61 protein-coding genes and 1 pseudogene (1 of these 62 cut by a window edge) are annotated in these 56,434 nt (G+C 48.0%); 21 read left to right on the forward strand and 41 right to left on the reverse strand.

The features are described 5' to 3' along the window. Positions 1-649 precede the first annotated feature (649 nt). The 4 genes from HPY31_RS20045 to HPY31_RS20055 are packed head-to-tail and all read right to left on the reverse strand — an operon-like array spanning position 650 to position 4,697. Entirely contained in the window at positions 650-934 is a 285-nt protein-coding gene (locus HPY31_RS20045) for a hypothetical protein (RefSeq protein ID WP_253901884.1), read from the reverse strand. Continuing rightward, positions 895-1,056, reverse strand: a complete 162-nt coding sequence (locus tag HPY31_RS28905) for a hypothetical protein (protein WP_253901885.1) — start codon at positions 1,054-1,056, stop codon at positions 895-897. The genes HPY31_RS20045 and HPY31_RS28905 overlap by 40 nt, the downstream gene beginning before the upstream one ends. After that, positions 1,049-2,425, reverse strand: a complete 1,377-nt coding sequence (locus HPY31_RS20050) for a ribonuclease H-like domain-containing protein (RefSeq protein ID WP_172142169.1) — start codon at positions 2,423-2,425, stop codon at positions 1,049-1,051. Before HPY31_RS20050 ends, HPY31_RS28905 begins: the two co-directional genes overlap by 8 nt. Then, positions 2,415-4,697, reverse strand: coding sequence for a DEAD/DEAH box helicase (locus tag HPY31_RS20055; protein ID WP_172142170.1), 2,283 nt, complete (start codon positions 4,695-4,697; stop codon positions 2,415-2,417). The genes HPY31_RS20050 and HPY31_RS20055 overlap by 11 nt, the downstream gene beginning before the upstream one ends. Positions 4,698-4,810: 113 nt before the next feature. On the opposite strand from HPY31_RS20055, the gene HPY31_RS20060 reads away from it, so the two are divergent. The 3 genes from HPY31_RS20060 to HPY31_RS20070 are packed head-to-tail and all read left to right on the forward strand — an operon-like array spanning position 4,811 to position 8,572. Continuing rightward, positions 4,811-5,917 carry a GerAB/ArcD/ProY family transporter gene (locus HPY31_RS20060; protein ID WP_172142171.1) on the forward strand — a complete coding sequence of 369 codons (1,107 nt, stop codon included), beginning with the start codon at positions 4,811-4,813 and terminating at the stop codon, positions 5,915-5,917. Then, on the forward strand, positions 5,895-7,415 hold the full coding sequence (locus HPY31_RS20065; protein ID WP_172142172.1) for a spore germination protein: 1,521 nt from the start codon (positions 5,895-5,897) through the stop codon (positions 7,413-7,415). The genes HPY31_RS20060 and HPY31_RS20065 overlap by 23 nt, the downstream gene beginning before the upstream one ends. An 8-nt stretch (positions 7,416-7,423) precedes the next feature. Continuing rightward, positions 7,424-8,572, forward strand: a complete 1,149-nt coding sequence (locus tag HPY31_RS20070) for a Ger(x)C family spore germination protein (protein ID WP_172142173.1) — start codon at positions 7,424-7,426, stop codon at positions 8,570-8,572. Between the two features lie 80 nt (positions 8,573-8,652). Here HPY31_RS20070 and HPY31_RS20075 read toward each other — a convergent pair whose 3' ends face one another. Next, entirely contained in the window at positions 8,653-9,240 is a 588-nt protein-coding gene (locus HPY31_RS20075) for a TetR/AcrR family transcriptional regulator (protein ID WP_172142174.1), read from the reverse strand. 157 nt (positions 9,241-9,397) lie between these two features. On the opposite strand from HPY31_RS20075, the gene HPY31_RS20080 reads away from it, so the two are divergent. Then, positions 9,398-9,961 carry a hypothetical protein gene (locus tag HPY31_RS20080; RefSeq protein WP_172142175.1) on the forward strand — a complete coding sequence of 188 codons (564 nt, stop codon included), beginning with the start codon at positions 9,398-9,400 and terminating at the stop codon, positions 9,959-9,961. A 69-nt stretch (positions 9,962-10,030) separates the two neighbouring features. Here HPY31_RS20080 and HPY31_RS20085 read toward each other — a convergent pair whose 3' ends face one another. Further along, positions 10,031-10,792 (reverse strand): DUF4241 domain-containing protein, encoded by a 762-nt coding sequence (locus HPY31_RS20085; RefSeq protein WP_172142176.1) that lies wholly within the window; start codon positions 10,790-10,792, stop codon positions 10,031-10,033. A 153-nt stretch (positions 10,793-10,945) separates the two neighbouring features. Here HPY31_RS20085 and HPY31_RS20090 point away from each other — a divergent pair, with 153 nt between their 5' ends. Next, entirely contained in the window at positions 10,946-12,124 is a 1,179-nt protein-coding gene (locus HPY31_RS20090) for an oxalate decarboxylase family bicupin (protein ID WP_172142177.1), read from the forward strand. A gap of 42 nt (positions 12,125-12,166) precedes the next feature. On the opposite strand, the gene HPY31_RS20095 is transcribed toward HPY31_RS20090, so the two are convergent. The 5 genes from HPY31_RS20095 to HPY31_RS20115 all read right to left on the reverse strand — a co-directional run bounded on the left by HPY31_RS20095 (position 12,167) and on the right by HPY31_RS20115 (position 18,610). Then, positions 12,167-13,396 carry an MFS transporter gene (locus HPY31_RS20095; protein WP_172142178.1) on the reverse strand — a complete coding sequence of 410 codons (1,230 nt, stop codon included), beginning with the start codon at positions 13,394-13,396 and terminating at the stop codon, positions 12,167-12,169. Positions 13,397-13,461: 65 nt separating this feature from the next. Further along, positions 13,462-14,061, reverse strand: coding sequence for a TetR/AcrR family transcriptional regulator (locus tag HPY31_RS20100; RefSeq protein WP_172142179.1), 600 nt, complete (start codon positions 14,059-14,061; stop codon positions 13,462-13,464). A 350-nt stretch (positions 14,062-14,411) separates the two neighbouring features. Then, positions 14,412-15,653 carry a chromate transporter gene (locus HPY31_RS20105; RefSeq protein WP_172142180.1) on the reverse strand — a complete coding sequence of 414 codons (1,242 nt, stop codon included), beginning with the start codon at positions 15,651-15,653 and terminating at the stop codon, positions 14,412-14,414. A gap of 89 nt (positions 15,654-15,742) precedes the next feature. Beyond that, on the reverse strand, positions 15,743-17,542 hold the full coding sequence (locus HPY31_RS20110) for a vWA domain-containing protein (protein WP_172142181.1): 1,800 nt from the start codon (positions 17,540-17,542) through the stop codon (positions 15,743-15,745). A gap of 3 nt (positions 17,543-17,545) precedes the next feature. Continuing rightward, positions 17,546-18,610, reverse strand: a complete 1,065-nt coding sequence (locus tag HPY31_RS20115) for an AAA family ATPase (protein WP_172142182.1) — start codon at positions 18,608-18,610, stop codon at positions 17,546-17,548. A gap of 119 nt (positions 18,611-18,729) precedes the next feature. On the opposite strand from HPY31_RS20115, the gene HPY31_RS29310 reads away from it, so the two are divergent. Then, positions 18,730-19,023: an alpha-helical endospore appendage domain-containing protein gene (locus HPY31_RS29310; RefSeq protein ID WP_483297067.1), complete on the forward strand. Its 294-nt coding sequence runs from the start codon at positions 18,730-18,732 to the stop codon at positions 19,021-19,023. After that, on the forward strand, positions 18,914-20,443 hold the full coding sequence (locus tag HPY31_RS20120) for a vWA domain-containing protein (RefSeq protein WP_483297068.1): 1,530 nt from the start codon (positions 18,914-18,916) through the stop codon (positions 20,441-20,443). Before HPY31_RS29310 ends, HPY31_RS20120 begins: the two co-directional genes overlap by 110 nt. A 9-nt stretch (positions 20,444-20,452) precedes the next feature. Here HPY31_RS20120 and HPY31_RS20125 read toward each other — a convergent pair whose 3' ends face one another. After that, on the reverse strand, positions 20,453-21,064 hold the full coding sequence (locus HPY31_RS20125) for a DedA family protein (RefSeq protein WP_064202110.1): 612 nt from the start codon (positions 21,062-21,064) through the stop codon (positions 20,453-20,455). A gap of 134 nt (positions 21,065-21,198) precedes the next feature. On the opposite strand from HPY31_RS20125, the gene HPY31_RS20130 reads away from it, so the two are divergent. From HPY31_RS20130 to HPY31_RS20140, 3 genes are all read left to right on the forward strand, one after another. Continuing rightward, complete coding sequence (locus HPY31_RS20130) at positions 21,199-22,047, forward strand: AraC family transcriptional regulator (RefSeq protein WP_253901886.1); 849 nt, start codon at positions 21,199-21,201, stop codon at positions 22,045-22,047. 80 nt (positions 22,048-22,127) lie between these two features. Next, positions 22,128-23,612: an amidase gene (locus HPY31_RS20135; RefSeq protein ID WP_172142185.1), complete on the forward strand. Its 1,485-nt coding sequence runs from the start codon at positions 22,128-22,130 to the stop codon at positions 23,610-23,612. A 94-nt stretch (positions 23,613-23,706) separates the two neighbouring features. After that, positions 23,707-25,128 (forward strand): DUF1254 domain-containing protein, encoded by a 1,422-nt coding sequence (locus HPY31_RS20140; protein WP_172142186.1) that lies wholly within the window; start codon positions 23,707-23,709, stop codon positions 25,126-25,128. A gap of 56 nt (positions 25,129-25,184) precedes the next feature. Here HPY31_RS20140 and HPY31_RS20145 read toward each other — a convergent pair whose 3' ends face one another. Genes HPY31_RS20145 through HPY31_RS20155 form a run of 3 tightly spaced genes read right to left on the reverse strand, consistent with a single transcriptional unit; the run spans position 25,185 to position 28,197 of the window. Further along, entirely contained in the window at positions 25,185-26,111 is a 927-nt protein-coding gene (locus tag HPY31_RS20145; protein ID WP_172142336.1) for a glycine betaine ABC transporter substrate-binding protein, read from the reverse strand. 17 nt (positions 26,112-26,128) lie between these two features. Further along, positions 26,129-26,974 carry an ABC transporter permease gene (locus HPY31_RS20150; protein WP_016741276.1) on the reverse strand — a complete coding sequence of 282 codons (846 nt, stop codon included), beginning with the start codon at positions 26,972-26,974 and terminating at the stop codon, positions 26,129-26,131. Then, positions 26,971-28,197: a quaternary amine ABC transporter ATP-binding protein gene (locus HPY31_RS20155; protein ID WP_172142187.1), complete on the reverse strand. Its 1,227-nt coding sequence runs from the start codon at positions 28,195-28,197 to the stop codon at positions 26,971-26,973. The genes HPY31_RS20150 and HPY31_RS20155 overlap by 4 nt, the downstream gene beginning before the upstream one ends. Positions 28,198-28,456: 259 nt before the next feature. Here HPY31_RS20155 and HPY31_RS20160 point away from each other — a divergent pair, with 259 nt between their 5' ends. From HPY31_RS20160 to HPY31_RS20170, 3 genes are all read left to right on the forward strand, one after another. Next, a complete protein-coding gene (locus HPY31_RS20160; RefSeq protein WP_172142188.1) occupies positions 28,457-29,005 on the forward strand; it encodes a GbsR/MarR family transcriptional regulator in 549 nt (182 codons plus the stop codon). Between the two features lie 214 nt (positions 29,006-29,219). Continuing rightward, the gene (locus HPY31_RS20165) at positions 29,220-29,777 is read left to right on the forward strand and encodes a cysteine hydrolase family protein (protein ID WP_172142189.1); all 558 of its coding nucleotides are present in this window, start codon (positions 29,220-29,222) and stop codon (positions 29,775-29,777) included. A 114-nt stretch (positions 29,778-29,891) separates the two neighbouring features. After that, positions 29,892-30,317, forward strand: a complete 426-nt coding sequence (locus HPY31_RS20170) for an NUDIX domain-containing protein (protein WP_172142190.1) — start codon at positions 29,892-29,894, stop codon at positions 30,315-30,317. A gap of 52 nt (positions 30,318-30,369) precedes the next feature. On the opposite strand, the gene HPY31_RS20175 is transcribed toward HPY31_RS20170, so the two are convergent. Continuing rightward, positions 30,370-30,573, reverse strand: a complete 204-nt coding sequence (locus tag HPY31_RS20175) for a YwbE family protein (RefSeq protein ID WP_064202103.1) — start codon at positions 30,571-30,573, stop codon at positions 30,370-30,372. A gap of 78 nt (positions 30,574-30,651) precedes the next feature. Between HPY31_RS20175 and HPY31_RS20180 the strand changes: the two genes are divergently transcribed. From HPY31_RS20180 to HPY31_RS20210, 7 genes are all read left to right on the forward strand, one after another. Further along, positions 30,652-31,131, forward strand: a complete 480-nt coding sequence (locus HPY31_RS20180) for a hypothetical protein (RefSeq protein WP_016741282.1) — start codon at positions 30,652-30,654, stop codon at positions 31,129-31,131. A 110-nt stretch (positions 31,132-31,241) separates the two neighbouring features. Beyond that, the gene (locus tag HPY31_RS20185; protein WP_172142191.1) at positions 31,242-32,864 is read left to right on the forward strand and encodes a response regulator; all 1,623 of its coding nucleotides are present in this window, start codon (positions 31,242-31,244) and stop codon (positions 32,862-32,864) included. A 12-nt stretch (positions 32,865-32,876) separates the two neighbouring features. Continuing rightward, complete coding sequence (locus HPY31_RS20190) at positions 32,877-33,239, forward strand: response regulator transcription factor (protein WP_015893307.1); 363 nt, start codon at positions 32,877-32,879, stop codon at positions 33,237-33,239. Continuing rightward, on the forward strand, positions 33,236-36,124 hold the full coding sequence (locus HPY31_RS20195; protein ID WP_172142192.1) for an ATP-binding protein: 2,889 nt from the start codon (positions 33,236-33,238) through the stop codon (positions 36,122-36,124). The genes HPY31_RS20190 and HPY31_RS20195 overlap by 4 nt, the downstream gene beginning before the upstream one ends. 151 nt (positions 36,125-36,275) lie before the next feature. After that, complete coding sequence (locus HPY31_RS20200; RefSeq protein ID WP_016741285.1) at positions 36,276-36,482, forward strand: cold-shock protein; 207 nt, start codon at positions 36,276-36,278, stop codon at positions 36,480-36,482. A gap of 84 nt (positions 36,483-36,566) precedes the next feature. Further along, positions 36,567-36,875 (forward strand): hypothetical protein, encoded by a 309-nt coding sequence (locus HPY31_RS20205; protein ID WP_016741286.1) that lies wholly within the window; start codon positions 36,567-36,569, stop codon positions 36,873-36,875. A 189-nt stretch (positions 36,876-37,064) separates the two neighbouring features. Further along, positions 37,065-38,105: an acyltransferase family protein gene (locus tag HPY31_RS20210; protein ID WP_172142193.1), complete on the forward strand. Its 1,041-nt coding sequence runs from the start codon at positions 37,065-37,067 to the stop codon at positions 38,103-38,105. Between the two features lie 92 nt (positions 38,106-38,197). Here the strand turns inward: HPY31_RS20210 and HPY31_RS20215 are convergent, their stop codons facing one another. Next, positions 38,198-39,340 carry a sensor histidine kinase gene (locus tag HPY31_RS20215; RefSeq protein WP_172142194.1) on the reverse strand — a complete coding sequence of 381 codons (1,143 nt, stop codon included), beginning with the start codon at positions 39,338-39,340 and terminating at the stop codon, positions 38,198-38,200. Positions 39,341-39,829: 489 nt separating this feature from the next. Between HPY31_RS20215 and HPY31_RS20220 the strand changes: the two genes are divergently transcribed. Then, positions 39,830-40,333, forward strand: coding sequence for a S4 domain-containing protein (locus tag HPY31_RS20220; RefSeq protein WP_172142195.1), 504 nt, complete (start codon positions 39,830-39,832; stop codon positions 40,331-40,333). Between the two features lie 45 nt (positions 40,334-40,378). Here the strand turns inward: HPY31_RS20220 and HPY31_RS20225 are convergent, their stop codons facing one another. The 24 genes and pseudogenes from HPY31_RS20225 to HPY31_RS20330 all read right to left on the reverse strand — a co-directional run. Next, on the reverse strand, positions 40,379-41,215 hold the full coding sequence (locus HPY31_RS20225) for an N-acetylmuramoyl-L-alanine amidase (RefSeq protein WP_172142196.1): 837 nt from the start codon (positions 41,213-41,215) through the stop codon (positions 40,379-40,381). A 6-nt stretch (positions 41,216-41,221) separates the two neighbouring features. Next, positions 41,222-41,677, reverse strand: coding sequence for a phage holin family protein (locus HPY31_RS20230; protein WP_172142197.1), 456 nt, complete (start codon positions 41,675-41,677; stop codon positions 41,222-41,224). Positions 41,678-41,772: 95 nt separating this feature from the next. Continuing rightward, positions 41,773-42,159: pseudogene (locus HPY31_RS28910) on the reverse strand (hypothetical protein). Positions 42,160-42,247: 88 nt separating this feature from the next. Then, positions 42,248-42,394, reverse strand: coding sequence for a CD1375 family protein (locus HPY31_RS28915; RefSeq protein WP_371811748.1), 147 nt, complete (start codon positions 42,392-42,394; stop codon positions 42,248-42,250). Further along, on the reverse strand, positions 42,394-42,558 hold the full coding sequence (locus tag HPY31_RS20235) for a hypothetical protein (protein WP_172142198.1): 165 nt from the start codon (positions 42,556-42,558) through the stop codon (positions 42,394-42,396). The genes HPY31_RS28915 and HPY31_RS20235 overlap by 1 nt, the downstream gene beginning before the upstream one ends. Before the next feature lie 14 nt (positions 42,559-42,572). Next, positions 42,573-45,086: an RCC1 domain-containing protein gene (locus HPY31_RS20240; RefSeq protein ID WP_172142199.1), complete on the reverse strand. Its 2,514-nt coding sequence runs from the start codon at positions 45,084-45,086 to the stop codon at positions 42,573-42,575. Between the two features lie 15 nt (positions 45,087-45,101). Further along, the gene (locus HPY31_RS20245) at positions 45,102-45,404 is read right to left on the reverse strand and encodes a hypothetical protein (protein ID WP_172142200.1); all 303 of its coding nucleotides are present in this window, start codon (positions 45,402-45,404) and stop codon (positions 45,102-45,104) included. Further along, complete coding sequence (locus HPY31_RS20250; protein WP_172142201.1) at positions 45,405-45,722, reverse strand: hypothetical protein; 318 nt, start codon at positions 45,720-45,722, stop codon at positions 45,405-45,407. Continuing rightward, complete coding sequence (locus HPY31_RS20255; protein ID WP_172142202.1) at positions 45,719-46,291, reverse strand: DUF2313 domain-containing protein; 573 nt, start codon at positions 46,289-46,291, stop codon at positions 45,719-45,721. The genes HPY31_RS20250 and HPY31_RS20255 overlap by 4 nt, the downstream gene beginning before the upstream one ends. Beyond that, positions 46,288-47,103, reverse strand: a complete 816-nt coding sequence (locus HPY31_RS20260) for a baseplate J/gp47 family protein (protein WP_172142203.1) — start codon at positions 47,101-47,103, stop codon at positions 46,288-46,290. Before HPY31_RS20260 ends, HPY31_RS20255 begins: the two co-directional genes overlap by 4 nt. Next, positions 47,091-47,525 (reverse strand): DUF2634 domain-containing protein, encoded by a 435-nt coding sequence (locus HPY31_RS20265; protein ID WP_172142204.1) that lies wholly within the window; start codon positions 47,523-47,525, stop codon positions 47,091-47,093. Before HPY31_RS20265 ends, HPY31_RS20260 begins: the two co-directional genes overlap by 13 nt. Further along, complete coding sequence (locus tag HPY31_RS20270) at positions 47,525-47,773, reverse strand: hypothetical protein (protein ID WP_064202087.1); 249 nt, start codon at positions 47,771-47,773, stop codon at positions 47,525-47,527. Before HPY31_RS20270 ends, HPY31_RS20265 begins: the two co-directional genes overlap by 1 nt. Before the next feature lie 3 nt (positions 47,774-47,776). Then, positions 47,777-48,730: an XkdQ/YqbQ family protein gene (locus tag HPY31_RS20275; RefSeq protein ID WP_172142205.1), complete on the reverse strand. Its 954-nt coding sequence runs from the start codon at positions 48,728-48,730 to the stop codon at positions 47,777-47,779. A 15-nt stretch (positions 48,731-48,745) separates the two neighbouring features. Further along, positions 48,746-49,336, reverse strand: coding sequence for a hypothetical protein (locus tag HPY31_RS20280; protein ID WP_172142206.1), 591 nt, complete (start codon positions 49,334-49,336; stop codon positions 48,746-48,748). After that, on the reverse strand, positions 49,333-51,534 hold the full coding sequence (locus tag HPY31_RS20285; RefSeq protein ID WP_172142207.1) for a hypothetical protein: 2,202 nt from the start codon (positions 51,532-51,534) through the stop codon (positions 49,333-49,335). The genes HPY31_RS20280 and HPY31_RS20285 overlap by 4 nt, the downstream gene beginning before the upstream one ends. Positions 51,535-51,761: 227 nt before the next feature. Beyond that, complete coding sequence (locus HPY31_RS20290) at positions 51,762-52,148, reverse strand: phage tail assembly chaperone (RefSeq protein WP_087348934.1); 387 nt, start codon at positions 52,146-52,148, stop codon at positions 51,762-51,764. Positions 52,149-52,162: 14 nt separating this feature from the next. Next, a complete protein-coding gene (locus HPY31_RS20295; RefSeq protein ID WP_016741306.1) occupies positions 52,163-52,615 on the reverse strand; it encodes a hypothetical protein in 453 nt (150 codons plus the stop codon). Then, positions 52,615-53,952, reverse strand: a complete 1,338-nt coding sequence (locus HPY31_RS20300) for a phage tail sheath subtilisin-like domain-containing protein (protein WP_172142208.1) — start codon at positions 53,950-53,952, stop codon at positions 52,615-52,617. Before HPY31_RS20300 ends, HPY31_RS20295 begins: the two co-directional genes overlap by 1 nt. Positions 53,953-53,954: 2 nt before the next feature. Continuing rightward, the gene (locus HPY31_RS20305) at positions 53,955-54,146 is read right to left on the reverse strand and encodes a hypothetical protein (RefSeq protein WP_016741308.1); all 192 of its coding nucleotides are present in this window, start codon (positions 54,144-54,146) and stop codon (positions 53,955-53,957) included. Next, complete coding sequence (locus HPY31_RS20310; RefSeq protein ID WP_371811749.1) at positions 54,146-54,643, reverse strand: hypothetical protein; 498 nt, start codon at positions 54,641-54,643, stop codon at positions 54,146-54,148. The genes HPY31_RS20305 and HPY31_RS20310 overlap by 1 nt, the downstream gene beginning before the upstream one ends. A 376-nt stretch (positions 54,644-55,019) precedes the next feature. Further along, on the reverse strand, positions 55,020-55,673 hold the full coding sequence (locus HPY31_RS20315; RefSeq protein WP_172142209.1) for a hypothetical protein: 654 nt from the start codon (positions 55,671-55,673) through the stop codon (positions 55,020-55,022). Positions 55,674-55,937: 264 nt separating this feature from the next. Beyond that, complete coding sequence (locus HPY31_RS20320; RefSeq protein ID WP_007723468.1) at positions 55,938-56,132, reverse strand: hypothetical protein; 195 nt, start codon at positions 56,130-56,132, stop codon at positions 55,938-55,940. Continuing rightward, positions 56,129-56,356, reverse strand: a complete 228-nt coding sequence (locus HPY31_RS20325; protein WP_172142210.1) for a hypothetical protein — start codon at positions 56,354-56,356, stop codon at positions 56,129-56,131. Before HPY31_RS20325 ends, HPY31_RS20320 begins: the two co-directional genes overlap by 4 nt. Beyond that, a protein-coding gene (locus HPY31_RS20330; RefSeq protein WP_172142211.1) for a sigma-70 family RNA polymerase sigma factor crosses the window boundary here: on the reverse strand, positions 56,302-56,434 show its final stretch. 206 nt of this gene lie beyond the right edge of the window; 133 of the gene's 339 nt are visible here — the last part of the coding sequence; its start codon lies beyond the right edge, outside the window — the gene reads right to left on this strand; it ends in the stop codon at positions 56,302-56,304. The genes HPY31_RS20325 and HPY31_RS20330 overlap by 55 nt, the downstream gene beginning before the upstream one ends.

The raw sequence follows: 56,434 nt of genomic DNA on the forward strand, positions 1-56,434 counted from the left end.
CACTAGCACTTCAAAAGCGCTAGATTCACAATATACCATGCATCATCATTTTGAGTCAACAGGTATTTTTTTAGGTGTTTCATTTTGTTCCGCTCTTTTTGAAAGGCGGATTTCTAATATAACATGATCTATTTAGTTCATCAAATGTAATAAATGGAAACAAGAGCACGTGTGGAGGATTAGGAAAAATAAATAATCATAACAGATATTCGCAACTATCCATTGCATTGTGTGACTTCGTTAATAGACGTACTTGGACCCTAGCCCCCAATAGTCGTAATCATATTCTTTTGGGTGCTTGATCAGGTGCTTAGAACGTTCGACCCAGTTTTTCAGTTGTTCTGATTTAGCAGTTTTGGTTACATGATCTACTAACTCATAATAAACTCACTATGTCTTCCGTTATTCCTGACCGAACGATATCCCCAGTAAAAACGTAGAGACTACTAAGAAAAAAAGAAGTGTGCGTGCATTTTTCATCGTCAATAAACGCACAAATCATCGGTATGTTCTCAAAACTCGCTACTGCCAACTCCCAATCTTGCTCAGGGATCTTTTCATTACTGTATGCCCATGCTCTAATTTCCTCTGGACTTGGGTTCCAAGCATGTTGTAGGTCTTTGAAAATCATTTTTCATCCTCTCTTGTTTCACCAGGGAGCTGTTTTTAATTTCAGCATGATTTGTTCTTGATGCTCTCCCCGTTCGTCTGTCCATTTTAGATTCATTTTCAAATCTGAGAAATAGTATTCGAGCTGTTCTTTCGGCGTATCTTTTCCAGGAAAATCGGGTGAGGGGGGATTCGGGAACTTCTGAAAAAGCAGTAGCTGCCGCTTTTGATTGAGGTTGCTAGCTCTACTCCCGTTGACTAAATCGGCTTCGGCAAACAGCTTCGTTACTTGATTCCCCCTTTTCTTTCCATGACCACGATCCAATTATCACTCTCCCCCGTAAACGTATGCACCCAGTCATCATTAGCGGAGCAACCACCCAGAAGTAGAAACACCATCAGAAGCAAGCAATGTGCCTCATCCCAATCCCCCAGATGGTTACTCATCCGCCCAATCTAAAAATCCGGACAACAAGCTCTCTTCTTCCGCTTCGTTTCCGCGAAGCTTCCCCTCCAACCGATCGATTCGCTTTTGATACGCCTCTGCGTCGGCCTTGGATCTGTTTCGCAACAGACTCCCGCGCTTCTTCCACTGCTCATACGCTTGCTTCGTATAAAGTAAAGCCTTCTCCCAATCCTTCAACTGGTGTTCGTACAGCTTGGCAGCCTCAATATACACCTCTTCCGGGATATATCCGGTGGACTGAATGCACGACTCCCAAACGGTTAGGGCTTGGTGCCAATCCTTTTGCTTTTTGTACAAATGACCGATGGCGAGCTTGGCCCGGTTACTCCACGCATGCTCACTGTCTGCGACGAGGCGATAGCCTGCCATAGCGGCTTCCTGATCTCCAATCGCGTCGTACCATCTGGCAATTTCGTAGCTTTCCTCGAAGGATACCGTTGCACTCCCTTGCCCTACCAATAGCCGTGTCATGTGAATGTACATCGTGATCAGAGACAGGACGTCCGTCTCGTTATGCCGTAGCACGCCTTCGATGACATCAGGATCTTGGGCATGCAAAAAGTCGAAATACCGCACCGGTGCCAAATAACCGGGCAAATCATCCTCGCGAAATACATCCAGCTTTTCCTGCTCGATGATTCCCAATCGGCACGATTCCAGCTCCGCCTTCCACAGTCTCCTCGCCCCATGCAAAAGGTCAAAATGACCAAAGGTAGGCAAAGCAGGTACTTGATCGCGTACCAGTGTATGCCTCGTCCGCACCTGTGGCCAGTCAAAGGACTTCCCGTTAAAAGTCACCAGATGCGAAGACTTCTGAGCTTGCTCCAAAAACGATTGGTACAAGGTCACCTCTGCATGCGGACCCGGGAGAAAATGCTGGCGCACCACAACGTGCTCCCCCTCGAAACGACTGTACCCCAAAAGAAAAATCGCATTGCCTGCCCCACCTGACAGCCCTGTCGTCTCCGTATCGAAAAACAGCAAGTCTTCTGGCTTCCTGCCCGAAGCGGACAGCGGATGCTCTCGACCAGCCGCTTCCCACATACGGATCGCCTCATGCAGCTCGGAAAAGGTGTAAAGACCATGCTGCTGATCGATCGGATAGCGAACCTCGCGAATCATGACGTACTCATCATCCCAGATGTAGGGCGATGCCTGCATCTCCTTCCACTTGTCGGCAAAAGGTATCTGTAGCTGGGCGTTGCTATCCGCTGGTACAGCCGCTCTCGGCTCTTCCTCCGGCTTTTCCTTGCGAATCGGCGTTTCCGGTTCGACTGCTGGCGCTACCGCTTTGTCCGTTTCCAACGAAAGATGTCCCTTCATCCGTTGCAGCTTGGATTTAAGAGACATAAGTACTTCCCCCTTGCGCGATTCGCAGCAAGGTCATAGCTAGCCCCTTGCTGCCATCATCTGTCGCTCCCACACAAGATGGACAGCCTGACTCACACGGGCAAGAGACAATCATCCGCTCTGCCTGCGTCAAAATCGTCTCCATTTCCTTATACACTTGCTCGCTCAAGCCGATGCCTCCTGGATAACGGTCGTACAGAAAAATCGTCGGCTCCTGTGAATGAACAGCCTTTCGTTGCGGTATCACGTGCAGGTCCATCGGGTCGCACATGACAAACAGCGGGGCTACATGCTGCAACACATGCGCCAAACCGACCAAGCCACGCTCCACATCCTCAGTCCCGATCTCACCCAGCAACGCTTCAGAAAAGCCGATCCACGCCGCATTTGTATGCAGTTCCTCTTCCGGCAAATGAATCGGTCCCGAGCCGATGTTTTCATGCGTCTCGAACTTGATTTTCTTAAAGATCGTCGCCATCGCATTCACAGCCACTTCGCCATAAGCCAACGTGCTCTGCGCATGTCGACGGGACTGATCTTGCTCCAAAACCTTCAACGAAACAGCCAGATTGGCGTCCGTGTAATAATCGACCTGCACTTCCCGGACATACGCCTTCTTTTCCTCGTAGTCCAGCTTTTCCACCTGGAATTGCGTTCCCTGATGCAGGTAAATGGCCTCGTCATGCAAAAGCGTCATGGAGCTGAAACGGTCCATTTCCCCGATGACGCGCTCATTTCCCCGTTCACTGATGTCGATGATCACGACATTTTCCTGCGAAGCTGACCGCAGACTGATGTTATGAGCCGGGAATGAATCGTTCATCCAGAACCATTTGCCCCGCGAGTAATGAAGCACCTGCTCCTCGGTCAAAAACTCTAGAATTTCCATGATTTCCGCACGTCCGAAAGTATCTCCCTCACGAAACGGCAGCTCGTATGCTGCACATTTGAGATGGTCCACCAAAATAATCAGGTTATCAGGATTGATCCGGGCTGTTTCCGGACTGCGGTCGAAAAAGTACTCCGGATTAGCAATCACATACTGATCCAATGGCGTAGAGCTGCCGACCATAACGACGACGGATTCCCCCTGCCGTCTTCCCGCCCGTCCTGCCTGCTGCCATGTACTTGCGACCGAGCCTGGATAGCCAGTAATGACACATGCCTGAAGCTGTCCGATGTCTACCCCAAGCTCCAGGGCATTGGTGCTGACCACGCCCATAATGTCGCCATTGCGCAAACCGCGTTCGATCTCTCTGCGCTGGCTCGGCAAATAGCCGCCACGATACCCTTGGATCGTTTTTGGCCCGAGCTTGCGGCGAATCAGCTCCTGCAAATACGTGAGCAAAATCTCTACACGTACACGGCTTCTCGCAAACAGAATCGTCTGAATGCCATTGGTCAAAAACTGCTCAGTAATGTCTCGCGCCTCCAATGTGGCACTGCGTCTAATATTGAGCTGCTTGTTGACCACAGGCGGATTGTAGAAAAGGAAATGCTTGATGCCAGACGGAGCACCATTGTTGTTGACCAGCTCCACCTCTTCTTCTGTCAGGGCTTCCGCCAATTGCTTCGGGTTGGCGATGGTCGCCGATGTGCAAATAAATTGCGGGTGGCTCCCATAAAAAGCGCAAATGCGCTTCAACCGCCGAATGACATTGGCGACATGGCTGCCAAAAACGCCGCGATATGTATGCAGCTCGTCAATGACGATGTATTTGAGATGCTCGAAAAAGGACACCCACTTGGTGTGATGAGGCAAAATGGCGGAGTGCAGCATGTCTGGGTTGGTGATGACGATATTTCCTGCCTTGCGTACCATCTGCCGGATATTTGCAGGTGTATCACCATCATACGTTTCGGATTTGATAGAGAGTCCCATTTCCGTAATCAGCTCGTGCAGCTCGGACTTTTGATCCTGCGCCAAAGCCTTGGTGGGGAACAAGTAAAGGGCCCGTGCTTGCGTGTCTTCCGATAACGTCTGAAGGATCGGCAAATGATAGCACATGCTTTTACCAGAGGCTGTGGGCGTAACCGCAACGATGTGTTTACCTGCGCGCACATGGCGAAAAGACGTTTCTTGATGCGTGTATAAGGAGGGAATGCCTCTATTCGTTAGGGCATCTCGAATTCGTCCGTCCAGCTCATTTGGAAATGGAACGGACTTTGCTTCACGAGCAGGAATGACCCTCCAATGCGCAATGTTATCCCGAAATCTTTCGTCTGTTTTTATGTGATCCAATATGGCTGCGATATTTTTTTTCACATTCATTTTCGTCACCTTCTTGCTACCATTTTACGAATGGACGTTCGGCATGTAAACATGGAATAAAGATCCACTTAGAACAGATACTACTACCAATCCAAGTACGTAGAGGTATGTTCATGAAAGATGCTACTTTAACCTTTTTTCAGGTAGTCTGCATGCTAATGCTCACCATTGGCTTAATGAACCATGTAATTGTCATCCCGATTTTGATGGATGCCGCAAAACGGGATGCCTGGATTTCCGTTATTTTGGCTGGTGTCTTTTTTATCGTATGGGTCTGTCTTCTTTATTCGGCTTTTACCAAAACCCGTCAGCAAAATGTCTTTCTCTTGCTGAAAAAAGCGTATCATCCCGCTATTTCCAATATATTGGCGGCCATTGCCAGTGTCTATTTATTCATGATGTGTGCAATTACGATGAGAGATACGGTTACCTGGATTCATGTCGCGTTTTCCCCGAAAATGCCCACTTTTTTTATCGCCCTTCTGTTGGCGTGTATTTGCTTGACCAATGCATACTTGGGCATACGCTCCATCGCAAACACAGCGGTCCTGTTCCTGCCGCTTGTCATCTTTCTTGGATTCTTCGTCATGTCTGCCAACTACACGCATAAAAGCTATATATTGCTGAAACCATTTCTGGAATACGGCATGCTCCCTGTATGGAAAGGCGTGGTCTTTGTCGGGGCGGGATTGATTGAACTGATCATCCTTCTGTTCATGCAGCAGCATATCCGGTCCAAGTATTCGCTACTATCCCTTTTGATCTTTGCAGTCATTTTAATTGGCCTAACCTTTGGACCAGTTACGGGGGCCATTGCCGAATTTGGCCCTGCGCAATCGGAGAAGCTGAGATATCCGGCTTACGAGGAGTGGCGCTTGGTTAATATTGGGCGATATATTGAGCACATGGATTTTTTAAGTATTTACCAGTGGTTCTCAGGTGCTTTTATTCGTATGTCTCTGACGCTATTTCTCATCGTCGATATTCTTCGATTGGATAGCAACGCGAAAAGAATGATGGTCCTTATCCTGCTCGCTTCCCTTCTGGTTGCCATTGCCATTCTCCCCTTCAGCGATAACGTGTTTTTAGACATGTTAACCGCTCATATCCTTCCAATTATGTTTTATACGATGGTCGTCTACTCATTCGTCATTATCGTGCTCGTAAACTGTACCAGTCGAAGGAGGGGAATGATTCATGAGGAGAAAAAAGGGGATTGATGTATTTGTCCCAAACGACCATCCACCATCCATTCCAGATGACCAGCCTTTAACCGAGGACTATTTTCGCCAATTGTTTGCTTTATGTGCGGATGTCATTATTGATACGATTAGCCTCCCTTATCAAGGAAATGGGGAGGGTTCATCTATCGTGACCATTATTTATTCTGAGGGTTTGTGTGATATCAAGCAAATCAATCAATATGTAGTACCGAAATTGTCCAAAACACATCAAACGACTCCCATGATGAGTTCTTTGGACATGCAGCAATACAGTGAGCTATTTTTGAAAGAGGTCACCGATGATCGAAACCATGACCATATTGTCAAAAAAGTATTCGAAGGGGAACTGCTCCTCTTCTTTCATTCGTTAAACAAGCTGTATTGGATGGAACTCTCCGACCCGCCGCAACGTGCCCCCGAAGAATCAAATACAGAAGTCTCAGTGAAAGGACCGCGAGATGGCTTTACCGAAGAACCGCACATCAGTATCGGGCTGATCAGGAAGAGACTCAAAACCAATCGGCTCGCCGTAGAAGAGTATAGATTGGGAGATGAGACGCACACCAAGGTCAATTTACTGTTTCTCAAAAATCGGATCAATCCGGATACCTTAGAAGAAATTCGCACAAAGCTTTCCAATTTGGAAGTACAGGCGCTTGTGAGCAACACGCAGTTGGAAGATATATTGACAGGCACCCGCATCCCCTTGTTTCCTCTGTTTGAGTATACAGGCCGACCCGATTTTGCTGTGAACGCCTTGTTGCACGGAAAATTCGTCATCTTTGTGGAAGGGTCTCCTTCCGCCACGATTGCTCCTGTTACGCTGACCTATCTATTCAATACGCCGGAAGATGTCTACTCGTATTTTTGGTACAGCGCGTTTACCCGGCTCATGAGATTGTTCGGATTCGTATTAGCCTTGTTTCTGCCTGGCTTCTGGATCGCCTTGATCACTTATCATCAAGACCAGCTCCCGTACACGTTGGTAGCCACACTTGTATTATCCCGACAAGGAGTCCCTATCCCTGTCCCTATTGAAGCAATCGTGATGCTCTTATTGTTTGAGTTATTTCGGGAAGCGGGCATGCGCCTTCCCATGGCTTTTGGCCAAACCTTGTCCGTCGTCGGCGGGCTGATCATCGGACAAGCCGCCATCAGTGCAGGCTTAACCGCTCCAGGGATTCTGGTGATTGTAGCCATGTCCGTACTCTCTACGTTTTCGCTGGTCAATCAAGACCTCGTCGGCACGGTTAGCTTGCTTCGACTCCTTATCTTGATCGTTTCTGGCATGGCCGGATTGTTTGGCTTTTTCATCATGGTTGGGATCATCGTACTGTACCTGACCAACTTGCGATCCTTTGGGGTTTACTACCTGGAACCAATCTCTCCTCCTGTTTTTCAGGATCTGTGGAAAGTCGTCTTTCGAATCCCATGGGGAAAATGGGGAAACGTCCCCAAAATGCTGCAAAAAACCAGATCAAACAAGGAGAATTAACAATCGCTATGCATAAACTACGATGTTTTTTCACAATTGTATTGATCTCTTCCCTGTTAAGCGGATGCTGGGGCGCCAGGGAAATCGAGCACATGATCTACGTCAATTCCATCGGGATCGACTATGTAAAAGGGAAATTTGTGTTTTACGCGCAAATTATCAGTTTCAATAACATTGCCAAACAAGAAGCGGGCGGACAACGCAATCCGCAAACGATTTCCGTCGGCAAGGGAGAAGGAAGAACGTTGGATGATGCCATCTTCAATCTGTATCGGACTGCCCAGCAGCGTCTGTCCTGGAGTCATATCAAGGCCATTGTTTTTTCCGAGGATGCCTTGAAGCAAGATGTGATTAATCAATTATTGGATGTGATCGACCGCTATTACGAATTTCGTTACACCGTATGGACGTTTGCAACGCGAGAGCCGATTGAAGACTTATTTAACGCCAAGCCGATTCTCAACATCTCCATTCTTTATTCCCAATTAAATGACCCGGAGGATGTTTACCGACAAAGCTCTGTGATAGCCCCCTTGTTCCTCTATAAATTTATTTGGAAGTGGAAAGAAAGTGGACAAACCGTGCAATTGCCTATATTGAGTACCAACAAAGTACAGTGGACCGAAAACAAAAAAAAGCATCCTACCCTGATCATGAGTGGCGTCTGCTTTTTGCAAAACAAGAAACGAAAACTCTGCCTGCAGCGCTCGGAAATCATGGGCCTGCGCTGGTTGGATAAAAATTCACGCCGTCCTGGCATTACCGTTTTCCATAATGGAGAGCCCATCACCACACTCGTCATGGAAAAGATCAAGCCTGAGATCATCCCGCAAGTGGAAGACGACAAGGTGACGTTTCATCTCAAGGTGAGTACAAAGGCCAACATGCCCCAATTGGTGAAAGCCGTTCCAGAGAAGGACTTGAGGGAATGGGCGGAAAAAAGCATCGCTGAGGAGATTATGCAAACGTACCAGCTGGGACAAAAAACGCAGACGGATGTGCTTCAATTATCGGACGCTCTCTATCGCCAAGACCCCAAAGCATGGCACAAGCTAACGAAAAACGGGGAGCTGCCCCTACGTCCCGATACGATTTCACGTATAGATGTAAAGCTGCAGCTGTTCGGTGGAAATTTGTCCAAGATTCGGGAGCATTAAAACGAACCGGGACCAGTCTAATATGACTGATCCCGGTTTTTTAGTTTGGTTGGATTCGCTGTATGTTTGGGAAAAGTCCTTTAATGAAACAAGGATGCAAGATGATGCTCCAACACTTTCGTAATCCGCTCCCCATCGACACGCTGTGGTTCGAGATAGGCATGCAGCGCCAGACCGTCGATGACGGCATAGAGCTTCTCTGCTTCCATCTCTTTGTCTAGCTCTTTGCGTAATAGATTCATTTCATCAGCGGAGTCTAACAGCTTGCGGACGCCGGCATAGATCCCGTCGTGCTGTGCATCAAAGCCTTCTTTCTTGTGTCGGAAGTACACCGTAAAAGCAAACCACACTTCCATTTCAACCATCTTTTCTTGATTCGTAGGAAGAAGCTCCAGAAAAATTTTCGTGACCCTCTCTTTTGGTTCCCATTCTTCATTGGCGGCGATTTCAGCAATCCGAGCTGTCGCCCTCTCTTTTACGAGCTGCATAGCATACATCAGCAGTTCATCCTGTGTTGCGAAGTAATGTCGCAGAGCACCTAATGAAAGTCCTGCTTCTTTTGCAATGCCCCTTACCGTCGCCCCCTCCATTCCTTGCTCGACAATGACACGCCACGTTGCTTCTGCTATTTGTTCTCTTCTTTTCTCATGATCGATTATTTTTGGCATAGCTGTATTTTAACAAGCTTTGCAAAGGGCAAGCAACCCTTAACAATACAGTTGTATTATTTAAGAAGCGGTGGTAAAATTCTTTTTGCTAGCACGGATGTATGATAAAAAAACTCCTCATGCAGGAGAAGAAACTTCCGAAAAGGGGACTTGTATAGTGAATTTTGTTGCATGGATGATTGTCGCATGCGAAATCGCATTTTGGGTGGTCATTGTACTTGGCCTTTTCACAAGGTATGTGCTCAAACAAAAAAAGGCCGGGCTTTTTCTTCTCGCCCTGACACCTGTTGTTGATGTGGTTTTGCTCGTCGTCACGAGCGTGGATTTGTATCGCGGAGCTACCGCAACGATTCCGCATGCGCTTGCTGCTGTTTATATCGGGGTATCGCTTGCGTTTGGGAAAAGCATGATTCAATGGGCGGATGAAAAATTTCAGCAATACGTCACGAAGCAAGGTACGCCTAAACCCAAGCTATACGGCATGGAGTATGCCAAGTATTACGCCAAAAGCTGGTTTAGACATCTCTTCTCCTATGTAATTGGGGCGGCTCTCTTAGCGGGGACCATCTACTTTATCGATGATGCAGAACGAACTGCCTCTTTATGGCAAATTCTCCGGCTATGGACTGTTGTTCTGGGGGTTGATCTGTTGTTTACAGCCAGCTATTTTCTTTTTCCAAAGAAAGATAAGCAAGGCACCGTTTCCAAAAAGGATTGGTGAGAGGCTTTCCTGCCCAAACAATGCCCATGAGTGATTCATGTTACAAGAATCTCTCATGGGCTCCTTTATTTATGCATGATCCTCGTCTTCACTGTCATCCTCATCAAATGCAAGCTCAATACAAATAAATTGAATTACCAGCTGGCATATTTGACCGTTTTCATCTATCCCAAAATAGACAGGATAGGCTCCGTCTCCAAATCCCGTTTGAATCATCGGAATCGATAAATCGGTGCCTGGTATCCTCCAATTGATATAATCTCCAGCGTTTCTCTGATATTTTGGTTGGTCTTTGTAACTTTGTGCAAAAACATCTGCAAAATATCCATCGTAAATATTGCCGTCTGGATTCTCCTTTTTCCAGCTATCATAAAAATCAAGATAAGCATCTCTCGTTTTGACATCTACCACAGTAGCAAGGCCTGCATCTACATTAAAGCCAAAATATTCACCTTCCTCTAGATTTTCGAGATTCTCGTCTCCGATGAGGGCTTCCGTAAATTTTTGGGGAGTTTTATCTGTGAACTCCACTTTAGCAGCTGCATAGCGATAATGATCTTCTTCAACTGTTACCACACAAACGGTTACTGGGAAGGTTCCTGTAGGGACTTTCCGAAAATACGGGGCACTATTTCTCTCCAGATACGCGAGCGGATCGCGAACGATGATGTCTCCAGTGGGGATCGTAATATCCCCCAAAGAAAGCAGGTTGATTGATTTCCCACTGATCTCCGCGGATGTGAAATAGGCGTGTAAATCAACTTGGGGCTCTAACATCTGTTTTTTTTGCTCATATCGTGCTAACCATTGCTCGTTTGGAAGCTTATTCATCTTTATTCCCATCCTACTATTGTCAATTTGTCAATCACTCCTAAAATTATACAGAATCACCCATAGAAACAATAGAACAGCTTGGATGCATAACGGGCAAGCCGTTGCATAGTCATGGTTAGTGGATGAAGTACGACAAGGAGGTTGCCCCGAATGAATCCGCCAGACAAAGGGAATCAAATTCCTCAACCGATGAGGAGAGACGGGACCGGCTGGGTCGATCTCGGCCCACGGAATGTCATGCGTGATCGGCAAAATCCGAATATGCTCGTGCCTCCCGTCACAGATGCAGGCTTGCTGCCCAATCTGAAATTTTCCTTTTCAGATGCCTTCATGACGTTAAATCATGGTGGTTGGTCCCGGGAAGTCACCATTCGCGAGTTGCCAATCGCCACTACACTTGCGGGTGTAAACATGAGCCTGACGCCGGGCGGTGTGCGGGAGCTGCACTGGCATCAGCAGGCGGAATGGGCCTACATGCTGCTCGGTCGTGCACGAATTACGTCCGTTGACCAACGCGGACGTAATTTTATCGCAGATATCGGCAAAGGCGATCTGTGGTATTTCCCTCCCGGCATCCCCCACTCGATTCAGGGACTTGAGGAAGGCTGCGAGTTTTTGCTCGTTTTCGACGATGGGCATTTTTCCGATCTGAATACGCTATCGATCTCCGATTGGTTTGCTCATACGCCAACAGATGTGCTTTCCGCGAATTTTGGTGTGCCTGAATCAGCCTTTGCCGACATTCCTAGCGAGCAAGTATACATTTATCAAGACGAGGTTCCCGGTTCCATCGAGGCAGATGAAGTAGAATCCCCATACGGAACCGTCCCCCTTCCCTTTACCCACCGCCTACTTGCGCAACGCCCACTGATCACACCTGGCGGCAGTGTGCGCATCGTCGATTCACGCAATTTTCCGATCTCCAAAGCAATCGCGGCAGCACTCGTAGAGCTACGTCCCGGTGCCATGAGAGAGCTGCATTGGCATCCCAATAACGACGAGTGGCAATATTACATTTCAGGCCAAGCACGCATGACCGTTTTTACCGGAAATGGCAACGCGCGAACCTTTGACTACCAAGCAGGTGATGTCGGTTACGTTCCTTTTGCGACGGGGCATTATATCCAAAATACCGGGACGGAAACAGTGTGGTTTTTGGAAATGTTCAAGAGCGACCGCTTTGTCGATGTGTCGCTGAATCAATGGATGGCACTCACCCCGCATGATCTTGTCGCTTCCAACCTGCGTGTAGGTCCTGAATTGCTGGATGCCTTGCGCAAGGATAAATGGCCAGTAGTCAAATATCCCGGATATGGCTATGTCCGGTGAATACAAGAAGACCAGCCCCAATGGACTGGTCTCCGTGTTCCCTCATCCATGAATGGATGCTTGACTGGAAGCCGTTTTGGCATCCTTCAGGTTGCGGTTTTTCACTCCTAATGATAAGACAAAACAGATAAGCAAAATCAGACACGCTAGCCCGTATGGATAGTTGATATCGATATCGAATAAAAAGCCAGCTACGATAGGACCTGCAATATTGCCAAGACTGGTAAAGGCTGAGTTAAGCCCAGCAACATACCCCTGTTGATCCTTTGCAAGCATCGACATTTGGGTACTGATGGCCGGTCGCAAAATATCGATCGCCAGAAATACGATAAAGGTAACAGCAAAAATCATCCAAAATCCGTGAACAAAAAGCGTCAGGATAATAAACAATCCAGCAAAGAGCAGGCAGATCGAAATGACCCTTTTCTCGCCAAAGCGATTCATGATCCAGCTAAAGGCAGTAAGCTGAACTACTGCGCCTGCTATTGACCCGAATGTAATGATAAACGCGATATCTTTCGGCTCAAATCCAAACTTGTGGTCGACAAACAAGGAAAAGACCGTTTCGAAATTAGCCAGTCCGAAAGACATGACAAACACAATGATCAAACTGAAAAAATAAGGCTCTCGATAGGAGTACATTAATTGGGAGAGAAGACTGCTAGGTTGTTTCTCACTTGAAGAAGCGTCAGCTAATGATTCTTCCGTAGGTTTCGATTCTTTGAGGATCAACAACGTGATGCACGCAGCAATCAATCCCGCAATTCCTGCCGAAAAAAAAGGTACGCGAATACCAAATTCCGCAATGTATCCTCCAATCCCTGGACCAATAATAAAACCGGTAGTAATGGCTGCCGTAATATATCCCATACCGGCCGCTCGTTCTTCATTCGTTGTAATATCTGCTGAGTACGCCATTACAGCCGGCATAATCAGTGCGGCACTAATCCCGCCTAACAACCTAGAAACAAACAGCAGGATTGGAGAATTCGCTACTCCAAACATCACTTCTGAAATTGCAAATACGACCAAGCCGATCACAATGATCTTTTTTCTTCCGAACGAATCGGCCCATCGCCCGGCAATGGGGGAAAAAAGAAGCTGCGTCAGCGAAAAGGCTGCAACTAACAGACCGATAGTCCCCCCGGTAATTCCCAAGCTCTCCATGTACTTTGGCATAATCGGTATAACAAGCCCGATCCCCGTAAAGACAAGGAAAATATTGAACATCAGAATCAATAAGGCTCCCTGATTTTTTAATAATAAAACCATTTCCTCTCCCTCCAATCCATTACCTAAACACTGAATATCCATTCTAGATAATCGTGTAAAAAAAGCTAGCGGGACGGTTTGGCAATTCCAAATAAAAACACATCCATCGCTAACCGAAAAGTTGCCAGCGCTTCCTCTCGTTCCATTCGGCGCGAGTGTTGATTTAAACCAAACATCAGACTGTCCAAGATAATGGCGACTCCGGTTACATTCGTCATTTCAAATTCGCCGTTATCGATCCCCTTCTGGAGCAACTGTTGATTAAAGTCAATATAGCCTTGGATCATTTCGTTGATACGTTCCTCCACATCAGAAGGCTTCTCCGACATGTCGAAAAATTCATCAGCAGCCTTGGTCAGCGGGTGGTTCATAAAATCGGTCGCAAAATGTTCAGCCATTCCATACAATTTATCGATCGAGGTCGTATAGAGCTGTTCCTTGGCCAGCCATTGCTCTTCCCATTCGCGGTTCCAAGCTTCAATCAGGTGTAAAAACAGCCTTTCCTTGCTCTTGAAATGATAATAAATGTTGCCGCCGCTGTATCCAGTAGCTTTCACGATATCTTCTATTGATGTGGCCTTGTAGCCTTTTTGCATAAATAAAATTCTGGACGCGTCCGCTATCTTCTTCTTTGTCTGCTCTGTTTGCTGCTTCTTTTTATTCAACGGTTCTTCACCAACTTCCCATCCTATAATACTGAACTTTCATTCAGTATTATAAGCATTACATACATAGTTGGCAAACCTTCTTGGTTTGAGTCAACATAGTGGAGGAGAAGAAAAAGCACAGGTCTCTTCGACTCTGACACGCCAGCTGGGGGATTGACTGGCCGTCTCCACTTCCAAAAGGGGACCGTCGAGCCAAAGCCACCCTACGGGCGGAAGTTTCTCAAGGATGAAGTGTTCGACGAGCGTGGTCCTCTTTTGGAAGTTCCGACTGGGGAGGCGTTGTCAAGGTCTACGAGCTCTGTGCTTTTTCTTCTCACCAGCTGTATTGGTTCGTGAGACCTGTCAGTCTAAGAAAGCAATAGACCGTATAAAGCCCCCGAAACCACAACGAGCCATGGCGGCAGCTTCCAGTGCTCCAGCATGATAAACAAAATAGCCGCTACGATAAAATCCATCGGAGCAAGAATGGTACTCGTCCAAATCGGATCGTACAAGGCTGCGAGTAAAATACCGACGACTGCTGCATTCACCCCTACCAGCATTCCTTGGATTTTGGAATTTCTCCTTAAGGAATTCCAAAACGGCAATGCGCCGATGACGAGTAAAAAGGCCGGTAGAAAAATGGCTATAGTAGCCACTATCGCACCGATTCCACCTGCGATCAATGCTCCCAAATAAGCGGCAAATGTAAACAATGGCCCCGGTACTGCTTGTGTAGCCCCGTAGCCTGTCAGAAACGCTTCTTGCGTTACCCAGCCTGTCGGGATCACTTCCCTCTCTAGCAAAGGCAATACGACATGACCTCCGCCAAAAACAAGTGAGCCCGCGCGGTAAAAGCTCTCAAACAGCGCTAGCAAGGAAAAGCCTGTACTCTCTCGGAGGATAGGCAGCACAAGCAAAAGTCCGAAGAAAACGATCCAGCACGCAATGGCTAGTGCACGACTGATCGGCACACGAAGTTCAGGGAAATCCGAAACTTTTGGCTGCCGGAAGAAAAGCAATCCTGCTATTCCCGCTAGAATCATGACTGTGACCTGACTCCATGCAGAATGCCATAACAACGTGATGGCAGTAGCGGTGATCGCAATCGTTACCCGTGTTCGATCCGGGGCCAGCTTTTGTCCCATCCCCCATACGGCATGAGCGACAATCGCGACAGCTACTAATTTTAGACCGTGAATCCAAGAAGCACTGCCACTGTCCACTCCCTGTAACGTGAACGCAAATATCAGGAGCGCCAAGACCGACGGCAGAGTGAAGCTGAGCCACGCTGCAACCCCTCCCCACAATCCGGCTCGCATAATGCCAATTCCGATCCCCACCTGACTGCTTGCGGGGCCAGGGAGGAACTGACAAAGCGCAACCAAGTCAGCGTAGCTTTGCTCATCCATCCATTTTCTACGTCGAATGTATTCGTTGTGAAAATAACCGAGATGCGCGATGGGACCGCCGAATGAGGTCACACCCAGCTTGGCAGAAACGAGCAGAACTTCCATCACAGACTTCCAACTACTTTTTTGGTGCCCTACTTCTTCCCGAAGATTATTCTTCACTTCGCTGTACACCTCTTTTGCTTTCCGCTTCATCATACAAGCTATTTTATCGCTTTTCCTACCCTTTCCTTGTAAAAAGATCGTGAAGAAGGCTCCGCATCAATACGGAGCCTTCTTCAACACTGCTATTCCATCCGAAAAACCGGTCCTCGCGCCACGAACGGCAGGTTACTCCCCTTCGGCAGCATGATGGCATGACTACGAGTTACTTTGATCCGATCACATTCCCCATCGGTAATGATCAAAATCGGTCCGTCCTTTGGAAAATCGGTTGCTCTCTCCAGCATGTCAATGCCCGGCTGCAGAATCGTTCCTCCACGTCCTTTTACTTTGACGCGACCTGCAATGTCCTCGGGAGAAAGATAGCCTGCATCATACGCCTGTGCATCACAAAAGACCACGCGCGCATACGGAACATCTCGCGCTTCACTGTAACTCGCGATCGCCCCCAATGCTTTGCCGAGCAGCTTGGTATCCATCGAGCCGGATGTATCGATCACGACGCCAAACGTGCGTGCCAGCCGATCCGTTTCCCGAAAGCTCCAGGCAGGACGGGCAATGTCGGGTGTTGAGGATTGTCTGCGGCTTGCCCTTGCATACGTGCGACTCTTTTCCAACGGCGGAAAATGCTCGTCGAACCAGCGGGCAAGTTGAACATCCCACGGGATCGGCGGTTGCCCCAAGGCGCGAATCTCTTCTACCAAACCCGCAGGCAAAAGTCCTCGTCCCCGCTCCTGGTGGTAGATCAAGCCTTGCGACATCGCACTACGATAAAAGTCATCCAGCGTCGTTCCTGGGCCCTTTTCCCAAAAACGTGGATCGTTGCCATCCAGAATATCGCCCATGCCGATTCCTCGTAAAGTGTAAAGCTTGCGGTACGTACGCATGTCCGTCACGATTCGATCATAGATGGCCTCTGCCGAAAGTCCCTTCAAGTCTGGGTCGTACAGTCCGCCAATTTGCGGAAAACGTCCGACACCGAGCTCCATCAGCCATTCATTGATCACGTAATCGCAGCTGACATTCCAGTAATACGGGTCGCGGCCTTGGCAACGCTCATGGTGGCGAAGCCCTGCGTGCAAGAGCTCGTGTGCCATCACGAATTTGCATTCCTCTTCATCCAAGCCCGCCGCAGGATTGATGAAGATTTCGTTGGCTGTTACATCTATGGCTGCCACCGAGATTTGCAGCCGCTGACAGATCTGTGAATCCTCGATAATCGTGAAATGACTCGCTAAGGAAGCCAGCAATGGATAATGATTGATGAACCAGCGTTTGGCCTTTTGTGCCTCGGACAGCTGGTTCTCTTCATTCCCGAGAGCATCGGAATAGCCGCCCGCTACGCTGACAGCACTTTGCACTGCTTGTGCCAGCCCGATCCCCAAGAGACGCTCCCACTTCACATCACGGTTGTAGGTGTACCGAGCATATTTATCCGCGAGAAGCATATCTGCCTGTTTTTCCCCGCCCGTTCCAAACAGCTTCAAATGCTCCGGCACCCCATGCTCCACGAACCAGTCATACAGCTCTTCTTCGCTCTTTCCCGATTTATCCAGCTCAAAGGCCATTTCAGCAGGAGGCTTCCCCAGCTTCATGTCTCTTAAAAAACGCGTAATATAACAATCGCAAGCGATGTTCCACAAAATCGGCTGCTCTTTTTCCACAAAATGTCCGAAGCCTAAATGCAAAAGCGCATGTGCGAGAACATAAATCCATTCCCCGACTTCCCCTCTGCGCTTCGGATGCGCGTACAAGCTGCCCTCCCGGGTTACAACTACCCAACCGTTATCCGGACAAATACTTCGCTCGGAACGAATAAAGTGCGCTCGCGATGACAGCGGACCAAACATCGGGTGATGACTCAAAAAATGGACGGCCTGTTCATAGTTTTGTGTCGCCGGGTCGTTTTGAACTCCTCTGGCCATTGGCTATTTGCCCTTCCTGTCCATGGCCAATCGCGGTAAATCACGAATGACCTCCACAACGAACCAGTCTGGCAGTCCGTCGCCATCATCGTGCCGCGCCACTACCATCTGCGCCATTTCCAGTGAGATGGAGGAGAGCTCCTTCAAGAGAGCTTTCGCTCGGTGTGCAAACCGTTTATGCTGTTCCCCCACGGAGACTTTATCCGCTGGCAGTTCTTTTTTGATCTGCGAACGGAAAGAATCCGCCAGAAAATACAGTACATCTCGATCCTCTGGAGCCGTCGGAAAAGAAGCCTCTCCCTCCAAAATACGATTGAGCTGGTATTTCCCTTGAATGTTCTTGTGAAAAGCCCGAAATTGAGCCGCATGCTGGGGCGTCAAGCATCCGTAGGCCAGTACCCCCACCATCTCTGTCGTCAAGTTCTCACCAAATTCGTTCAGGGCATCGGAAAGCATGTGCCAGGAACGCGGAGTAGAAAACGGTTCCTCGCTCTTCGGTGGCTGCGACCACAAATAGTCCGGGCGCACCTCCAAAAATTGCAGCACGTAGGAATGGATGCCGTTGCTGTACGCCCAATTCATCCATTGCTCATACGAAACTAGCAATTGGACATGGAACATCCGGTTGATCAGAGCAGACGACATCGGCTTGACAATCGCGCTATCCTGCGCGCGGTTTCCTGCTCCAATCACAATGGACCCTTCTGGCAGATGGTAATCCCCGATTCTCCTCTCATGAATGAGACTGTAAAACGCCTTTTGCACTTCTTGCGAGCATGCATTCAATTCGTCAAGAAACAAGCAGTACGGTTCTTCTCGCGCAATTTGTGCAGGTGGGCAAAATCTGCTTTTCCCATCTACGATCTGTGGGACACCGATAATATCCTCCGGTGCCAGCTGACTACCCAATAACGATACGCAAGGCAGGCCCACCTGCTCGGCAAACGCCTCGACGAGAGACGACTTGCCGATACCTGGTGCGCCCCAAATAAATACGGGACGAGCTACTGCAACGTTTAGCAGCACATCCATCAGTTGTTTTTGCGTTACTTGAATGGCTAGATTCATTTCATAACCTCTCTTGTTTGATTAATGTTTGCAGCAATCTACCTCTTTCCATGATTGATTTCCATTGAGTAGAGCGACCGTCACACCACAAATATTTCCTAATATTACAAGAAGATTGAATAAGGAGCAAGAAAGAAAGGAAAGCCGCAAACTTGCTACTCGCATCCATCGCATTGGAAGAGCTTGTGTTACGCCATATCATTAACGCAGAGGCGGGCAAGCCTACTTCTCCTCCTTATGTAACATTCCTTTTTTTACCACGTCACATAGGCAAAGGGGGAATCACAAAAGATGAGAAAAATCATGAAAGCCAGTGGCATCACCCTATTGGTCACATCCTTGATCGGATGCAGCTCGAGCGAGCAGTTCGTATCAAGAAGCGAAGGTGGAAACAAACCAGCAGCATCTGTTGAGCAAGGCCAAAACAATCAGGTAGCCTCCAGTCCAAGTCCTCCCAGCCAACTAGCTGATTACGCCCTGAAAAAATCGGGCGATCCTCTCCCCAATGACATGTACTTCAAAGATTACGGCACCAACCAATTTGTCTCTACGGCGAAGGACCGCCTGTCTACTTTTGCCGCAGATGTGGACACCGCCTCGTACACCATAATGCGCAATTTTATAAAAGACGGGAATCTCCCGCCAGCAGAAGCCGTTCGGGTGGAGGAATTCATCAACTTCTTCCCCACCTCGTATCCCGCGCCGACCAATCAGACATTTGCGATTCAGGCCGATAGTGGCCCCTCTCCGTTTCAAAAAAATCTTCACATAGTGCGAATCGGGATCAAAGGAAAGGAATTAAGCCCAAGAGAGCGGAAGCCCGCTAATCTCGTCTTTGTCATTGATGTATCTGGCTCGATGAATCAGGAAAACCGATTAGAGCTGGTGAAAAAAAGCTTACATGTTCTTGTCGATCAACTCCAACCTACAGATTCAGTAGGGATCGTCGTCTATGGATCAGAGGGACGCGTTCTTTTGCCCCCAACCTCTACCGAAGACAAACAGGCAATTTTATCAGCCATCAATGAACTGCAACCCGAAGGCTCCACCAATGCGGAACAAGGACTGATGCTCGGTTATGAAATGGCGGCCCGTTCCTTTAAGCCTACTGCCATTAACAGGGTGATTTTATGCTCCGATGGCGTGGCCAATGTAGGAGAAACAGGGGCTGAGGGCATTTTGCGTTCGATCGAGGACTATGCGCGAAAAGACATTTACTTAAGCTCCTTTGGCTTCGGCATGGGTAATTATAATGATGTCATGATGGAGCAATTAGCGAATAAAGGAGAAGGCAATTACGCCTACATCGATACGTTTTCCGAGGCACGCCGCATTTTTACGGAATCTTTGACAGGCACCCTCCAAACGATCGCTCGAGATGTAAAAATTCAGGTGGAATTCGACCCTAAGAAGGTAGACTCGTATCGCTTAATCGGTTATGAGAATCGCGATGTCCGCGACGAAGATTTTCGCAACGACAAGACAGATGCAGGCGAGATCGGCGCTGGCCATAGCGTGACCGCTCTTTATGAAGTGAAGCTAGCTTCCCCTGTCCATGCAGAGCTCGGGACGGTTCGCGTACGCTATCATCATGCCTCTTCCCAAAAAGTAGAGGAAATCTCTGAGCCCGTGAAGGTGCAAAATACTTTGTCTCCTGATGTGACGTTCCTTGCTGCTGTAGCAGAATACGGGGAAATATTGCGAGAGAGTCCGTATGCCGAAAGAAGCTCCCTTGCCGATGTACTCAAACTGGCGGAAGCCACAGCCACTGGAGAGGAACAGTTAGAATTTGTCCGCTTGGTAAAAGATAGCATGGCGATCAAAAGGAACTAATGCTTGTTCCTATGCTTTGGTGTCACGCCTGTATCTCATCCAAATATAGACCATCATGCCAATCGCCGAACCGATTAGCAAAAATGTGATGCCATAATGACGTATATAAACGACTACCTTGAGCCACTCTTTCTCAAGCGCCCGTCCCAACAGTAAAAAAGTGACACTCCAAAGGAATGCGCCGGCGTAAGCAAATAAAGCGAATCGTCGAAACCCCATCGTAGAGACTCCTGCCAAATAGGCGGTAATATGACGGACGCCGGGCAAAAAATAGCCAATGAGCAACAGGTATGGACCGTACTTGGCAAACAGCTTTTGGGTTGACTCTATTTTTTTCGGCGTAATATGCAAGTACGGTCCAACCTTCATAAGCAACGGCAGCCCCCACTTCCACGCGATGGTATAGCTGACCGTAATCCCTACTGCCGCTCCCAAAAAAGCGCTCAGTATTGTTAACGGCATGTGCAAAACACCGCGGGAAACCGCATAACCGGCGTACGTCATCAGTACCTCATCGGGTATGGGGAGCCCCACAACACCAAGTGTGAGCGAAAAAAAGATGCCGACATATCCATATTTCATCAAAAAAAGATCCAAATGCTGCTCCACGGCTACCTCCAATAATGTTGTCCTACTTCATTGTATTCTCTCCCTATTCTTTGGCATTCTGGCTTTTTTACAAAAAAATCAGGTCAGGGCATATGGTATCCTAAAAAAAATCCTTATTTCCTTTTTCAGGTGACGCTATGAACTATATGGAGCAAATAACATATGCCCTCTCTTTTATCGAAAAGCAGTTAACGGAAAAAGTCACACTCGATGAAGTGGCATCAGCCGCCGGATATTCCAAATACCATTTTCAACGCTTGTTTTTTCACGTGACAGGAGAAACGGTCGGTCAGTACATTTCGAAGAGGCGCTTGACGGAGGCTGCCAAAGCGCTGTCGCTCGAACAAAAGAGCGTGACAGAAGTCGCCTTTACCTATGGCTTTGATTCCCACGAAGCCTTTACTCGCGCCTTTACCAAACGCTTTGGCCTGCCTCCTTCTGCTCTTCGCCGATCTGGTAAGATGCCGCGATACATGATGTTGGAGCGCATGGAGTTGCCGTATTTAGAAAATATTCAGCGACAGTCCATTGAGCCCTTCTATGTCCCTACCTACGAAGCACTGAACCTGGCAGGCTGTTACTCCCCTAGTTTTTCGGTTCGTGATATTACCGGTTGCTGGGGTCGCTTAGGGCAACAAGTGGGGTGGCAGCCAACGCAAAAGCGTTATGGTGTCCTTCGCTACCCAGATACATTTGGGTTGGAGCTGAGCTTTACGTATTTCGCCAGTCTGCCCGCATCGGAGCATGCTGACATCGACGGACTGGAAATGCTCACATTGCCTGCATCAAGTTATCTTGTGTTCCCTCACAAAGGATCGGTGCAAAATCTCAAGCTGACGTATCAATACATATACGGAAGCTGGATGACACACGCATCCGCATCCGACCAGCTTTACGCCCGATACGATTTTGAATACTACGATCACCGCTTTCTCGGAAATGACCATCCGGATTCGCTTTGTTTCATTTATATACCCGTTCTAGCCCAAGAATAAGTCGGTAGCAGTTCGCATTTTCGATCAAGTTTTCCTCCTTTTCCTGTCGTACGCTGGATGTGTGAAAAGGAGTGAATCGAATGAATGAACTGACCTATTTGACAGCAACGGAGATGGGGACTTGGATTCGCGAGCGAAAAATAAGCGCCGAGGAAGCTACCCGGCATATTTTTAAACGAATCAACTCCCTCAATGGCAAAGTGAACGCCATCGTCGCCTATGATGAAAAGGCTGCGTTCGAAGCCGCCAAACAAGCAGATAAAGAAATAGGGGAAGGCATCTATCGCGGGCCTCTTCACGGGGTACCCATCACAATCAAAGATTCTTTTGCCACAGCAGGACTCGCCACTACTTCTGGTTTCCCACCTCTAAAAGGCTACATTCCGCAACACGACTCAGCAATCGTTAGCAGACTGAAGCAGGCCGGAGCCATCATCCTGGGCAAAACGAATGTCCCTCCTCTTCTGATGGACATGCAAACAGACAATGATATTTACGGTCGGACGAATAATCCATGGAATCTGGAGAGAACCACAGGCGGAAGCAGCGGAGGATCTGCAGCCGCAGTTGCTGCCGGGCTTTCCTATTTGGATATCGGCAGTGACATTGGCGGTTCGTTGCGTGTTCCGGCTCATTTCTGTGGCGTACTTAGCATGAAGCCAACAGAAGGAGCCGTTCCGTCAAGAGGACACATGCCCGGTTTTGAAGGAACCGCTGATTACACTTCCTCACGTCATCTTGCTTGCTATGGCCCCGTCGCTCGATCGATCGAGGATCTGGAAGTGGCCTTTTCCATCATTAGCGGCGGAAACGGCAACGCTGGCCTGCCTCATGGACCACAAGTGTTGCCGCCTCCCCTCAAGGAACAGCCCCTGCACATTCGCTGGATGGAGGAGCTGCCCGGCTACCCGACGAGTCGAGCTATCCGTAATCAGTTGCGTCGCTTTGTCAAAGTGCTGGAGCAACAAGGTATGCATGTAGAACAAGTAACGGCACCACCTTTGGATGTACGCAAAGCATGGGAAACATGGGGAAAAATGATCGACGCGGAGTTAAACTCTACGACACCCCCACTCATTCGCGGTTTGGCTCATCTCATGGCCATGCCGATTTATCGCCAGCTTCCCACGGCTACCATGCTCATCCCGCTGACATTCAAAAACTACATGCGTGTCTTAACCATTCGGGAGCAGCTCATTCGCAGCTTCGAGCAATTTATGGCAGACTGTGACTTGTTCTTGTGTCCGGTTAGCTGCACAACAGCTTTTCCACATATGGAAAAGTCGAAAATATGGGGCTACAAGCCGCTTTACACCAAACCGCTGTACGTAGACGAGAACCCGCAAAACTACTGGGCTGCTACGACTTTTTATACGAATCTGTTTAATGTAACCGGAAGTCCGGTCGTGACGATGCCGATTGGTTTTGATGAGCAAGGTCTCCCTATTGGCATACAGTGTGTGGGCAAGCGATGGCGTGATAGGGAATTGCTACAGAGAGCATCGACATTGTATGCGACCTGCCCAGAATGGCGAGCGCCTGCCATTTCTGTGGAGCCGCATTAAAAATAAAATATTCCAGTGCAATTTGCATAAAGCCCCTTTCTTATGAAGAAAACTACCAGTGCGAACCCCATTTCTGGTAATGAGGAGGGGCTTTATGCTTCCGTTATTAAAAAAGCGCCTGACACTGATCGTTTCTATGCTTTGCATGACGCTTCACCTGTCCGGCCTTTCCTTTGCAAAAACGACAACAAACGCTCCAGCTGTTCAACAGTCCCATCTCCTCCAATCGAAGACGTTTCTTCAATCACAAGAGAAGCTTGCCTATTCGCTTGGCATTCAAGCATACATTTACGGCTATCCGTTAGTGATGTCCGCCAAAACGATGGAAGCCATGGTCAAAAATCGGGCGCCGATCAACCAGTTTTACTATGCGGACACCCTCGCTTCCCCAGCTTATCGGGATATCGTGACGCCAAACTCCGATACATTGTATATGAGCGCATGGCTGGATTTGTCGGAGACACCCGTCCGTTTGACTGTCCCCGCCAATCCGCAAAACCGCTATTATACCGTGCAAATGCTGGATGCGTACACGAATACGTTTCGCAATGTCTCCAATCGTTCCACTAAACAGCAGGCCGGACAATATATCCTTGCAAGCCCACAATGGAAAGGTCCTACACCAGCCCATATCCCTGTGATCTATGCCCCTACGAATACCGTCTGGCTCATTGGTCGTGTCGAGGTAAAGGGTGAAGCTGATTTGCCGCAGGCAGTCTCGTTTGAAAAACAAATCGCGATTGCCCCTGTCCACCCAAAATTGCAGACGGCACATGTTCCCGAAGCACTTCCCCCCGATGTGTTGTCGTCCCTTTCTTTTTTCCAAGTGATGACGAAATGGATCCAGAGCAATCCTCCCCCCGAATGTGATCGTGTCTTGCTCGATCAGTTCGCACAAGTCGGGATCGATCTCCAAAAAGGATTTGATCCATCCGCACTCGGTCCAGCCAAACTTGCGGGCCTACAGCGAGCTTTACAGGATGCTCCGTCCATCGTGCAAAATGGCTTTCCCGGCTACGCCACCTTCCGTAATGGCTGGGGCTCCTTTTCCCCCATCGGCACGTATGGAAACCAGTTTCTCGCTCGTTCCTTTATCGCCTATTCCGGCATTGGGGCCAATGTGCCGAGCGAGGAAGCTTATTATCGCGCATTGACAGATGGCTCGGGAAAACCACTTACGGGAGCCAAAAGCTACACGTTGCATTTTACAAAGGAACAGCTTCCCAAGACGTCTGCTTTCTGGTCGATCAACGTCTATGACAACCAGTTGTTTTTAGCCAAAACAGCAGCTGATCGCGCATCGGTTCGCAGCAATACAGGAACGCTTGCGTACAATCCCGATGGCTCCCTCGATCTGTATTTGCAACAGCAACCGCCCAAAGGCAAGGAAGGAAACTGGCTCCCGCTCCCTGAAGGCGAGTTCAATCTCGTTTTGCGGGTATTCGCACCAGAGCCTGCAACGCTGGACAAACAGCACGCTTGGCCCGCTGTGATAGAAAGCAACCCATTACCGTAACACAAACGCAAAAAGGCACCGCCCCATCGTGAGCGGTGCCTTCTGTATTGGGTCTGTTACTTCTTCAAATCTTCAATGGAGTTAATCTCCATGTAGGTTGGAACAGCCAATCCCAGCTTGGTTCCTTGCAGATTCGGACCTAGATCCTCTACGTCTTTACCCAGCTTTTCCATGTAGTCTGCGTGCGTCGTTGGCAGCCAAGCTGCTACCATTCCATCCACATCGCCATTCGATACACCGACCCACATTGGGCCAGCTTCTACTTGGCTAAGCTCCACTTTGTATTTCAGCTTTTGCTCCAGGACCGTCTTCACCACGTTCGTGCTGGCGATCTCCGAATCCCACGCGACATAGGCGAGCGTCAATTTTTTACCTTCTGCAGGCTGGATGCCTTCTACCCACTTGTTGACGGTAGCCTCATTATTTTTCAGCCATTCGGCTGCTGCCTCTTCCGGCTTTTTGCCGCTCTCGATATCGAGCATCACTTTTTCCATGTCCGCAGGTGTCCACGAAAACTTGTCGAGGAACGCATACGCACTTGGTTGCTCCTCCTTCAGTCCTTTGCGCACGATGGTATGAATTTGCTCATCCTTCCCGAAAGTGCCTTTCGGGTCGTCGAGGTATTTCATTTCGAATTTGGAGAACATCCAGTGAGGTGTCCAGCCAGTCACGATAATCGGCTTTTTCTCTTTGTAGGCTTGGGTCAGAGCTGCTGTCATCGCTGCACTGGAGCCCTCCACCAGTTCCCAATCTTTCAGATCGTAGTCTTTCATGGCTTTTTCCGTCGCTTTCATCAGACCAGCGCCAGGATCGATTCCGATAATTTTATGATCCACTTGTGCTCCAACGCTATTCGGTGCAGTCGTACCCGTATTGCCCTCGGTAGACTGATTTCCCTGCGGTGTTCCCGCGTTTGAACATCCTGCCATTACCATGCTGAGTCCAAGTGCGACTGCCAGCCCTTTCAAGGCGCCTTTTTTCATTTTCATGAAAACCCCTCCTACGCGTTTTTTCTCTTTCCAACACTTTGCGTGAGACGATCCAGCAAAATCGCCAAAATAACAATGGCCAGACCCGCCTCAAAACCTTCACCGATCTTGATCTGTGTTACGGCACGATACACGTCCGCTCCCAAGCCTTTCGCTCCAATCATGGAGGCAATCACGACCATGGACAGCGCGAGCATAATGCTCTGGTTAATCCCGGCCATCATTGTCGTCTTGGCAATCGGCAGCTGTACCTTCGTTAGCTTTTGCCAGTAGGTAGAACCGAACGCTTCAGAAGCCTCGATCAGATCGGCAGGAACCTGACGAATTCCCAGGTTGGTCAGACGAATCGTCGGTGGCATCGCAAAAATGACAGAAGCGATAACCCCTGGTACTTTACCGAGTCCAAAGAAAAAGATAGCAGGAATCAAGTACACAAACGCCGGCATCGTCTGCATAAAATCAAGCAGCGGTGTGACGACCTTTTGCACAGAATCATTCTTCGCGCACCAGATACCGACGGGAATCCCGATAATCACCGAGATCAGCCCTGCCGTCAATACCAGAGCAAGTGTTTCCATTGAGTGCTCCCAATAACCCAAATTCTGAATCAGAAGAAGTCCAATGAAGGTAAAAAGAGCAATTGCCACTTTGCCAGCGCGATACGCCAACAGCGTAAACAAAATGATCAGGGCCCAAAACGGGATTCCTGTTAGAATCCACGAAAACAAGTCAACGGTTCCACCAATTCCAGCTGATAGGAAGTCGAACAAGAAGCCCAAATTCTTTTCCAGTCCATCTACAATCGTTTCTACCCAACTGTCGAGCGGCAGCTTCGGAAAAAATTGATTTTGACTCATGATGGATTCACCTGCCCCTCTTCAATCGTTGACTCTGGAGCTTGTTGATTTACTTTTCCTGCCAATCCGCCCAGGACGGCTCCTTTTACAATCACGCCCAACAGACGGTTTTGTTCCCCGATAACCGCCACAGGAATATCTGAAAACGCAACAAGGTCAAACATCTCATTGAGAAGTGTCTGCGGTCCGACTGTTGGTACCTCTGTTCGCAGCACGGATTCCAGCGACTGTCCTGCTTCCTTGGCTCCATTCACCGCGTCTGCCGTCAGCACACCCAGCAATGTTTTTCGTTTATCCACTACGTACAGACTTGATACACCGCGCTCACGCATCATTTGGAGTGCGACGCGAGGCCCTCTGTCCAGTGTGATCGTCTCTGCTCGTTTCATAACTTTTTCTGCGGACAACACCTTGGAACGATCCACATCCTCTACGAAGCGTTCTACGTATTCGTTTGCTGGATTGGTCATGATTTCTTCCGGCGAGCCGATCTGCACGATCGCACCGTCTTTCATCAGAGCGATTCGATCCCCGATCTTCAATGCTTCATCCAGGTCATGCGTAATGAAAATAATGGTCTTCTGCATGGTGCTCTGGAGTTCCAACAGCTCATCCTGCATGTCCTTGCGAATCAACGGGTCCAAGGCACTGAACGCCTCATCCATCAACAGCACATCGGGTTCATTCGCAAGTGCACGGGCCAGGCCCACACGCTGCTGCATCCCGCCACTCAGCTGATCCGGGTAGCTTGCTTCCCAGCCGCCGAGCCCGACAAGTGCGAGTGACTTTTTCGCTTTTGCCTCACGCTCGGCCTTTGGCATCCCTTGAATCTCCAGACCGTACTCCGCATTTTCAAGTACTGTCCTATGCGGGAACAAAGCGAACTTTTGAAATACCATACCCAGCTTCTTTCTTCTTACATCCTGTAACTGCTCCGTGTTCATACTGACGATATCCGTACCGTCAATCAGGATTTTGCCTTCTGTAGGTTCAATCAACCGGTTCAATAATCGAACCAAGGTCGACTTCCCGCTTCCCGAAAGCCCCATGATGACGAAAATTTCGCCTGCATGCACCTCAAAACTCGCTTGATTCACCCCAAGGGTAAGACCCGTTTCCTTCAAGATTTCTTGCTTGGTCTTCCCCTGCTTCACCTGGGACAATGCGCGTTGGGGTTGGCGTCCAAAGATTTTGGTCAAATTCTCTACTTTGATCTTGGGCATATGGTCACCTCCAACTATTACGCCCGGCATCCGGACTGTTCTTTACCCTTACAATTGTAACCAGCCATTTTTTTTACCTCAAACTGGGTGAGGCATGATAATCCGTCATTTTCAGCGTTCAGAAAAAACTTTACGTACTTTACTTCCTGTATTCTCAGTTTATCGCGTATATACTGTACAATATCTCCATTTACTTTTTTCAGTTGGAGACGTACAATTCTAGTCAGGTTACTATGATAGAGGAGCTGCTTTTTTCAAAATGGATACCAATCAGGAAAAAATCCTCGAAAAAGCTCAGGAACGCGTGATTGAAACGCTTGCTCGCAACATGGATCTATATGGAATCACCATGTCAACGGGACTGCTGTATGGCACATTGCTCTTTCAGGACAAATCAATGACACTCGATGAGATGGGCGAAGCACTGGGCATGAGCAAAACCAGTATGAGCACTGGCGTCCGCACATTGATGGACTTAAATATGGTAGAAAAGATATGGAAAAAAGGGACACGGAAGGATCATTACGAGGTCAATCTGGATTGGTACCAGAACTTCATTGACCTCTTTTCCGTGAAGTGGCGTCACGCCTGTGAACATAATGCACACGCCTTGAAAAAGTCGCTCCTTGAGCTTCGCGCGCTCCAGCAATCCGAAGAGCTTTCCGAAGAAATCAGCGAGCGTGTGGACCTCAGTATCAAGCGTATTGAAAATGGGTTGGAGTATTATCTGTGGCTGTCCCGTTTGATCGACTCCTTCGAATCCCATGATATCTTTGATTTTGTACCGAAAAAGGAAAATGAATCTTAAGAAGTACGCAGTCGAAAAAGACTTGTTCCTGACAATTGGAACGAGTCTTTTTGTGGTACAATTATCCAGAGCGAATTCACGCTCTTCTATGATGAAAGGAGTGGTCAGTTATGAAAAAGGACAGGAATCAACGTTCTTATAAAGCTGTGCGTGTACCAAACAACCAAAAAGGGGAACACCAACACTAACCCCCTTTCACCTAGGAGGAAATGGATTGATTCGAAAAACAGCTCTACTGATTATTGATGCGCAAGTAGGTATTATCGAAGGGCAACTTGGTCCTGTTTTTCAGCCGTCTATACTTGTCCAAACATTGAAAAAAGTAAGAAAAGATGCCTATAGCAAGGGTATACCTGTGCTGTACGTTCAGGATGCGGATGTCGGGGAAGTCGGATCAGACGACTTTGCCATCCACCCTGAGATCGCACCTTTACCATCAGAAACAGTGATTCAAAAACTAGCGACTGACTCGTTTCACGGAACAGACCTGCACGAAAAGCTCCAAGCACTCGGAATTAACCACCTTGTTATCACAGGCTGCAAAACCGAGTATTGTATCGACAGCGCCTGCCGCAAAGCGACCACACTTGGCTATGATGTGACGCTCGTCAAAGACGGACACTCTACGTCGGACAGTAAAGTGCTGTCTGCGGAACAAATCATCGCCCATCACAATACATGCTTGCATGGATTGGGGAATATTGAGCCATTTATATTGGTGCGGGAATCAACCGAGGATATCTTTGCTCCTACCCATGATTCTTACCGATAACGTTTTTGCTGAACTTCTCGAAACCGTCTCTTCAGGCGGTTTCTTGTTTTGTCCAGCTTACGATTTGATCTTGCTATAATAGAAGAAACGAATCTGCCTATCGAAGGAGAAACCATGTCGACTACTATCGCTATACCAAGATTGGGCGTAGGAGCTGTCATCCTCAACGACAAGAATGAAATTTTGCTGGTATTACGAAACAGAGATCCTGAGAAGAATACATGGAGCATTCCTGGGGGAAAAGTTGATCCCTATGAACAACTGGAGACGAGTGTTATCCGCGAAATCAAAGAAGAAGTCAATCTCGATGTCGAGGTAAAAGCTCTGCTGTGCACCGCAGAAACCATCCGCCCGGAAAGTGCCGAGCATTGGGTGTCGATCATTTACGAAGTCACGATTCTCGGTGGAGAAGCGCGCAATTTAGAGGAAGGCGGGGCGATTGGAGACATGCGCTGGTTTTCGCTCGATGCACTACCGTCAAATCTGGCTTGCTTCGCCGTACCAGCTATTGAGCATTTGCAGAACCGGAACCGTTCATGAAAAGCAAAACGGACAGTTGCCCATGTGGTCTGTCCGTTTTTGCTGAAGAAGATTACTCCCCTTTTCGGATGATCTCTTGCACTCTCCCCACTTGTCCATCCGTCAGACGGACCTTGATTCCATGCGGATGGGTACTGGAGTTCGTCAGGATATCCTTGACGATTCCACGGGTGCGCTTGCCTGAGCGTTGGTCCTGTTTCAATACAATCTCGACCTCAAGACCCGCTGCGATGTCTTTTCGATTTTTTCCGTTCATTTTTCCCTTCTCCTTTTTTCGTTCTATGTCCCACCTATGATATAATCTACAAACAAATCCATCTCACCGGAGGAATCCATGCTTACTTTTGAAGAAAAACTAGCGATTATTGAATCTTTTCCACAACTGACTCGGAATGACGTCTCCCTGAAACGGGTTAATTTTCATTATGAGGAAAGCCTTCATGACAAAAAGACAGTGGTCTATCATCTGCATCCGAACGGCAACGGGTTTGTGTTTGCCGCGTTTTTGAAGGGCTACCAAAAAGACGACAAGGGTTATGTCAACATCCGTGATTTCTCGGCGGACGAGCTGCGCAAGGTAGTCGAGGCTTCGATCCAGTCCCTCTCTGTAAAACGTGAACCAGCTCCAAAAGCGACTGGTGAAGCTGAACAATTGGAGCAAACGTGGGTCGACAAGCAAAACCGCACGCTCTTGCTGCAACAGGAAGACGCGTTGTGGAACGTATACCACGGGATGAACCTGGAAGCTTCCTTTGAATCGTACGTAGAAGCGGAGCAGTATCTGATTGAAGAAGGATTTTCCCTTCAACAATAAGCCCTTCCTCCTCCCTGCTACATGTACCATACCAAATCGTAGACGTTTTGATCAAATGGGCGCAGGTGATCCTACCGCTTGCGCCATCCCAACACAGGGGGGCGTACAACATGATCAAGTACAGAGATGCACTTCTTACGAATATTCACAAACAGATTGAGACGTGGTATACCCAGAAGTCCCCCGTCTCTCATGAAGAGCTATATCGCTTTCTTCATTCGTTGAAGGGGACATCCGGGACAATTGGCTTGACCGACTTGTCTGATCTTTCTCAGATCCTCCTGGATCGAATGGATGACATGCCGGCCAAGGATTGGTCGCTCGGTGAATGGCGATTGTTTTTGCACGAGTTGATCAGCTTGTGTTACGAACAGAAGCCGGAACAGGAAGTTTTTATCGAGAACCCCACTCTCCAACGGGAATCCCCTTGTGAGCAACAGCCTTTGGTCCTCATCCTTGATGATGACGTCACCCTGCTTATGTATCTAAAGGAATATTTAGAAAACCACAATTGGTCTGTCATCGCAACGGTCTATCCTCATATGGCTCTCGACTATTTTCACGACATGAACCCTGACTGCTTCATTCTGGATTTGAACATCCCGGAAACGGGCGGCTTCCAAGTGATACAGACAATTAGCGAAAAAATAAAGAAGCAATATGTGCCTACGACCATTATCAGCATCGATTGCGGACGGGAGACCCGTCTGAATGCCTATCGTTTGGGCGCAGACGACGTCATGTGCAAACCGCTTGATATGGAAGAGCTGGTTGTACGCCTCGAACGCCAGCTTCGCCGGAAGCGCTGGATGAACAGCATTTTGTTTTTGGACGAGCTCACGGGTGTCAACAATCGCAATTCTTTTGTTGATACATACCAACGGCTTCTTTCTGATGCCCAACGAACCAACACCCCCTTCTCACTGGCATTTTTAGATATCGATTTTTTCAAAGGGGTCAATGATACATACGGTCATCTGATCGGGGACGAGGTGCTGACTCGATTTGCTGCTTTCATCGGGCAGAGCGCGGAAAAACAGGATGTATTATTCCGGTACGGCGGAGAGGAATTTATCCTGTTGATGCCGCGTACCACTGTACAGACAGGAAAGATACGCCTGGAACAAATGCTCTCTGCTTTTTGTTCGCTTACGTTCGATGCTCCTGAAGGAACGTTTTCTTTGAGCTTTTCCGGTGGAATCGTACAAGTAGATGATCCTCATAGACCGCATATGTATTGGGTAGAAGCTGCAGACAATGCTTTGTATGCAGCCAAAAATGCAGGGCGGCGCCGAATTGAAACCGCTCAAATCACAGAGACACATGATACCCCTAAGGTAAAACTGAAGGTCGCCATAATCGATGACGATCCGATGATTCGCGTGATGCTTGCCGATTCCATCCAAACCAGTTTTGACGGTTGGATGCACGTCGACATCCAGACTTTCGAAGAAGGAGCAGCTTTCTTTGGCTCCACCTGGCATCAGGGACAAGAGCCTTATCTGGTCATTTTAGACGGAATGATGCCACAGATGGATGGCCTCGAGGTTCTCCGGAAAATCCGGAATTTGCCGAATGCCAAGAAATATACGGTGATTATGCTAACAGGTCGTACGGAAGAGCAAGACATAGTCCGCGCGCTTCAGCTCGGAGCTGACGACTATATGACCAAGCCATTCCGCACACGCGAACTGGAGGCTCGCATCACGCGACTGGTTAAGCGAATGCTGTAAGGAGGTAGCAAGATGGCAACAATTATGCTGGCCGAAGACGAGGCCGTTCTGCGCATGTTGATTGGCGACACGCTCGAAGACGAGGGACACGAGCTCGATATCGCTTGTGATGGAGAGGAAGCCCTGCAAAAAATCGGTCAAAATGAGTACGACTTGATTATTTTAGATTATATGATGCCAAAGCTGACAGGCTTTGAAGTATTGCAGCAGCTCAAACAGATGGACGATAAAAAGGCAGTCAAGGTCCTGATCCTCTCGGCAAAAAGTCAACATGCCGAACAGGAAAAAATGCGTGAAGCTGGTGCTGATGACTTCATGCCGAAGCCCTTTAGCCCGATGGATCTCGTCCGGAAAGTGGAGGAAATGCTCGCATGACGGGGTCCTGGGCGTTTATCAGAAAAAGCATCACACGTCGCTTCATGGCGATGATGCTTCTTTTTCTTTTACTTCTGATTGCGGGGGCTGGCATCGTTCAAGATTTGAATAGCAACGCATTAACCCATTATCAGACGGAGATATACAATACCAAGGAAAAACAAAATTTGGTCGCAGACATCGCTGAGCACACGAACCAGATCTTTTTTCGCGCAAGGGGTTATTATGCTTTCTTGAGCCCATCTGAGTACAATGAGCTATTTCTTGAAAAAAAGAAGCTGGAACAGGCACTGGATAAATTTAAGAAGCTTCCGCTCAATGATGAGGAGCAAGCGCTTGTCGCTTCGATCGAATCCTTCTTCACGAACTTTTTCGCCAATGTGTTTCCTACTTTTTCGAGTTATGCAAAGAACGGAGACTTTGAATCCCTGCGAAAAGCTTCGGCCAGTGGCGTGAATCAGGAAGTGAACAACCTGCTAAAATACGCCGTGCGGTATCAGGAAGAGCACGATCAGCTTTTATATACGAAAAACCAACTACTGTTCGAAGAGTTGTCACAGCTAAGCAACTGGTTTCTTTTGTACTCGCTGTTGGTGCTGGTGATCATGGTAATAGTCACCATTCAAACTACGCGGGATATCGGCAGGCCGTTGGTTCGTCTATCCCAAAATGCTGAACAGTTCGCTAATGGCGGTACACCTCATTTGCAGGATTTGAACAGGATTGACGAAATCGGCAGGCTCTCCCGCTCCCTCGACTATTTGATCAGGCAAATTCAAGCCAAAGAAGAAGTACTCATGGCGCAAAACGAAGAGCTGCAAGCCCAGCAGGATGAACTGATGATGCAGCAAGAAGAGTTAACAGAAGCATTGGGCAAGATGGAGGAAAACGAACGGTATTTGGAAAAGAAAAACCGTTTCATCCTCTCTTTGTCGAATACGTTGGATAAAAGCGAGCTATTGTCCAGTATCATTCGCAATATAACTGAAGTCCTGGATGCCGATAAAGGCGTTATCGTCATGTTGAACACGGACAGGGATGCAGCTAGCTTTGGCGTTTCCCAGAACGGTCTCGAACAATTGCGCAAAGGATTGGATGATGGTCCCTTCGTGCGAATCAGGGAAACGGGCCTGCCATATGTCCTGATGCGTGAAAGCACTGACGCTGAGCGCGGCTACACAGAGGAAAAGTCACAAACATTTGAGCTTTACCTCCCAGTGCTAGATGCTCAGCAGACAATCGTTGCCTGTATCATCTGCTCCCGTATCGGTCGAAAATTTACGAATCAGGAGCTACAAGTCATCATCGGCATCGCCAAGCAGATTTCCTTGGCACTCGACAAGCTCGAGATGTATGAGGAGACAGAGCGACAGCGTAAAATGACGCAGGATATGCTCGATTCTGTTCAAGAAGGCATTCAGCTTATTGATCTGAGTGGGGAAACACTTCAGGTGAACTGGAATTTTTGTGAGCTCTTGTGTTACGACCATCAGCTCGCTTCGCAAGGATTTGACTTGGAACAGTTCCTTTCCCATCTACAGAGTCGAACCTCTGAGCCTGATCGGCTGATTCAGTATGTCAGATCTGTCGTTTTAGACGAAGGTGCCATTCCTTCAGGCAGTATTGTGTTTGAGATGACTGGACCGCAAGTACGCTATATTCAGCTCTATGCAGAGCCATTGTACCGGAACCAAGAGAAATGGAGTACCTTGCTCGTTTACCGTGACTTCACCAAGGAATACGAGATCGACCAAATGAAATCGGAATTCGTCAGTACGGTCAGCCATGAGCTGCGTACTCCTCTCGCCAGCGTACTTGGTTTTGCGGAGCTGCTGTTAACGAAAAAGCTCAAGCCCGAACGTCAACAGCGGTACATAGCGACCATTTATCAAGAAGCGACTCGCCTGACTGCACTAATCAACGATTTCTTGGATTTACAACGCATGGAATCCGGCAGACAGACGTATGAGCTAGAGAATGTTGCCATTGATAAAGTGATTCGGGATATTTTCGAACTTCATCGAGTACAGTCCCCTCTCCATCGGTTTGAACTCGATGTGCAAACGGAGCAAACCGTTGTTTATGGAGACCAAGCCAAGTTGCATCAAGTATTTTTGAATCTGATCAGTAATGCCGTCAAATACTCCCCGCATGGTGGTCATGTCCGGGTGGATTGTCGACAAGATGGTAATCGCTTGCTCGTGGAGGTGCAGGATGAAGGGCTAGGCATTCCTTCCGAAGCCATCCCTCACTTGTTTACCAAATTTTATCGCGTAGATAACTCGGATCGTCGCGAGATCGGCGGTACAGGATTGGGGCTCGCCATTGTTCAGGAAATCGTCCATATGCATCATGGAGAAGTTTCCGTTATTTCCGAATCGGGCAAGGGTAGTACATTTACGGTTACTCTTCCACTGGCTGAGCACGCTTTGTCCCCTGGCTATCCAGAGGGAAGTGAGGAGGCTGTTTCTCCAACTGGTCAATCCAAAGGAACCGTTGTGATCGTCGAGGACGATTTGAACTTAACCGAGCTGCTGCGTCATGAGTTAACATGCTCTGGATTCAGCGTTAATTCCTTCTCTACGGCGTCTGAGGCAGTAGCAGCAATCGAGGGGCTGCGACCGGATGCTGTCGTGCTTGACCTTAACTTGAAGGACGGCGAGAGTGGTTGGAAGGTCATTGAGAAGATACGCAACAACCCAGATTTACGAACGATTCCGATCGTGATCTCCAGTGCTTTTGAGGAAAAGAAAAAGGCATTTGATCTGGGAGCAACCGGCTATCTGATCAAGCCTTATCATCCAGATACCTTGTCTAAAGCGATTTTACTGGCCATCACGAATCATGAAGCAACGGGACAGATCCTCATTCCCGACGAACAGTAAAGAGGGTATGGACAAAAGAGGCTGCGTCAATGAAAGCGCGGCCTCTTTTTTTACCTATTACCAAAGAAAATCTTGGTATATTCATGAGCTTTCCATCACACATTAATAGAGGTTACTTTGTGCACTTTTGCCCTGCAAAGGAGGAGTTCATGTGTATTTCTCAAAAAAAGCAGTCGTTCCAATCGAAGAAGAGGAAACAGATGTATGGACGTGCAGTAACGAGGGCTGTACGTGCTGGATGAGAGATAACTTTTCCTTTGATAAGAGCCCGAGCTGCCCTTTTTGCCATGCCCGTATGGTAAAAGACACGCGCATGCTACCGGTCCTAACCAATCACAGCAGCAAACGGAACTCTTGAGTCCTTCTTTTCTTTTTTCTTGCGGGTATTCTTCCTCTTCTCTACAATAGGCTCATGACGTACGAATGTTAGAGGAGTATGCCCATGAACCGAAAAGAGATGGAAGATCAAGTGATTCAAGCCTACCAGCGCGATGAGGGTATGATGATTCTCGTTTTTGCCCAATGGTGTGTGAATCACGGTCTCGATGCACGCGAATTATACCGCCGCGCTTATCCCGCTCAAGGGGAAAATACGTTACTCGCTCAAATGCTGGACAATACCGTTCCCAAAGAAGAAGCTGAGGACATTCCTGATGCGACTCTCCTCGGTGTATTGTCATTGTTTGGCAATGACGATTTGGCGTTTGTGGTCAGTGAGACCATCGATGAAATGAAAAAGAATCCGAAATAATGTATGAAAGCCATTCTCGTGCGAAAGCTACACGCGCGGGTGTGGCTTTCTTTCTTTTTATTTTTTTCCGGAATCCCCCTCCCCTGTCCAAATACGAATCAAAGAAAACTTTATTATCATAAAACCATTCACAGTTTATTGTTTGAGCGACAACGTCAGCCGACAAACGATGAAATGGAGAATATCGAAATGTATACAGATTCAAAAATCTTGAAATCTCTGTTTTACATCCAGCTCTTCTCAAGTTTTCTCGTTGTAGTCGGTCATTTCACGGCTTCTGCACTTTCGTTTACAGATCCGTTCTGGATCGTGGCCCTCAATCAGATCAGTCGTTACGGCACTGTCCTGTTGACGATCGCCACCGGTTATTTGACTGCTTATTCTTTTGAAGCCAAGAGCCCTACTGCTCGCGAGTTTTTTTCAGGGAAGCTTCTCTATATTTTTGTCCCTTATTTAGTATCTGGTATCCTGTACCATTACTTGTTGAAAAAAGGGATGCCTCATACTGCCCAAGACTTTACGAACATTGTTTTAGGCAAAACGGGTGACCATCTGTACTTTGTGTTTATGATTTGTCAGTACTACGTTTTTGCCTATCTGTTTCGTCGTGTGATCACGAAGCGTAATATTTTGTATGTCATTTGGATTCTGCTCGGTATTCAGTACGTCTACATCAACTTCATCCATCAGGGCTGGTTCGGGCTCACCACGCGTCATATGCTCCCGAGCTGGATTTTTACCCTGTACATGGGGCACGTGTTGTATTGGTACCGTGAATCGATCCTTTCCTTTTTGCGAAACAACCGCTCAATCCTGACGCTGATGACGGGTGTTTCTACTGCGGCTGCGCTGTTTTTTGTTATCTCAAACAAGCTGTATGTGGCTGTGCATTTGACTTTTGTCTTCGCCACGCTGTTGTCGTTTCTCGTGCTCATGGTCTTCTTTTTGGAACGCGTTGATCGTTTGCACATCAAGTTTCGAAAAGGGCTGACGTATTTTATTTTCTTGTTTCACTCTGCTTTTCTGATCATGTTCAAAGATTATTTATTTGCGAAATACGGCGAGGTCGCTTGGCTGTTTGAAAACACGTTGTACTCGCTGCTGTATTTGCTCCTGATTATCGGGTGTAGTTGTCTGTTGGCGCTTATGCTGGTCTGGATGGTAAACAAACTGGAGCGTATCTCCAAAAACATACGCCAAACACGCAGGCCGCTTCACGCTAGCAAATAAACAGTCACGTCTTTTTCACAAAAAAATGACCTATTCATGGTGCACGTCTGTTCTCGAGCGTGCCTTCAGGAATAGGTCGTTTTTTTATAGCGTTAGATAGGATGGCTCATCGACAGCAAGCCACTTGTACAAGTGTCGCAGGGCTTGAATTGCATGGAAAACTTCGTTTGCAGATCAGTAGATTCGCACGTAATCGTCCCTCCATGCCGCTCAATGATTTCTTTGCAAACGTATAAGCCAATTCCAGTACCGAGCTCTTTCGTCGTGAAAAACGGTTCAAAAATAACCGAGAGCAGGTCAGGTGGAATTGGCGATCCATTGTTGGAAACGGTAATCAAGGAGCTGTCAGGCGTTTGGGACACCTCAATGACGATCTCCTTATCGCCTGTTTTTTTATGTAACGCATCCAGCGCATTGGAAATGATATTGATAAACACCTGCTTCATCTCATCCTTGTAGCCTTTTAGTTGAAAGGTAGGATCGATACTGCATTGGATATCCACATTCACGTCAACAATATTCGGATAGAGGAAGGAAAGAATCTCATCAAACAATTCCCAAACACTAAAAATCTCTATTTGCTTATAGACCGCTCCCTTTTTCGAGACCAGCAAAAACTGCGAAACCCGGTAATTCAATTGCCGCAGCTCATTTTCAATAATGTCTACGTAAGGGAGGTTCGGGTAATCTTCTTTTAACAAACGCGAGAATCCCATAATGGAAGTAAGCGGATTCCGGAATTCATGGACGAAGCTGGATGCCATTTGTCCTAGAATCGTGAGCCTGTCTTTGTGAGAACGCTCGATAAATAGCTTTTTCTCTTCCAAATCGTTGTCTTTGAGGTCGGTGTATTTGAAAACAGCATGTACCAAAAAGACATCAAAGCATTCGTTTATTTTCAATAGGGCAGGCATTAAAGTGGCAGGCGTAAAAGGACCTTTTTGGAGAAGATCGATAACCAATTCCCGGCCCATGCACACGTTGGAAACAAAATCGCCAATGTTGGTCTCTGCCCTGTTTCGTTCATATGCGACCTTGTAAGCCAATTCTTTAATATCCTCAAGAGTGATTTCCGAACGAAAATATTCAATAACCATACGATACAGTGCTTGGCCATTCAGATGGATCAATCCCTTGTATTGATCACTGTCCGAAACGGCAATTCGTCGCTTGAATTCTTTTACGATCGCTGCCTCGTGCTCGTCCAAATATACTGCCAAGTCATCCATCGGCATCTATCCCCACTCCGAATTATAGGCAAACTCACCTTCCAGCCCATTATACTATCATTATCATTAATTAACTAAATATTTTTACTACTTTAGCAAAAAAGAATAGTAAGGGGAAAGGAGCTACTTGTCAAAACCACTCATCCTCCTGTCGTCAACAATACAATCCCCCTTGGAAACTGACCCATTATCTGGTATATTGGTGTCACGTCTATTTGGATGGAAAGGTACGGTAACTACGTATGCCAACAACTACTTTGTAATGGCCTAAAAAACTGGATAGCTTGCCCTTCGGAAAACATACGGTTTTTCGTACAGGTGCAGTCTGCCCTTTTTTCCCATTACAAAGGAACGTAACGAAATCTGTAGGTGTATATCCTAACGGAGGTTCGCTATGGGGAATCTCCGTTTTTTTGTGTTCAAAAACAGGCCTGCCCTACAGGACATCCAAATAGCAGGTGCGTTCCTTTCACTTTTTATACGAGGTGAAGGACCATGCATACCATCGAGCATACGTGGGTATTACGTGAAAATCATGAAAATCAGCCAGTACGGCGATATTGCAGCAATTGCGGGCGAACCGTTCTCTTTTTCGATACCAACGTCCGCCGCCACAACGCTAACGGCAAAAACATCTATCGCTTCGCTATCTATAAATGCGAAAAAAATCATACGTGGAATGAAAAGCTGGCCATCTACAAAGCCTTTACAGATCATCGGGAGGTGCCAGATACGGAGTTCAGTGAAGAAATCGCGCCTCTCCCTACTCTCCCCTTGCTTGAATACCAGGAAAAGGGCGTTCAGGAAGTGACGATTCATATAGAGAGTACAGAGGCCCGCTTCCGCCTCGACAAGCTGCTGTCCGAACAGATAGAAGGCTGGAGCCGCAGCCAGATTGCCCGCAAGATCAAAGACGGGCAAATTCGCCTAAATGAGCAGGAGACGAAGCCAAGTGTTGTCTTGAGTGCAGCGGATATCATTCAGATTCGGATTGGGTAAAAGTATGTATGGGAAAAGTCGCAGACGGAATCTGCGGCTTTTCTTTTATTTCTTCAATACGACTGCTTTTCGCGGCTCGTCCCACTCCACTTGCAAGCCAAGTAAGGCGGCAAGCTCTCTTGTTTTCGCAAAAGCAGTTCCCTGGTCGTTTACATAGGAGACTTCCTGTCCGTTCACGGTCACTTTTTGCGTGGAAGGCTCCCATTCCACTGCTCCACCCACTGCCTCGGCAATCATACGGATGGGTACATAGGATACATCATCGATTAGTTTGCCTGTAGAAGTAAGTGTCAGCTCAACCATGCACTTATCCACATCAGGCTGTGGTTTTTGTGGATAAGCTGTGAGAAACCTGTGGACATCCTGTTGAAATTTTGCCCATGCGTCCTTGGCTGGCATTCCCGTATAGGTTTGCGCGGTCGTATTGACGACAAAAAAGGCCGGGCAGTTTTTCCCCGTAATGTCGTAATGACGCCACAGGTGCTCGACTCCCCAGCCATGTCGCTTCAAGATATCCGCGGTCAGTGCCACTGTTTGCTCGTACATTTTCGTAAAGCTTCCATCTGCATTGACGCACATTTCAATCCCAATCGTGCAGTTGTTCGGGTAGTTGCTCAATTTGTTCAAGGCGGCCTGTGAATAAGTCTGCGCCCCGACGTGGTAGCCCATCTCGTCCTCCGGCAGGCAGCGAATGATTTGCTTGTCGTCCACGATGTAGTGGGCGCTCGCTACTGTCGTTGGTTTGTTGAAGTAGTTTCGGTTTGCGGTGGCATTTGCCCCACTGCGCTCGTTGGCCGTCCAATGGATGACGACTCCTTTTGGGGCAATTTTCTTTTTGGGACGGGAATTTACGTTGGTTAGAAGCATCTCGGTGATATTCATTGTTTACTAGGACTCCTTTCGTTTGGCACGCTCTGCCTTTGCCTTGATTTCGGCGCTGACTAATTTCTCGACGGATTTGGGCATCGGCCAGCCTGCGCGGTGGGCATTGGCGGTCAGGCTTGTCCACGTGTGGTAGATGAGGCCGAAGGTGACGCCGTAGAATAAGAAGCCTGGAGTGCCCATGACGCGGTCTAAGAGATTGGCTACTGCTGGTAGGGCCAACAGAAATAGCGTTCGCGGGATTCTTGCCAAGCCGTATTCAGACGAGTACGACTGGTCCTTTTTCGCGGCAGTTACTCCCGTGATCCAATCGAGTACAATCATGAAAAAGAACACGATCAAAATATCGAGCCGCCCAGTGCCATAGAAGTATTGAAAGATCGGGGTCAGAAATGCTCCCACTGTTGCTGCTAATCCATTTGCGGGAGTGGATACGTTTTCTAAGCTCTGCAAAAATTTCATGTGATTCTTCCTCCTCCCCCTCTAGGAATAAAAATTAGCCCCTATCAGTTAAGGGCCAGCTAATGTGATGAGGTCTTCGAAAGTACTAGAGTCGGTTACTGGGACTCAGCTTGTTGTTCTGCCTTCTGTTCTGTTGTGGATGCTTCTGTATTTGTCTCCTTGATAGACTCCCCTGCGTTTACCCATTTGGAAATATCTGTATCTCCACTGAATGGTTTTGTAATGCTAACGGTGATCGGGCTGCCACGAAATAACTCAACATTGACACCGAACTATTGCGCAGTAATAAATCCTGTGTTTACCAAGTTGTCTACCACGTCGTCACTCTACATGAACTTGTTGTCTTTGCCGGGCATCTTCATTATGAGGGTGGTTTTGGAGTAGTCGAGTGATGAATTTCTCTATCATTGAAACGATTTACCGATGAGTTGGCCTTGTGTTTTAGTGCCTTCCGCATTTGTAGTTTGAGTTTGGTTTTGAATTTGATTTCCTCTTTTTTTTGTAAAAGTAAAAGGAGCCACGTTAGCAGCTCCCAATGAAAAACGCCTTCGCTTTTATAAAAAGAAGGAGCTACGTAAGCCTAGTGGCCAAGTGTTCAGCAACAGAGCGGCGATAGGGTTCTGGGATTACTTTTTCATTTTCTGTACCTGTAGGTTCTAGTAACCATCCGTACTTTACTAGGTAGGCATAGACTGGAATCATATATTCAATCACCATTATTTTTTATCCCCTTTCAATGTTTGTATTTCTTTTTGTAAAGCTTCGACTGTTCCATGTAATGCAACGATTGCTTCAAATGCGATCTGCGCCTCTGGATTTATTTTTGGCTGTTCGCTTGCCCGTAGTTGTGCCAAATCCGTTTGTATCAAGTGTTTACCCACGGTTCATCCCATCCTTATTCATAACTAAATCCTATGGCATCAATTTCGATCGGATCTAGCCGATCTTTTGCGTCTACCAGTACTTTTACGGATAGGCCCCATTCAGACGCGGTTTTTGCGTTGTTTGCAAAAAAATGCTGCTCACCTGATAAGAAGACGTCCGTTACATCCTCCCAGCACGGGGCCGCGTCGTTCGCGTTATTGGATGCTTGGACAGTTAGGACGGCTGGGGCCTTCGTATCTAGGATTTCGAATGCGTCTAAGTAGATATACGTTCCTTTAGCTCCAGTATTTTTCGTCCCCGTATTCACAAGTTTAATTTTATGCCTGCCATATGGCAGGTTCAGGATTTCATACAAAATCTGCTGATAGAGATATTTGCTTGTGTACGTGTCTACGCTTTTTATGAAAATATCGTCCAGGTACACATTTACAATACCCCCCAGTTCTAACGTTTGCGCCATCCAACGCACACCTGTACCGTAAAATGGGTACTCAATACTAGCACCCGTCGCATCTGTAAATTTGTAATCGCCGCCGCTAGCAGGCGATGCATTACCTGTATAAAAGGTTCCTGTATAAACGATGGACGGGTCATTGTTATCTACCCGTTTTACCGCTGGCACATTAATCGGCAACGTAGCAAATTTTGAAAATACACTACGGTCTACTTGAGCCGTCGTCTTAATAGGTTTTGTTTGTACCGCTAGGGTCGTGCCGCAGCGTATCCGCGTTTTTCGCTGGATGGTCTGCGTATTATCTACATAAGGGTACATGACAGCCAACATATCGCCGCTGTAACGTGGGTCGGTCCCATCCCGGATAAGATCGTATTCGGCCTTCGTGATTTCGTATACTCTCAAAGCGTCTGACTTAACCTTATAATCAACAGATTGACCGTAATCTTTTACATTAAACACCACTTCTGTTTCGTCTTCTGTCGCTTGAAATGCTGCAAGATAGGTCTTAAACGGGCCCTCCGGTATAATGATTGATGGGCTTGGCGTGCGGGATGATTTGTAGGAGTACAACCTACAATAAGCCTTTCCCCCAGAGTCCATAAGTTCAAATGCTCCACCAAACAAATAATACTTGCCTTTCGTTATAGAAAATCCCAGCTTCGAATTTTGTGTAAAATCAGAATTTACGCTTTTAAAATGCGTTTCTATACTAGCGCTACCTTGTATTTTTGTGGTGCTAATTGCTAAGGATGCCTGTCCTGTAGTAATCCATCCCTCCAGACTGTCACATGCCCCATTACTCCCCAATAAGTTCGTAAGCGTCTGCTGGTCTGTCCATTCGGAAAATGTACCCGTTGTCCCGTCTACGGCTGCCATGCGCCAGTAGTACGTCGTCCCATCTACCAGCATGCCGTAGTGCGGGTCCCCCCCTATGGTATACCTAATTTTGCGGCCTTCGTTTGTCGCAGGAATTGTACCAGTACCATAGGGGAACGGCTGCCAGGCTTGGCCGTCGAAATACTCCCAGCCCTCCACCCTAAAGTGGCTCTTGAATTCAAGTAGTCCCTGCGTAAAATCGCTGTTGGTTGCCAGCTGCAGGACGAAAGACTGCGCATCGTTCTCTATATCATCGTTTACTGTGACTTCGAAAACAGGCCGCCTCGTTACCCGCAGTGTATCAGGGATATGGTCGGGTATCGGCTTGCCTGGAGTGTTATTGGTGATAAATTCCCCCCCATCTCCGTAAATAGAAATGTAGCCCGAATCAGTTACGATAGACGTTGCAGCCGCAGCCCCCGGAGCTGACCAGCTATAAACGCTACCATCTACCAATAGTGCATAGGTTTGTCCGTCTACTACGTCTACCAATGACTTAACCGATGAAGGGAATCCCGTTACCTGTGCAAATGATGGGATATCTACAGCGACGGCTGACCATACTGTACCATCATGTTTCAAATAGTTAAGTCGTCCTGTACTTCCACCCGACATAGACATTTCTTTTACATTCGTTCCGATTTGTACAACACCAGAAGAATATGCGTAATATAGCGTAGCGTCACTTGCCAGTGCCATTGTACCTCTTTGCCCGATACGTACCGCAACAAAGCTTTTGTTTGTTGGGAAAACTGTGTTGTTTAACGTACCGTCGGCTTTAACATAAACGAATTCGCTGCTAATCCCGTCCCACATCGCTTGAGCCGTTCCTAGGTTGGTAGGCATAGTGTTTGAACTAGTGTACCGTTCCAGTGTTCTGTTTTTATACAAAACATGAAGGTACGACCCGCCTGTATCGACTTTTGCTACTCCTGTCTTAAACTTCTGCCAGCTTCCCGTAAAGCCGTATGCACTTCTGAAATTTATAGCGTCTGAATTCGTCATGCCCATATTCGACTTAATGTATAAATCGCCATTTGCCAAAACAACGCCATACAAACCAGAAGACGAAGAATAAAGACCCACGGCTACGTGAACAATTTCGTCTGGAAATGTGTGGGCATCTATCGTAGTCGTACGTTTACCTGTTTTAATAAAGGGAATGTTTTCTATTCCCGTTGGATAGCCCATGTTTTCATCATCCTTCTACGCTAGGTAAACTTTCTCGTTTACACTGTCGTGTTTTGTAGAACCATTCAGTAGTTTAACGTCTTCTAAGCCCATGAAAGTCTCGATAAAAATGTTTTTGGTTAACCCGTTCAGTACCGCACCTTTCAGAGTCTCTAATTCAATTGCTACCCCCAACAGATTTACTTCTGTTCGCATTGTGCGATTTTTTATTCTGGTTACCTCTGAGTAGGCATTTTTAATACCTTGCTCGATCCTGTTAAAATCGTGTTCAGTCACGGGATCGTCAGGCATCCAGTTCGTCTTCGCTTGATATAACATCTACACGGCTCCTTTCACTTGGATTACAAAGGCAATGGTCATGAACTGAGCCTCATTCATCTCAATTACAGTATCTTTTTCAGCAACAATTGCCCCGGTACGAGTACGAAGCTTTGCGTTCTTAATTACTGGCAAACTTACCACTGGTAATGATGATACCTGCAAAGCAATGGCATTTTGCATACCTGCAATTGGATGTGAGGATATCTTTGCAGCGTTCACAGGAATGGAGACTAAATCGTTTAGTAAAATATCTCCATCCGTAACCCGTTCCATCAAATCTGTCTGAACCGTCTTCAAGTAACTCTCATGAATCACATCACCACCTCCTCATAACGCTTGATGGGTGTCATCCCTACGCAAAACTCCTTGACCTTGTGATACTCCTTTATCCCGACAACCAATATATCTTTTAAATCGATTTTCTCTGCAGCCACTGGCTCAAAACCAACTCCATTACAATGGACCGGCCTGATACTCTCCACTGCTTGCACTGCATTACGTGTGTCGAATCGATCCTCAATGGGATACACGTACCGAATCGCCTTTTTATCAAAGTCCTCCACCATCTGGACTAGCTTAAATGCCGAAGAACTCAACCCAATTGCCCGTAGCACACTAGGTGTAAACCCAAGATAAGACCAGTGCTTCTGCTGAATATTCTTACGCCTTTCCTCAATACTGAGCAGCTGCTTTTTCCCAAAATAAACCCAGTCCCAAACATCCAGCCCCCATGTAGCTGACCACGGACTAAACTGCTGCAAAAGATCCTCTCGCTGAGCATGGAAACTATCTACCGCCGCCCCCGCACCTTCAAAGTGGTATTCCGCCACTTCACTCTCATACCATTGCGGCGGCAGCATCCGCCGATAACGCTCTGGAATCATGTTGTCACCACCACGGTTAACGTCGCCACAGAGTCAGCAGGCACCGTCAGGTTCACTTCCCCGCCGTTCAAGGTATAGCCTGTAAAATCCATCACGCCATCCACGAAAAAGAGGGCCCCGATCTGCTGGTACACGATCTGCGAACGCCCTTTTAAATAAGTTTGGATTTGTGCAATGATCTGTTCTTGAACCTTCGCCAAATCTGCATCTGGACGCAGAGCGACTTTTACGTTGACGGCTACCGGAAACACTTTTGCAGGATGGATTTGGAGATCGTGCAGTGCACGGCGTTTGTCTTCAAGCTTCGTCCGTACTTGTTGTGCCAACTCAGGTGTAGCTGGCTGACCAGCCAAGTCTGTAATGTATACGTCAATGGACAGATCATGTCGTGCTTTCTCGACCGCAACTGATCCCCCTACGCCCTCAACATTTCGGGTCCAGCGTTCATAGTCTTGCCTGCGTCCATCTCCTTCTTCTGTTCGTGCCCTGTCGATCAGCCTTTGCCTGTAAACGTCATCCTGCTCTGCTTCATTCCTTTGCAGTCCAAAAAACAAGCCAATAGCATCCAAAAACTCGCCGTCTGCCCAGGGAAGGAATACTTGCAAAAACCCATATTCCAAAAGCTGCTGCTGATCACTGATTTCCTCCGCAATCGGGTAGCCCAGATCATAGTAGATTTCGCCTTCCTCCGTAGCAGGCGGCGTATCTCCGCGCTGTTCAGCTAATTTTGCCATCCGGTTCGCCATCCGTTGATAAATCTGGTCAGCCGTCTCCCGAAGTATCGGCATCTCTGGCTTCTCTAGCGTTGCCATGCATCCACCTCCATTCTCGTCGAACCACGCATCCCAACAATCTCCACATACAAAATAACCCGATTCCCCTCAAAGCGGATATCGAGCACCTCCGCACGTTCAATCTCACTGTGCGCTTCCAGTGCCTCTTGCACCTGTGCCTTAATCACAGGCAAGGACAATGCAGACCTCATTCGCCCCTTGTCTGACAAAAAATCCACGCCATACCGCTCCGAGTAGATCGCATAACGGAACCGCCGTGTATGGAGGATCTTTTTCACCGTCTCCTCCAAGTACTCTACGTAAGTCGTAGTGCGCAAATATCTGCCATCTGGTCCCTGCCTTAGCTGCTTCGTTTCCCAATCGAACCGATATGTCCACGGAATGGACACCTCGGTTCCTTGCGCAAATATCTCATCTATCCCTTGCAACTGCGGAAACATTATTCCACCACCCCAAGCAGGAGGTATTGTTCGTTGTTGCATCGCAACAGAGCTACTTTTTTACCCACATCTTCTTGCAACAATCGGGCAGAACGCAGTACAGACAGCTCATACGGCTCCAAGGGTGTCGGATCCTCGTCCAGCTTTACAGACAAGGGCGAGAGCGACAAAAGCTTGCCGAATTCTCCTTGGGTATTCTCGATGCCGTCTTGTGCATGCCCTCGTAGTTTTGCGATAACGGAATGCATCCCTTACGTCCTCCTTTCCAATTGGAGATCCATTGTGTATTGACCGCCCTTCCAACGCGCTTGGCAGTTGGTGACGATCCAATCGGTGATGGATTTATTGTCCTTTTCCATGATTTTGATTAGCCAGCCTGCGCGAAGTCTCGCAGCATTTTCATCCTCGTGCTTGACCGAAATGGAGCGCGTCTTGGAGATTTTGGACAACTCTGCAAGCTGCTTGGCTGCCAATCCAGCCACGTTTTTGTCCTCTCCTGCGTCGATGACTTTTTGCATGCGTCCGATTTGTTTAACCAGGCTATCATTTGATTTCGTTGCACTGCTCACGACCCGATCGTCTCGGTAGCGCTCTGCTGTCACGACGGTGTAAACCTCCTCGATGCTCTCACCCGTCGAGCTGCTTGTGAGCAAGCTCGCCTTGAACATCGGGATGATGCTGTTTTTCCCTTCGGGGAGTACCGTCAGCTTGTCTCGCTGGTATTGCACAAAATAGCGGATGCCTGTCTTTTCGTATGCCTGCTCTGTCATTGATGTAAAGAGGGACGTATATGATTGAGACGAGATCCTCTCCTTGACCGTAAAACCGAACGACGGGCAGCTAAAACTGATACCTGCCGACTTGATGATCCGCGCAAGCTCTGTCCCTGCATCTCCATCCAGCTTGAGCCTGGATACTTCGTTTTTTTGCAAATACCAGCCAAGCTCGTATGCTGTTGCGGATAAATCGCCCGTTCGATCATCCCGGTCAAAACGAACGAGCGGGCCATGGAAAAGCTGCTGAGATTCTTTTAACTCCGCACCTGCAAAGAGCATCAAAAAACCCGCCGTTTGTAGCGGCGGGCCTCCCTTGACTTTCACATCACAATTTTGGGCGATTTGTCCCCTGGCTGAGGACCAGGACAACTCGGTAACGGCTGGGGTCAGGTCGTAGCGGGTCTGTTCTTTTCCGTAAATGACTTTCATTTCGTCTGCCCTCCGTTACATTCTGTTTTCTCTTTCTAGCTTCTCGTGAATCTCTCTTTTCCTATCCTCCAACTTTTTGCTGTCTATCCGTGGAGCCGCTTGCTGCTTCTTCGTCTTCTTGGCTACCTTCCCGCTCGTGTTCGGACGAGCTGGCTGCTGTCGTGTAATGACCGCACCCGGAGATAAAAGCTGCGTCTGATTGCTCCACGTAATGAACTCATCTTTGACAAACAACGGTAGCTCAATCGAGCCATGAAAATCGACGTTTTTTCCTTGGAATTTTCCGTCGCATGGCCCGATGAGCACATTCCACGCCAAATCAAGCTCGTCTATAGTCAAAAGTGCTTCTGAGCCCGTTAAGCGATCCAATCCAGCAAGCCACTGCCTAGGCCCTTGATAGCCCTGTACCTCGACATAGGGGGCCGTACTGTCTCCGGGTAAGATGAAGTCAAAAGAGATGGACTTTGGACGTCTGGAAGAGATGCGATTGCCGGACAATAACGTAATCGATGTCGAGCTTTCGATGTCGTTACCGTAGCCACGAAACTGGATTTCCGCAGGTGTAACCGGAAACGTCAGCCTGTATTTTCCCTGTAGACGGATCATTTCGTTACCCCTCCCCTCGTCTCTATTGCATCCAGCAGGGATCGCTCGATGATGTCCTTGATTCTCTGCGCAACAGATGGATCGCTGAGCATTTTTAACATGGTGGGGATATCTTGCAGTACGCCTTGTACGTGCAGTGGAATCGAAACTTGCGGAATAGAAATGGAGACAGGCTGCGGATTCCCCGTTGAGTTGCCAACAGGCGAGTGATTCGGAGCAACAGGACCTGCTTGAATTGCTGGTTGCATAGCTGCAGATGGCGCAGGAGTCTTGTCCTGCCACCACGACTTGATCCCATCGTATAGGGCACCACCCGCCATTGATCCACCCATGCCACCAATAAAGCCACCAACGATCCCCCCGATTGCTGTACCAATCCCAGGTAACACCGAACCAATAGCTGCTCCAGTAGCCGCTCCCGCTGCTGCCCCTCCCCAGCCACCAAGTGCTTCTGCCCCCACTTGTGCTGCAGTATCCAGCTTGTTCGCTGAGCCTGCAATAGCTGTGACGCCTAGTAAAGTTCCAAGAAGAGGAGCCCTTCTGAGTCCTCCTTTCAGCAAGCGTTTCCAGCCACCTTTGCTGGCAGCTTTACCCGTCTCACCATGATTGCCGCCACTATCTGGTCCGGGTTGATTTCCTGCAGAAGAGGGAGTTGGCGCACTGTTTTGATTTTTGTTTTTGCCGTCCGTTTTCTCTGCTTCTTTTTGCGGATTACCGCCACCAGCGTCCGGTTGCTTTTTTCCTGCCGGAGAAGTTGTTGGGGCATTGTTTTTTGTGTTCCCGGCTTGTCCTTGGGGACCACCACTATTCGAAGCAGATTGTCCTCCTGTTGGAGGGCGATCCGGAGAACTGTTTTTCTTTGATTTCTTTTTAGAAGAAGGTATTTGTGTGCCATCGCAGCAACAGCAGCAGTCTTTTCCGCCAGTTGCTTCTTGAGGAAACTTTTCTTTGGTTGTCCGAAGATCTTTGATTTTTCTCAGTTGAGATATAATATGGTACAGAGCACTGCCAGCAATTAGTAATCCTCCGACAAAAATCACAGTACCTTTTATCGACTCGTTCAAAGAGTTAAACGAGCCCATTATTCCTTCAGCTGCTTTTGAAATCCCTGTATTTATCCCAGACATTTGTTCTGCGTACAGAGTCGCGATCTCCATGGCCTCGTTTCTCGCCATCGCTTGTGCCTGCCCAGTTTTATAATAAGCATCGTTCTGAGCAGACAGCTGATGCGCATTCACCGCTTCATTCCCGACTTTATATGCGCTCTCTTTCCCCATTTCCGGCACAAAAGCCCCTGTTGCGGTATCTCGTACTTCTCCCAGACCCTTCGCCATGTCATCTCCGGCATCGCCTCTCAAAGTATCGAATGCACGTTGTTGTAACGTTTTATCCTGGATGCTAGAAAAAGTCATCAGGAGTTTTCCGAGCGCGATATTTATTGTTTCTTTCTCCCCTGTTGCGAGACTTCGATTCAGCGTTGCTATATCTTGGGCGGCCTTGGCCTTTGCATCCTTCTTATTTTGAGCCTTGTAATGCTTCTCAAGGATTGCTGCGAGATCGCCATTATCCGACATCTTCATTGCATTCTCATACAACGCACCATACGTTTTAAAATCATTCAAAAGATTCCCTATTGAGACAAAGGTAGCGGACATTTTTTCAGGCGTATTCAGCAAATTGCCATTCTGAAGGTTGAAATGAGCCAAAGACTCCACAAATTTTCCAGTCGCGGCTCCCCCTCCCTTGTTGCTTAAATACTGAACGGCATTTGACTGCCTAACGGTACTTTCATCACCAGTAGAAATCTCAATAGAGCTCATCATTTTCATGATGTCATCTTCCGTAAACCGCGTCGTGTATTTCAGCATGCTTGCTTTTTCTGCATACTTTAAACCATTGGATGCATGCACAAGTTCAGCTTTGGCCATGAGGCTGTATGCTTGATCTTTCTTTATATCAGGGTTGAGCTCACGTATGGTTATGGAAGTCTCTTCTATCTTCAGGAGTTGCTCCTTACTTTTGCCACCAGCTTCAAAAAGTGTTCGTTCTCTTTCTGTCGCCTGAGCTTCTTGGGCAACTGAACTCAGCGTTGTTCCAACACCCTTTTCGATCAAGGGAGTTAGTGAGCCCAGGAGTCCTTTTGCGAAACCGTCATATTTACCTACTGAATCAAGCGCTCCCATTATTGTTCCTGCCATTCTTTCACCTCCTTGTCCTCCCAGATGTCTACACCCAGCAGAACCCGAAAAAAGCCGGGAGATCTACCCCCCAGCCCTTTCCTCATCCTCTGCCTCAATCATCTGACAAGCAAAAATAAACAGCTTCTGCTTGTACAAATCGACTTCGTACTCGAGTAGATCCGACGGGCGGCCTCTGCCTTTTAGAAAAGCGCGGCAAATATGCCAGGCCTCGCCGTCAGATCGGATTAGTTTTTTGCTTCTTCAATGGCTTCTTCTTCCGTTTGGGCTGCATTGACTTCACGGACTGCATTGAGTAGCTTGGTGTAGCCTTCCGGATTGTCGCGGAAAATTTTCTCGACGAGCTCATACTTGGTGCCAACCTTGTACGCTTTCTTGAGCTCTTCCTGATTCCAAGGGAATTCGTGCTCGGTCGCCTTCACCAAACGCGCATCGTTGTACAGGAACCAATCCGTTTTCTCTCCTTTGTCAGCCATGCGCTCGCAATCGCGCAGCTCGGACAAATTCAGTTGGCGTACCTTCCACTCGTCACCGTCGATGGTGACGGTGATTTCTCTTCGCGGAGCTTGTTCATTAGCCTTGGCCAAAAATTTCTCAAGTTTGTTTTTGTTCATATGCAAGCACTCTCCTATTCCGTGTAGGTTGGCAATTCATCCAAGTAGTCCGGCTTCTCGATGGAAATCCCTTTCAGATCGTAGGTCGCATGATCGTTGCCGTCTGCTTTGGCTTCCCACAGCGTAATCTCGTCTGGGTTCAGCACGATATTGGAAATGCGGACGCGTTCGGAGTTGCCTGCTTCCTTGTCCAGCGTCTCGCCGATCAGGAATGGAAGGACTGGTGTCTTGCCTTGCGTCAATTGATCGACGCAGTAGTATTTTAGCGCAGCGTTGGTTGCGGTAATTTTCAATGTCACTTCTACATGCCAGTCGTTGACGGTTTGGATTTTTCCTTTTTGCAGGCGATTCGTGTCGCCATACTCTACCTTGAGAACCATTTTGCCTTCCAAGGTACCGAAGATCGGGTCTCCGTTTTCATCGTAAATTTGGCAGTTTTTGAGTTTAATATCGCGTGCAATAGCCATTACAGCACCTCCCAGTCAATGTCAAAGTATTCGATGGCATCAAGCGGCTTTGCAGACAAGAGGAAGCCACGGCGATCCCCGATGCCATTCTTTTTATCCGTAAATGTCCAGCCCGTATCAATCGCGCCCTGCTGTTCGCGGACGGTCATGTACGCGTTGACGGCAGAGACAAACACCGCGCCGCCCAAATCGTTGTTGCCGAGCTTACCTTTGTATTTCTTGCCGACTTGGCTGATGTCGTTGACGATCTGATCCAGCGTCATGCTGACACGAATTTTGCCGTAGTCCTCGCGCTCATGTGTACCCAGAACAGCCAGCGTATTGACTGCGCTCTCGATGATGTACACGTCTCCGTCGCGAGTTGCGATCAGCGTTCCAGAACCGAGGGCACTCAAAATATCCGTGTGGCCCCAATCCTTGAGCGCTTTTTTCAATGGAACGACGACGGCCGTCAGCGATTCATGCGCAGGTGTCGCGGCGATCATACCCGCCACCCATGCGGCCCACTCCAGGCTGCCGTATACTTTTCCGTTGTTGTGTTGACCAGCAATGGTACTGTTCACGACAAAACGGGCATTTTGCGCCACAGAGCGCTCGATGTGCTTCGCCATGTTCTCGTCGTCAGCCACTTTTCCACCGATTACCAGCGTGCTGAGCTTCTTATTTTGTGTGCGACGATCGCTCATGAATTGCTTTGCTGCCGCTTGTACAGCTACATCGTCAAAAGGCAGATACATCGTGTCAAAATCAGCTCCGGACACAGCCATGAACAGCTTGGTAGAGTCAGCTGGGGTAAGCGCTACCGTTCCACTTTTTGCTCCTGTTAGCGCTGTTTCTGGTACGATTGTAACGGCAGTCTCACCCAGCTTTTTCACACGTACATAGTTGGATTGGCTCGTTTTCGCTGCCAGCTCATTCGCATCCGCAAACGAAAACTTCTCTGTTTGCAGCGGGCCTGTTACCTGAAGTTCTTTTTTACCTGGCTCGGACGTCGAGACCGTGATCGTAACCTTCAGCTCGTTACCTACCAACCCCGGATACAGAGCCTCGACTCTGATTGCATCGGCTTGCTCATACGCTGCTTTTGTGGCTGTGCCATTCGTCATGCGGTACGCGAGAATCGTCGCGCCACCTTCTGCTGCCAGCTCTACGGTATCGACCTTGCCAAATGTCTGGGCAAGTCGCTCCTCAAAGCTCCCCAGCTTGACCAGCTCATCTGGGGCACCCCACTCTGCTTGATACGGTACCAGTACGACACCGCTCTTCGGTACTACACGTTCTTTTGCTTTTGCGATCAGTTCGACCGTTACACCCGGACGTTCACGTTGAATGGTCATGCTTACACCCCGCCTTTGTATTTGGTCAGTCGGCTCTTCACTTGTCCTTCTGCCAGTAGTTGATCATCTGCTTCAGAAAAAAGAGCACCTGCTACCTCGAACCGTTCGGCTCCAAGGTAAGCGGCGCTCTTGATCCACTCTTGTTTGGTTTGCACAAGCTCTGGGGCCTGTGCTTGTTGTTCTTTTCGTGCCACTATGCTCGGACCCCCTCTACATCAAATTCGTTGATTTTTTCTGTGACTGCTCTCTGCACCGCCACGTTGTAGGTAAACTGGAACGCTATTTCCGTCCGGTCCTTTTTATCCCGCCAAATACGCAAGGTGGAGCTGTCGATCTCGATGGACAATCCAGACGTCTTGCTTTGATAACTGAACTGCCTTTGGCGAAGAAGCTCACGCAGCGGTTCGGCTGAAAGCGGCTGGTAGACGCCCGCTACCTTTGGATAGTGGAGGACGATGGCTGCTTCTGAGACCACCTGATAGGAAGTGAGGCTTCTTCCTTCTTCACGGACCCCTTGCGTCAAAAGAAACGCGATAGGCGGTTGGAATCGCTGCGCCATCCAATCGTCCACATTCACAACAGTAGACAGCTCTGGATACGCTTCTTTCACCAGCTCACTGAGAACAGCTAGCTCACGATCCATCCAGCTTCCACCTCCCATACTTGCGGTATTCTCGTCTGTCTTCGTCACATGTCTCTTCCCCCCACTATTTCACTTCATTTGGCAAGGTATCCACGGCAAATACCCGCCGAGCAGGGAGCGAGTCGAGTCCCTTTGGCTTTGACTCGCAACATCGTGTGGCGCTAAACAATACCGTTTTCCCCGCTCGCCGGACATTTGAGTCGGCTGCGTACATAAAAAGCCACCCGACAGCTTCATCGGATGGCTCGTATCTCTCTTACTTGTTTCGCTTGACTCAAGTATAACCGATCTGGAGGAAAAACCGGGAAAATGACCCGATGTGTCAGGAAGTGTCAACCTTTGTCAGCCTCAACATACTTGTGAAAATGAAAAGAAGCTGTCATCATCAGACAGCTTCTTCTATTAAGCCGAGCTCTGTTTTTCATCATCCAGTCTGCTGAACCTGATCGCCATACATCGCCCATGCCATCTTCATCACGGCACTGCGCTTGATTTCATAATACCGCTGACGGGACACACCGATTTCTTTCGCAATCAGATTATTCTTGTCGCCATCCAGCAAAGCTTCGACTATCAAGCGCTCCTGTTCTCCTGGAATTGTCTCAACCGCTTTGTTGATCCGCTCGATTTTATCCTGCAAATTTTGTAGCCTCTTCCATTTCCGCTCCCGGCGTACAACCTCTGCGTGCGTCTTATCACCATTGCTGCCTTTTCCTTTCGGCATCCCTGCATCCAGTCCGTACTGTGCGACCATTCCTTCCCCTGCTTCACGCAAAAAACGCTGGATACGCACGATCTCGATCTGCATGTAATTGTAGTCGCGGATTTCTTCCTCCGCCTTTTGTAGAAAATCTATAATGGGTGCTTGCTCGCTCGTCCGGGCAAAACCTTCTTTTCTTGTGGATACTGACTTTTGCTGCCCTTTTGTCTCTTGATCCCGCATGTACTTGTCCCACTCCGGGCAAGAATCAATTTTTCCTACGTGCTTATCATGAACCTGGCAATGTGATTTCTTTCCCCAGCACGTTGCCGGACACACCTCGCATACTACTTCCATGAAAACATCTTTGCTGATCAAGGTACTATTCCCCCTCGGTCATATATATGAAGTCCGTATGATTGCTGATTGCTTATTGCTTATCGGTTTTCGTTGAGTCTTGCGTCTTTTCTTAATCTTTGAGACAAACCGATCTGTCCGATAATGACTCCGACCAATAATACAACTGCTCCGATTAATGCTGCTTCTATCATTTCGTACGTATCTCCTTTGCATCGTCATTTTCTTATATAATGAAAGGGGGCAAAGAGGATACTCACCAGTTGTATTCTTTGCCCCAAGCAATTAATGGGGATTCCGATCGTCAGTCGGGGTCTCCTTTTTTTCCAGCTGCTCTTTCTTTTTCTCTTTGTTTGCCTTTAATTGCAGGTTGAACAGATTATTGATCCGAATCTGCAGATCCACCTGCTTAAACGTGACGATTAGAGCAAGGAAGCACACGACAACCGCGAGAACCTGAACGTAATCAATCGTCATCATAGCATCACTTCTCCACTGCGGATCGCTTCGAGCATCGCCGTTTTCATTTCTTGCATGCTCTCTTCGCGAGGTAGTTTGATAAAGGAAGCAAGGTACTCCATGTCAGGAAGCAAAAAGTCGAGGATCGTCAGTACGGCCCAATTATCCCCTGACTGTGCTTTTTGGAGGGTCAAGCTGAACGAGTCAGCTTCTCGGCCAATTGGCGCAAATATTTGTTTTTGCATTTACTCACTCCTTGTCTGGTCATATTCAGTTTTTGGGCTACCTGTTCTTCTGTCATTCCTTGAATAACGACATGCTTG

The organism is Brevibacillus sp. HB1.3 (assembly GCF_013186635.1).
GTDB classification, from domain to species: domain Bacteria; phylum Bacillota; class Bacilli; order Brevibacillales; family Brevibacillaceae; genus Brevibacillus; species Brevibacillus brevis_D.

What these genes read in the sequence shown, in the direction of transcription:
- HPY31_RS28905 (WP_253901885.1), bottom strand. Translation starts at nt 1,056, where the DNA reads ATGAGTAACCATCTGGGGGATTGGGATGAGGCACATTGCTTGCTTCTG.
- HPY31_RS20050 (WP_172142169.1), bottom strand. Translation starts at nt 2,425, where the DNA reads ATGTCTCTTAAATCCAAGCTGCAACGGATGAAGGGACATCTTTCGTTG.
- HPY31_RS20055 (WP_172142170.1), bottom strand. Translation starts at nt 4,697, where the DNA reads ATGAATGTGAAAAAAAATATCGCAGCCATATTGGATCACATAAAAACA.
- HPY31_RS20060 (WP_172142171.1), top strand. Translation starts at nt 4,811, where the DNA reads ATGAAAGATGCTACTTTAACCTTTTTTCAGGTAGTCTGCATGCTAATG.
- HPY31_RS20065 (WP_172142172.1), top strand. Translation starts at nt 5,895, where the DNA reads ATGAGGAGAAAAAAGGGGATTGATGTATTTGTCCCAAACGACCATCCA.
- HPY31_RS20070 (WP_172142173.1), top strand. Translation starts at nt 7,424, where the DNA reads ATGCATAAACTACGATGTTTTTTCACAATTGTATTGATCTCTTCCCTG.
- HPY31_RS20075 (WP_172142174.1), bottom strand. Translation starts at nt 9,240, where the DNA reads ATGCCAAAAATAATCGATCATGAGAAAAGAAGAGAACAAATAGCAGAA.
- HPY31_RS20085 (WP_172142176.1), bottom strand. Translation starts at nt 10,792, where the DNA reads ATGAATAAGCTTCCAAACGAGCAATGGTTAGCACGATATGAGCAAAAA.
- HPY31_RS20090 (WP_172142177.1), top strand. Translation starts at nt 10,946, where the DNA reads ATGAATCCGCCAGACAAAGGGAATCAAATTCCTCAACCGATGAGGAGA.
- HPY31_RS20095 (WP_172142178.1), bottom strand. Translation starts at nt 13,396, where the DNA reads ATGGTTTTATTATTAAAAAATCAGGGAGCCTTATTGATTCTGATGTTC.
- HPY31_RS20105 (WP_172142180.1), bottom strand. Translation starts at nt 15,653, where the DNA reads ATGATGAAGCGGAAAGCAAAAGAGGTGTACAGCGAAGTGAAGAATAAT.
- HPY31_RS20110 (WP_172142181.1), bottom strand. Translation starts at nt 17,542, where the DNA reads ATGGCCAGAGGAGTTCAAAACGACCCGGCGACACAAAACTATGAACAG.
- HPY31_RS20115 (WP_172142182.1), bottom strand. Translation starts at nt 18,610, where the DNA reads ATGAATCTAGCCATTCAAGTAACGCAAAAACAACTGATGGATGTGCTG.
- HPY31_RS20120 (WP_483297068.1), top strand. Translation starts at nt 18,914, where the DNA reads ATGAAAGCCAGTGGCATCACCCTATTGGTCACATCCTTGATCGGATGC.
- HPY31_RS20130 (WP_253901886.1), top strand. Translation starts at nt 21,199, where the DNA reads ATGGAGCAAATAACATATGCCCTCTCTTTTATCGAAAAGCAGTTAACG.
- HPY31_RS20135 (WP_172142185.1), top strand. Translation starts at nt 22,128, where the DNA reads ATGAATGAACTGACCTATTTGACAGCAACGGAGATGGGGACTTGGATT.
- HPY31_RS20140 (WP_172142186.1), top strand. Translation starts at nt 23,707, where the DNA reads ATGCTTCCGTTATTAAAAAAGCGCCTGACACTGATCGTTTCTATGCTT.
- HPY31_RS20145 (WP_172142336.1), bottom strand. Translation starts at nt 26,111, where the DNA reads ATGAAAAAAGGCGCCTTGAAAGGGCTGGCAGTCGCACTTGGACTCAGC.
- HPY31_RS20150 (WP_016741276.1), bottom strand. Translation starts at nt 26,974, where the DNA reads ATGAGTCAAAATCAATTTTTTCCGAAGCTGCCGCTCGACAGTTGGGTA.
- HPY31_RS20155 (WP_172142187.1), bottom strand. Translation starts at nt 28,197, where the DNA reads ATGCCCAAGATCAAAGTAGAGAATTTGACCAAAATCTTTGGACGCCAA.
- HPY31_RS20160 (WP_172142188.1), top strand. Translation starts at nt 28,457, where the DNA reads ATGGATACCAATCAGGAAAAAATCCTCGAAAAAGCTCAGGAACGCGTG.
- HPY31_RS20170 (WP_172142190.1), top strand. Translation starts at nt 29,892, where the DNA reads ATGTCGACTACTATCGCTATACCAAGATTGGGCGTAGGAGCTGTCATC.
- HPY31_RS20175 (WP_064202103.1), bottom strand. Translation starts at nt 30,573, where the DNA reads ATGAACGGAAAAAATCGAAAAGACATCGCAGCGGGTCTTGAGGTCGAG.
- HPY31_RS20180 (WP_016741282.1), top strand. Translation starts at nt 30,652, where the DNA reads ATGCTTACTTTTGAAGAAAAACTAGCGATTATTGAATCTTTTCCACAA.
- HPY31_RS20185 (WP_172142191.1), top strand. Translation starts at nt 31,242, where the DNA reads ATGATCAAGTACAGAGATGCACTTCTTACGAATATTCACAAACAGATT.
- HPY31_RS20190 (WP_015893307.1), top strand. Translation starts at nt 32,877, where the DNA reads ATGGCAACAATTATGCTGGCCGAAGACGAGGCCGTTCTGCGCATGTTG.
- HPY31_RS20195 (WP_172142192.1), top strand. Translation starts at nt 33,236, where the DNA reads ATGACGGGGTCCTGGGCGTTTATCAGAAAAAGCATCACACGTCGCTTC.
- HPY31_RS20205 (WP_016741286.1), top strand. Translation starts at nt 36,567, where the DNA reads ATGAACCGAAAAGAGATGGAAGATCAAGTGATTCAAGCCTACCAGCGC.
- HPY31_RS20210 (WP_172142193.1), top strand. Translation starts at nt 37,065, where the DNA reads ATGTATACAGATTCAAAAATCTTGAAATCTCTGTTTTACATCCAGCTC.
- HPY31_RS20215 (WP_172142194.1), bottom strand. Translation starts at nt 39,340, where the DNA reads ATGCCGATGGATGACTTGGCAGTATATTTGGACGAGCACGAGGCAGCG.
- HPY31_RS20220 (WP_172142195.1), top strand. Translation starts at nt 39,830, where the DNA reads ATGCATACCATCGAGCATACGTGGGTATTACGTGAAAATCATGAAAAT.
- HPY31_RS20225 (WP_172142196.1), bottom strand. Translation starts at nt 41,215, where the DNA reads ATGAATATCACCGAGATGCTTCTAACCAACGTAAATTCCCGTCCCAAA.
- HPY31_RS20230 (WP_172142197.1), bottom strand. Translation starts at nt 41,677, where the DNA reads ATGAAATTTTTGCAGAGCTTAGAAAACGTATCCACTCCCGCAAATGGA.
- HPY31_RS28915 (WP_371811748.1), bottom strand. Translation starts at nt 42,394, where the DNA reads ATGGTGATTGAATATATGATTCCAGTCTATGCCTACCTAGTAAAGTAC.
- HPY31_RS20240 (WP_172142199.1), bottom strand. Translation starts at nt 45,086, where the DNA reads ATGGGCTATCCAACGGGAATAGAAAACATTCCCTTTATTAAAACAGGT.
- HPY31_RS20245 (WP_172142200.1), bottom strand. Translation starts at nt 45,404, where the DNA reads ATGTTATATCAAGCGAAGACGAACTGGATGCCTGACGATCCCGTGACT.
- HPY31_RS20255 (WP_172142202.1), bottom strand. Translation starts at nt 46,291, where the DNA reads ATGATTCCAGAGCGTTATCGGCGGATGCTGCCGCCGCAATGGTATGAG.
- HPY31_RS20260 (WP_172142203.1), bottom strand. Translation starts at nt 47,103, where the DNA reads ATGGCAACGCTAGAGAAGCCAGAGATGCCGATACTTCGGGAGACGGCT.
- HPY31_RS20265 (WP_172142204.1), bottom strand. Translation starts at nt 47,525, where the DNA reads ATGTTTCCGCAGTTGCAAGGGATAGATGAGATATTTGCGCAAGGAACC.
- HPY31_RS20270 (WP_064202087.1), bottom strand. Translation starts at nt 47,773, where the DNA reads ATGCATTCCGTTATCGCAAAACTACGAGGGCATGCACAAGACGGCATC.
- HPY31_RS20275 (WP_172142205.1), bottom strand. Translation starts at nt 48,730, where the DNA reads ATGAAAGTCATTTACGGAAAAGAACAGACCCGCTACGACCTGACCCCA.
- HPY31_RS20280 (WP_172142206.1), bottom strand. Translation starts at nt 49,336, where the DNA reads ATGATCCGTCTACAGGGAAAATACAGGCTGACGTTTCCGGTTACACCT.
- HPY31_RS20285 (WP_172142207.1), bottom strand. Translation starts at nt 51,534, where the DNA reads ATGGCAGGAACAATAATGGGAGCGCTTGATTCAGTAGGTAAATATGAC.
- HPY31_RS20290 (WP_087348934.1), bottom strand. Translation starts at nt 52,148, where the DNA reads ATGAACAAAAACAAACTTGAGAAATTTTTGGCCAAGGCTAATGAACAA.
- HPY31_RS20295 (WP_016741306.1), bottom strand. Translation starts at nt 52,615, where the DNA reads ATGGCTATTGCACGCGATATTAAACTCAAAAACTGCCAAATTTACGAT.
- HPY31_RS20300 (WP_172142208.1), bottom strand. Translation starts at nt 53,952, where the DNA reads ATGACCATTCAACGTGAACGTCCGGGTGTAACGGTCGAACTGATCGCA.
- HPY31_RS20320 (WP_007723468.1), bottom strand. Translation starts at nt 56,132, where the DNA reads ATGATGACGATTGATTACGTTCAGGTTCTCGCGGTTGTCGTGTGCTTC.
- HPY31_RS20325 (WP_172142210.1), bottom strand. Translation starts at nt 56,356, where the DNA reads ATGCAAAAACAAATATTTGCGCCAATTGGCCGAGAAGCTGACTCGTTC.